The sequence below is a fragment of the Chryseobacterium sp. MIQD13 genome (assembly GCF_050496705.1).
GTDB lineage: Bacteria > Bacteroidota > Bacteroidia > Flavobacteriales > Weeksellaceae > Chryseobacterium.
This window is the reverse complement of the sequence record NZ_JBNWAF010000001.1, coordinates 403,309-460,658: the sequence shown is the minus strand read 5'-3', so window position 1 is coordinate 460,658 and position 57,350 is coordinate 403,309. Positions and strand designations below refer to the sequence as shown.

Here is a 57,350-nt window from a genome sequence, read left to right as displayed (position 1 = left end):
CGAAACCGCAACACATCCTGAAAGTTTTAACAGATAACATAAATCTCGGGTGAAGCTTTTCTCAAATCTGATATTGGTCCACCAGGTAACAACCAAGTTTCTCCGCAAAATTTCGAGGGCAACTTCCCGCATCAATGCAGGAGGAGCTGCTTCATCCACAAAATGAAACCCTGTCTCACCGGTTGTCCTGATCAATTCTTCCATTCTGTCAACCAGAATTTTGGCAGAAATCGGTTCGTAAATTTTAATATAGTCTAAAGAAATATCGCAAAAAGTACATTTCCCCCAATAACAGCCGTGAGCCATCGTCAGTTTATTCCATCTTCCGTCACTCCATAAACTGTGCATTGGATTGGCAATTTCGATTACTGAAACATACTGATCCAGCTTTAAATCTGTATAATCCGGAGTTCCGATGTCTGCCTGCTTATAGTCATGTCTTTTAGAATTATTTTTATAAGTAACTTTCTGATTTTCAATTAAAAATGTTCTTTTGTATTCTGGAATTTCTTCCGAAGTATTTAAACTTTCATAAAGAAGTTCGAGAGGAAGTTCCCCGTCATCAAGGGTAATAAAATCGAAAAATTCAAAAACTCTCTGATCTTTCACTTCCCTTAATTCTGTATTGGGAAAGCCGCCACCCATTGCAGTTTTAATGTGAGGATAATTCTTTTTGATGAATTGGGCACATCTGAAACCTGCATATAAATTTCCCGGAAAAGGAATGGAAAAACATACCAGTTTGGGCTGAACCAATTCTAATTTTTCCTGAAGGATTTTCAAGGTAAAATCATCAATGAATGTCTGGCTATCTGATAATTTGGAATACAACTCGTCAAAAGAATTTGCACTTTTCCCAAGACGTTCCGCATATCTGCTGAATCCGAAATCGGGATCAATATTTTCAATAATATAATCAGAAATATCCTCCAGGTATAAAGTGGCAAGATGTTTGGCCTTGTCCTGAATTCCCATGTTTCCAAAAGCAAAATCCATATCATCCAACTGGTTAAAACGGGCGGCTTCAGGAAGGAAATTCATGCTGCAGATCTGTCTGGCCAACGTTGGATTCTTTCCTTGCAGAAAGGGAATGACCTGATCTATTGTTTTCAGATACTCTTCCCGGAGTGTGTAGATTCTCTGTGAATTCTCTGATAATTCCTGAAGATTGATCTTCTTATTGAATATTTTCTCAAGTCCGTCTTTTGAAAATAATTCCAAAATAACATCCAGTCCCAGATCGATCTGATAGCTGGAAATATTTTTGGTATTCAAAAAGCCTTTTATATAAGCTGTTGCCGGATAAGGAGTATTAAGCTGGGTAAAAGGCGGGGTGATGAGAAGGAGATCTTTCAACAGAAATTTTTTGCAAAGTTATTTTAAATTCATCTAAAATGAAAAAGCTGGGTAAGAAAGTTTGAAATATTCTATTGAGCTTCGCATTTAAATGAGAAAGATTAAGAGTGATAGACTTTTTTACGGTCAGATATCACATTCAGAATGACTCCCAAAAGGATCAGTATAATCCCGATAAGCAGATTCATTGTGAATTTTTCATGAAACATAAGGACACTTACCATAACTGCAATCACAGGTTCCAGTGCCCCTAAAATAGCAGTTGGAGTAGATCCGATATATTTGATGGCATATACCAGACAAAGACTGGAAATAACCGTAGTTAGAAAGGCAAAAATAATGAAGTTTAAAAAGATGGATACGGAAGGAATTGCAAAAGATTCTCCACGTGCTAACGCTTTTATCATAAAAAATGCCGAAGTGAAAAGCATTGAAAAGAAGGAAAGCTTGAATCCGGATACTTTAAGATGAGACTTATTCACGATTACCATATAAAGTGCATAGAATAGTGAACTCAGCATGACAATTCCAAGGCCTGCAAAATTGATCCCTAAACCATTTTCTTTTAAGCATAAAACAATAACTCCCGCAAAAGCCAGCAGCAGAGATATAATGGAAAGTTTTGTGAGCTTTTCCCTGTAAAAGAAGAACATAATCAAAGCGACAATAACTGGGTAAATAAACAGAACAGTGGAAGCAATTCCAGGTGTCAGAAAATCATAACCGATAAATAAGAATTCTGAAGAAAGGGCATAACAGACACCCAAAACAGAAAGAATCAAAGTTTCTTTTTTATTGATCTTCAGGCTTTCTTTGGAGTATAACAAATACCCGCCAACCATCAGAGCAGAAAACAGAAATCTATAGAATAAAGTAATATCCATAGAAAAATGAGCCTGCTTCAGCGGCAGGATAAAAATAGGAATCAATCCGAATGAAACGGAAGACAATATGCCTAACAAATAACCCTTGAACTTCATTTATTTAAAATTTGATAGGATGAGAAAATATTTAATAAAAAAACCACTGAAATTTTCAGTGGTTTTATCTTTTTCAATTAGATCGGCTTGAAACTTAAACCCTGCTCCTGCAGAAGTTTCTGTTCCTGCTCTTTATAGTAACCACTTACTAATTTATCGTGAATAGCTTCAAATGCAGCTAATGTTTCATTAATTTCTGCATCCGTGTGGGAAGCGGTAGGAATTAATCTTAAAAGAATCATTCCCTTCGGAATAACTGGATAAACCACTACAGAAGTAAAGATTCCGTAATTTTCTCTCAAATCTTTTACAAGAAGAGTCGCTTCTACCGGAGTTCCCTGCATCATAACAGGAGTTACGCATGTATTGCTGTCTCCGATGTTGAATCCTCTGTCTTTAAGACCGTTCTGAAGCTTATAGGTATTTTCCCAAAGCTTGGCTTTGATTTCAGGTCTTGTTCTTAAAAGCTCCAGTCTTTTCAATCCTCCGATTACCATTGGCATTGTCAGAGATTTTGCAAAGATCTGAGATCTTAAGTTAAATTTTAAATATCTGATAATTTCTTTGTCCCCCGCGATAAATGCTCCGAAACCAGCCATTGACTTGGCAAAAGTAGAGAAGTACACATCAATCTGATCCTGACATCCCTGCTCTTCACCAGCTCCGGCTCCTGTTGTTCCAAGAGTTCCGAATCCGTGTGCATCATCTACTAAAAGTCTGAAACTGTATTTAGATTTAAGATCACAGATTTCTTTAAGTTTTCCCTGCTGGCCTCTCATTCCGAAAACCCCTTCCGTAATCACAAGAATACCGCCTCCGGTTTCTTCTGCTACTTTAGTTGCTCTCTGAAGGTTTTTCTCAAGACTCTCAATATCATTATGTCTGTAGGTAAATCTTTTCCCGGAATGAAGTCTTACACCATCTACAATACATGCATGAGAATCTACATCATATACAATTACATCATTTCTGCCTACCAAAGCATCGATGGTAGAAACCATTCCCTGATAACCAAAATTCAATAAATAAGCTGATTCTTTTTGTACAAAATCTGCAAGTTCTTTTTCCAGCTGAAGGTGCTGTTCCGTTTCACCGGACATTGCTCTGGCTCCCATAGGGTAGAACATTCCGTATTCAGCAGCAGCTTTAGCATCGGCTTCTATTACCTCTGGATGGTTACATAATCCTAAATAATCATTAGCACTCCAGAAAATCACTTCTCTTCCCTGGAACTGCATTCTAGGTCCGATAGGTCCTTCTAGTCTGGGGAAAATGAAATAACCTTCTCCGTAATCTGCAAACTGTCCAAGAGGTCCTGGATTTTCTTTTATTCTTTCAAAAATATCCAACATTTTGTATTGTAGTTTTAAGTAAAAAGCCTTTCCTGTAGAAAACACAAAAGGCTTGATTTGTATCGTGGTTTATTTAAATCTATTTAATGAATTCTGTTTTGAAAACTTCATCGTAATTGTGTACGCAGTTATTTACAAAACCTTGTTCAGCCATCCATTTATCACTGTATACCTTGGTGATATATCTAGATCCGTGGTCAGGGTAAATAAGAACAATAATATCATCTTTGGTAAGTTCGTGAGACTGTGCATACTGGATCAGTGCCTGAGTTACGGCTCCAGTAGTATATCCTCCCATGATAGCTTCTTTAAGGGCAATTTCACGGGTTCTGTAAGCAGACATCTCGTCATTTACTCTTACAAACTCATCTACTTTGTCAAAAAGAAGGGCAGAAGGGATCAGGTTTTTCCCCATTCCTTCAATTTGGTAAGGATGAACATCTTCTTTGTGAATTTCACCTGTTTCGTGGTAGCTTTTCAGGATAGACCCGTCAGCATCCACACCAATGATCTTGACATTAGGATTTTTCTCTTTTAAAAATTTGCCCGAACCGGACAATGTTCCACCTGTTCCAGTGCAGGCAAAAAGGTGAGTTATCTTACCTTCCGTCTGCTCCCAAATTTCAGGACCCGTAGTCTGGTAGTGTGCATCAATATTCAATTCATTAAAATACTGATTGATGTAAACTGAATTTGGTGTTTCTGAAGCTATTCTTTTAGCTACTTCATAATAAGATCTGGGATCATCCGCCGCAACATTGGCAGGACAAATGTATACCGTAGCCCCTAATGCTTTCAAGTAGGCTATTTTTTCGGGCTTTGTTTTATCGCTTACCGCCAGAATACATTTATATCCCTTAATAATACAGACCATCGCAATAGAAAACCCGGTATTTCCTGAAGTAGTTTCTACAACTACAGAATCTTCCTTTAATAAACCTTTCTTTTCAGCGTTTTCTATAATATGAAGTGCTATTCTATCTTTTGTGGAATGTCCAGGATTATATGATTCTAACTTGGCATAAACGGTTGCAGGAATATCTTTTGTAACAGTATTAAGCTTCACCATAGGAGTATTTCCTATTAGGCCAAGAATATTATCGTAAACATTACTCATTATTTGTTATTTTCAATAAAAATCTGACCGCAAAAATACAAAAAAATAAATAATTACTAAACTTTTGTTTGATTTCAAGCCAGTGATCCGGCAAAATTTATTTTCTGATTTGCAATCTTAGCTGAAGTACAATCGCAAATACTACGCCAAAATTTTTAAATTTTGTTAAAAACACCATAGAATGGTATAAAAGCCTTATTTTCGCGTAATTGATTTAATACTATGAAAAATTGGACTTTTAGGCAATGGAACACCGTTTTAGGATGGGTGATTTTCGTCATTGCATTTTTCACGTACTTGTCGACCATAGAACCTAATTTCAGTTTCTGGGACTGCGGTGAGTATATTTCCTCTGCTGTAAAACTTGAAGTAACGCATGCTCCCGGAGCTGCTTTATTCCAGATCGTGGGTGCTGTGGCAGCCATTTTTGCTTTAGGGAAAGGTGAAAATTATTCTATCGTGATCAATGCAATGTCTGCATTGTTCAGTGCGCTGACGATTTTATTTTTATTCTGGACGATTACCCATTTTGTAAGACGGCTGTTAAATAAGGATTTTGATGAAATAACGAAGCATCAGGAAATTTCCATTCTTTTTGCAGGAGCAGTAGGAGCTTTATGCTTTACATTTTCAGATACTTTCTGGTTTTCTGCAGTAGAAGGAGAAGTATATTCTATGGCTTCCATGTTTATTGCACTTCTTGTCTGGCTGATTACCAAGTGGGAAAATGAATACCTGGCGAAAGACAGTGAAAGATGGATCATCCTTATTTTCTTTGTATTAGGACTTTCGGTAGGGGTTCACATGATGGGGATGCTTGCGGTTCCGGCTGTGTGTCTGGTATATTATGCAAGAAATTACAAATTTACCTGGAAGAATTTTATCTGGGCTAACGCAATTACATTGGTAATTTTAATCATTGTATTCAAAATTATTTTCCCGCTTATCATGACGATGTTTGGAAGACTGGAAATATTCTTTGTAAACGGACTTGGACTTCCTTTCCATTCAGGAACAATTGCTGCATTCGTTTTAATGGGGGCAGCGTGTTATTTCTTGATTAAATATGCAAGAAAAACTAAGAAAAATATATATCAGACTGTTGCATTGTCAGTGGTTTATATGATTATTGGTTTCTCATGCTGGATGGTTATTCCTATCAGAGCGAATGCCAATCCTCCGATGAACCTTAATGATCCTGATACTGCCATTGGTATGCTTGATTATTATAACAGGGAACAGTATGGTGACTGGCCTACTATTTACGGTCAAAACTATACAGCTTTCCTTGATGCGAATGGAATTGAGAAGAACGAAGATGGAAGTTTCAAAACCAAAAAGACCGGTGAAATCTATGAAAAAGATGAAAAAACCGGAACTTACAGAAAAACAGGAGACAGGTTCAATTATACATTCAGCCAGTCTCAAGTGAGCTTAATGCCAAGAATGTTTAATGAAGATAAAGACGTAATGGCGAATTACATTTCAATGTACGGAGCTCCTGATTTTACCTTCAATTATGCTAATGAAGATGTTGCAGATAATCCTCAGGCTAAGCAGATCTTTGATGAATTAAGAGGGAAGTATGAAGATAAAACCATTACCGCAGCAGATTACCTGAAAGTGAAGCCATACAACCTGATTAATGTTCAGAAACCTTCACTGGCTCAGAATATGGATTACTTCATTACCTTCCAGAATGGGTATTATTTTGTAAGATACCTGATGTGGAATTTCGTGGGAAGACAGAACGACCTTGAAGGAAACATGGAAAATACAAAAGGAAACTGGATTTCCGGGATTTCTTTTATAGACAATGCACTGCTTGGAAATCAGGATAAAATGCCAGCCAAATTCAAGAATGAAAGTACGGTGAAATTCTTCTTTTTACCCCTGATTTTAGGATTGATCGGTTTCTTTTTCCAGTTGAACAGAGATTTTGGAAGATTCTATGCACTGCTTTCATTATTTGTTTTAACGAGTGTCGGGATTATTTTCTACACTGGTGTGAAACCTTTCGAGCCGAGAGAAAGAGATTATGCAATGGTTGGTTCGTTCTATGCCTTTGCGATCTGGATAGGTCTTGGAGCGGCAGCTATTTTATGGTTTATCCAGTCCAAAGTAAAATCCAATGGAGCTAATATTGCTTTAGGTGTGGTTTTATTGGGAGTACCTTTTATGATGGGCTTCCAGAATTACAATGTACACGACAGAAGCAACAGGTATACAGCTTATGATTATGCATATTCAGTATTAAAATCACTTCCTAAGAATGATATTTTATTTGTTTATGGAGACAACGATACTTATCCGGTATGGGCTATTCAGGAAACAGAAAGATTCAGAGATGATGTGAAGGTAGTTAACTTTACCCTTGCTTCAACTCCATGGAATTTAGATCAAATTAAAAGAAAGACCTATAATGCAGCAGGAATCCCGAGTGAACTGACTCATGAAGATTACAGAGATGGCGTGAACGACCAGATCTATATGATGAAAAAAGAAGACTGGGAAGGTGTTTTCTCCATGCTGAAAGAGCAGGGTGCTCCTGATACAGAATTCCAGGCATTCAGAAAATACCTTACACAGGATTCACTGACATTGAAAGAAGCTGTTGATTTTATCAAATTCAAATCTCCTGAAAAAGATGAGCTTTTAAAGATGTATTTCGGGGAAGAAAAGTTTGAAAAATATAATATTCTTCCTGTGAATAAATTTATTCTTCCTGTCAATAAAGAAAATGCTCTAAAAGCCGGAATCATCACTCAGGCAGACCTTCCGAATGTAGTCAACCAGATCATGATTACTTATAAAGGAAACACCCTTTATAAAAATAACCTGATTATGCTTGATATGCTTGCCAATTTTGACTGGAAACGTCCTATCAACTTCTCTTCAGGAGGAATTTATGACAGTGAAAATATTTTCTATCTGAACGAATATCTTCAGTTTGACGGTTTCAGCTACAGACTGGTTCCTATTCATACTACTGAGAACGTAGACGGAGATATGGGAAGAGTAGATGTGAACTCACTTTACAATGTTGTGAAAAACTTCAGATGGGGGAATTTTAAAGATCTGAATACTCACTTTGACGAAACGGCTACTTCAAATATCATGAGCTACAGAATGACTGCAAGCAGAGCTGCTTCAGCACTGGCATTAAGCGGACAGAAAGCTAAGGCAGTTGAATTATTGGATCTTGCGTCAAAAGAAATTCCTGCAGAGAAATTTAACGATCCTCGTTCATTGAGTTCTATGGTAACAGGATACATCATTGCAGGGCAGGAGAAAAAAGGTCTTGAACTGGCAGAAATCCTTAAAAAAGGTATTTTTGAAGAGTATGATTACTATTTAAGCCTTGCTCCGGCTGATCAGAATTTTGCAAGAAGACAGATGAGAAGCAAACCGATGGAATATTCCCTTGTAGTATCAGCGGTTACAGATGCTTATAAAAAACTGGGTCAGAATGAAAAGGCATATGCTTACCTTGTAAAATCTATAGAGCCGATCGACAAAAAATTCAATGGCTTTATCAAAGAGCTTCAGCAGATGGGAAAAGAAAAGGCCAGAAAGGAATCTGAAAATGTACAGAAGATCACGCCTTTCTACCAATATCTGTTTGATGTGATGGAACCTTATGATTCTACTTATTCAAAAGAAAAAGAAAATCAGATCACCACAGCGATTATTAAAGCAACAGAATAAAATAGCTAATAAAAACGGAACTTAGGTTCCGTTTTTTTGTTATTGGCATTCATGAATTTTAAGATTATATTTGTGGAACTAAAAATGCGTGATGGCAAAAAATACAAATAATAAGTTCCCAATCTATGCCGTGATTTTTACGGTTGTTTTTAAACTTCTCTTTTTATTGACCCATTATATACAGGAAGATGCATTCATTACCTGGCGGGTAGCTCAGAATCTGTTGGATTACGGAGTAATAGGTTTCAACGGAGAAACCAAGATATCGGCCTCTACAACACACTTGTATGTTTTTGTCTCCTATTTTTTCAATCTGATTTTCGGGAAAGAATACTTTGTTGAACCGCTTCTGATTTTCAATTCTGTTCTTTTTACTATAGGAACATTGCTTCTTTCTCATCTTACACTTAAAAATCCGTGGCATAAAGCTATTTTTATATTTTTAATCGGAATATTACCGCCCTCCATTAAAATTTCCATTCTGGGAATGGAATACGGTATCCTTTTCTTTCTGGAAATGGCACTTCTGTACTACGGTTTCAATAAAAATAAAAAATGGGTACTGACCCTTTTGCCTCTTTTAATTATGTTTACAAGGATTGATACGATTATTTTCTTAGGAATTGTATTTCTTGTTGACATTTTCTGGAACAGAAAAATCAGATGGAACTATGTTTTCGGAGGAATTCTGGGACTGGGATTTGTACTTTCCTTCAACTGGCTGTATTTCGGAGAACTGGTTAATAATACCATTGTAGCAAAAAAGCTTCTTTATGAGCATAACTTTACTTTTGCTCAAAATGTCAATTATTTCCTTGTAAGCTTCGGTAATTTCTGGGGAATGCTTAAACTTCCCGGAAACTTCAATCCTGTAACAGTTATTGTCCTGATCTTTGAGCTACTGTGCTTTATTTATCTTATAAGACAAAGAGAAAAAAGGAATTACTTTTTATGGATGATTTTTATTTTCGGCTGGGTAAAGCAGATTATTTTCATCTCTCAAAAAAGTTTGTTCGACTGGTATTACTGGGTGCCACAGTTATTACTTTTTGTTCCCGTTCTTATTTTTGTCCTCGAGCAGAAAGAAAAAAGAAACCTATGGCTTTCCCTGCTGGTTATATTCTATATCCTTCCCATGACTCTTTTCCAGACCATACATTCTATTGCTACAGGAAACGGAGAATGGAACTACCGCAGGCAGATCGGTCTGTTTTTAAATACATATGAAAAAGATAAAAATCAGTGGATTCTGTTGGAACCGGCTGGTTATGTGCCTTATTTTTCAGGATTAAAAACGATTGACGAAGTAGGATTGGTAGACAAGCAGATACAGACTGAAATTAAGAAAGACAAAGCTCATTATTGGCTCAATACTGTAAAAAACAGGAAACCTAAATATCTTCTTTCCTATAAAAATCTTTTTGAAGGGGATGATGCAGAATATTATCAGACTCATTATCAGCTTCTGAAAGAATTCAGAATAAAAGACCATCTGAAAAGTGATAATAAAATTCTAGAAAAAATCTACCACTTTAAACCGTCAGGAACAGATTATAATTTATATGTTAAGACTGAGTAAAAGATTTAAAAATTTAAAGATTTTTAGAGAAAAAGCCAATCACTCTAAAACTCTATTACCCTCAAACACTATAACCTAATCTCAAATCCCTAAAAAATATGAAATACTGTGCTTTTCTCCGCGGCGTAAACGTAAAAGGAACCAATATGAAAATGGCAGACGTATGCCAGGTTTTTAAAGAAGCCGGAATGCAGGACGTAGGTTCGGTGCTGGCTTCGGGAAATATTGTTTTCTCTTCTGATAAAAATGCCGGAGATCTAAAGAAGATTTTAGAAAAAGCGATGTCCGATCATTTTTCTTATGAAGCTTTTCTATTTATAAAATCACAGGAAGAAACACAGGTTTTCTGGGACAGTATTCCTTTTGAGAAAAAAGATGATCTTCATATTTATGCTTTTGTAGGAAATAGCGGAGTAGAAAATGTATTGATGGGAGAGTTTGAAACATCCTCTAAAGCCGAGAATGAAAAAGCCGAAATCGTCAATGAAATTTTTTACTGGCAGGTTCCCAAGGGAAATACCTTAGACTCCGTATTCGGGAAGGTTTTAGGAAAAAAAAGCCTCAAAGATCAGTTTACAAGCAGAAACATCAATACTTTTGAGAAGGTTCTGAAAAAAATGAACTAAGCAGGCTTTTTTATTTACTGATTATAATTGTTGGGATTATTTTGAAGAATGATCTATTCTCCTTTTTCCACACGTTTTAAATCTTCATTGCCTTTCGTATTGAATCTGAAGTTCTGAAAATCTTTATGTTCTGATGTTTCCAGTTCAAAGCCTTTCAGTTCTGCAATTTCAATTTTCAGATGCTCTCCGGTAAAGTCCAGGACATGTCCGCCATACTTTTTATCTGTAGAAAGAAAATGAAAATGAAAACCTTTGATATTTATTCCGTTTAAATATTCCGGAAGATGATAACCAATCAGCACTCCTTCCTTTTCTGAAATATCAAATGTTTTTTGAGCATCAAATATAGAAGTTAAAGCAGGAAACGGCTCTTCTTTCACAGGAGGAAACGCCCTCGTTTTTATATGACTGAATTTCCCGGATATTTTGATGGCATACATTCCATTTTTATTGGAAAAAGCTTTACTGATCTGACCTAACAACAGTTTGTCATCCGCCTTCTTTTCAATAGTAAAGCTGGTATCCGGTTTGAAGAAAGTCACAAAAGATAATGAGGTCTTAAATTCACTTCCGGGCTCTATAGTCTGTCCTGTCGCTTTAGTCTGGTAAACTTTTCCGTCCAGTATTGTCAATTCACCATCCAGCATGTCGGGAGCTCCCAAACCAAAATCACCTTTCCGTTTTAAATCCTTTAAAGGAAGAGTTCCTTTATAAATTCCGCCTACGAATGCATCAGCAATTCCATATTGATAAAGTCTGTTGGTTACGGATTCCTTTTTGTTATCTGACATGATATATTGAGGTGTAGAATTAGTATTAATAACCTGTTGTCCATTACATTGAATCAATGGTATATAGAAAAATAAAAAACACAGCTTATTCATAGGTTTAAATTTATCTTTGCCCGCCAATTGCAAGACCTCCGTCTACCAGAATGCTTTCTCCGGTAATGAAAGATGCTGCAGGACTGCTTAGCCATACTACCAGCTCTGCCACTTCTTCGGGAGCAGCAAAACGTCCTATCGGTGCATGTTTTTTAAATGGTTCTATTGCTTCTTCGGCATTTTCGCCCGGAAAAAAACGGTCAAACATCGGAGTGCGGATATAACCCGGCTGAATAGCATTGACACGGATACCTTCTGCAGCTGTTTCTACGGCAAGTGCTCTTGTTAACCCATCTAATGCAGCTTTACTTGCAGAATATACAGCTGATCCTGAACTGGCGCCTCTTGCCAGCCATGAAGATGTGTTAACGATAGTTCCGCCTGTTCTCTGTTTTTTAAACTGCTCAATTTCATACTTACAAGCAAGCCAAACGCCTTTCGTGTTGATATTTAATACCTTATCAAATTCTTCTTCCGTAGTTTCATCAATAGATGAAAACTGACCTTCAATTCCGGCATTGTTAAAAGCAATATCCAGCGTTCCGAAATACTTTAAAGTCTCATTGATAAGATGCTGTACTTCATTATTTTTAGAAACATCGGTCTGTATGAATTGAATATCAGGGCTTATCTGTTTTAATATTTCCAGTGCTTTATTTCCCTCTTCCTGTCTACGGCCTGCAATAACTACTTTAGCACCGTTTTTCAGAAATAATTTTGCTGCTGCTAAACCGATTCCTGTTGTACCACCTGTAATAAGGGCTGTTTTTCCATTTAAAATTTTGTCTGTCATTGTCTTATGATTTTAATAAGACGAAGGTAGAAGTAAGGGGAGAAAATAAACTGTTTAGAACAAACAGAAAATTATGAAATTGAAACAATTCTCTTCCTGAACTGATTGGGAGAGTCTCCCGTCTGCTTTTTAAAGAAAACATTAAAGTTTGAAGAGTGCTCAAAGCCGAGACAGTATGCAATTTCATTGATATTCCAGTTACTGAACTGTAATAGTGATTTTGCTTCTTTAATCATACGGTCGCTGATTAATGTAGTCGTTGTTTTTCCTGTAGTTTCTTTTAAAGCCCTGTTTAAATGATTGGTATGTACATTAAGCTGTTCAGCAAATTCATTGGCATTTTTTAAAGTTATGATTTGCTCCGGAGAATCAATGAAAAACTGTCTGTCCAGCAGATCTAAAAATAAGGTACTGATCCGCTCAGAAGCGTTTGTATGCCGGTAAAAAGAGGCAGAAGGCTGCATTTTCATTGCTTCATGCATGATAATCTGTACATAACTTCTTATAAGGTCATATTTATGAAGATAATCCGACTGAATTTCATGCATCATATTTTCATACACCGTTTTGAGAAGAGCAAGACTTTCATCATCAGGAAAAAATATATGATCTCCTCCGGCTTTGAATAAAACCGATTGTGAAAGACTTTCATTTTTAAGCGTTTGGCTTACAAATTCTTCCGTAAACAAACAAAAATACCCTGACTGATTTACTGACGTAGGCTCCCAGGAATAAGGAATTAAAGGATTCAGGAAAGTGACGGCAGGTCTGTCTATTTTTATAGATTTATCGGCATAATTCACAATTCCCGTTCCCTCTGAAATCATAGATATCTTATAAAAATCCCGGCGGTAAACAGGTTGCAGCTGCTGGCTGCATGCAAAATCCTCTCTACGGTATACATTAAATTGTCCCGTCTTGGCATATTCCTGTCCATGTAAAGCATAAAATTCAGATAATGTTTCTTTTGACTTCATAGGATAAAGTTATATAAATTCAAATATATTCTGGCACTTATCGCCATCATTTATTTAGCATACATCTGTCATAAACTATATGAATCCTGATGGAAATTAATTTCCGATTCTGAAACTTTATAAGTATTTTTACTGAACTTTTAAATTCAAATAAAAAATGATTCAGTATTTAGATAATATCCATCACAAAGATTCAAAAAACTTTTTCCTTATCGCAGGTCCATGCATCATCGAAGGGGAAGATATGGCATTAAGAATAGCTGAAAAAGTAATCAGTCTGACAGATAAATACAATATTCCCTATATTTTCAAAGGAAGTTTTAAAAAGGCAAACAGAAGCCGCGTAGATTCTTTTACAACCATCGGTGAAGAAAAGTCTCTGGAAATCCTTAAAAAAGTAGGAGAGACTTTTAATATTCCTACAACAACAGACATTCATGAAAATGAACATGCTGCATTGGCTGCACAATATGTAGATGTACTTCAGATTCCTGCATTTTTAGTACGCCAGACTGATCTTTTGGTAGCGGCAGCAGAAACAGGAAAATGTGTAACCCTTAAAAAAGGACAGTTTCTTTCTCCTGAATCTATGAAATTTGCCGTTCAGAAAATTACAGATTCCAATAACCAGAAAGTTGCAATTATTGAAAGAGGAAATTCTTTTGGGTATACGGATCTTGTGGTAGATTACAGAGGTATTCCTACGATGAGAGAGTACGCACCTGTTATTCTGGATGTTACCCATTCATTACAGCAGCCTAACCAGAGTTCAGGAGTTACTGGCGGAAGACCAGACCTTATCGAAACAATAGCCAAAGCAGGAATTGCGGTAGGAGCAGACGGTATTTTCATTGAAACCCATCCTACACCGGAAACCGCTTTATCAGACGGGGCCAATATGCTAAGATTAGATTTATTAGAAGATTTATTGCAAAAATTAACAAGAGTTAGAGAAGCAATTTTATAATTCTTTAAGGCTTATTTAAATTTTAGAAAATTGATTTCCAGATGTTATATTGAAAAGAAAAACTTTTAAAAATACCATATTTGGATGATTTTAACTTTTCATATTTGAAATGTTAAATAAAGTTTAAATAAGTTAAAATAAAATTTATATATTCACGTTTGAAATTTTAAAGCATTTCTTTTGAAAAAACTAGTTTTACCGCTGAGCCTTATGGTTCCTATGCTTATTTTCTCCCAAAATAGGAAAAGAGATACAGCCGATAAAGTAACCGATATTGAGGAAGTTGTTTTCCAGAAAAAAGTAGTTGGGAAAACGAACGACATTACCAATGTCAAGATTTCAGCAAAAGATGCCAAAGGAGTTGCTTCCATTGGAGGAGGAATTGAAGGTCTTCTTAAAACGCTTCCTTCCGTAAACTCCAATACCGAGCTGTCTTCACAATATATGGTACGTGGCGGAAACTATGATGAAAACCTTATCTACATCAATGATATTGAGATATACAGACCTTTCCTGATCAGAAATTCTCAGCAGGAGGGAATGAGTATCATTAACCCTGATATGGTTTCTACTGTAAACTTCTCTGCCGGAGGATTCGAGCCGAAATATGGAGATAAGATGTCCTCTGCTCTGAATATTTACTACCGTGAGCCTGAAAAATTTGAACTTTCAGGGGAAGCCAGTTTAATAGGAGGTCGGCTTACAGCTGGTTTGGCTTCAAAAAATAAGAAACTGACAGCTTTATTTTCAGGAAGATACAGAAATACGAATCTTGTTCTGAACACGCTGAATGAGGATACAGATTTTAATCCTACATACTGGGATTTCCAGTCTTATATTAATTATCATCTCAGTGATAAATTTTCCATGTCGTTTATCGGATATTATTCCAAGAACGATTATGAAATGGTTCCAAAAGCCAAAAGCGTTACTTTCGGAAGTCTTCAGCAGCCGATTACCGTAAATATTGGCTATGGAGGAAAGGAGCAGGATATGTACAAAAACATGATGGGAACTTTCTCTCTGAATTATAAACCTTCAGACCAATGGAAGTTTACATTGGACAGTTTTGCCTATCAGAACAGGGAAAAAGAATATTATTCTATCGCTTCAAGCTATGAGATCCAGACTTTTGATCCTGTAACGGGAGATCCAGTCCCTTCTTTTGATGGTGGAGGCCAGATAGAACATGCCAGAAATGATTTGTTTGTAAGAACTTACGGAACACAATTCAGAGCAAAATTCTCTCCGAATATCAATACAGATATTGAAGTAGGAGTTAAATACGAAAAAGAAAACCTGAATGATAATACCAACGAATGGAAGTTGGTAGATTCTTCCGGATACAGTATTCCACGTCCTATTGATGATCCGAGAACCGGTGAATCAGGAGATCTTGAATTGTTTTACCAGATCGCAGGAAAAAATAAAATAGAACCTTCAAGACTTTCTGCTTATGCACAGTATTCCCAGAAGTTTTATTGGGGAGCCAGCAAAGTCTTCGTTAATGCAGGAGCCAGAGTTTCAAACTGGAGCTTCAACAAAGAAACTATCTTTTCACCGAGATTCCAGTTTGCTATAAAACCTGACTGGGATTCAGACATGCTCTTCAAACTTTCAGGAGGAATCTATTATCAGGCGCCTTTCTATAAAGAAATTAAAGATCTGGACGGAAACTTTAATTCCAACATAAAATCCCAGCGCTCCATGCAGCTGATCCTTGGTCACGACTATGAATTCTATATGTACGACAGACCATTTAAGCTGACTACAGAAGCCTATTACAAGAAAATGGATGATCTGATTCCTTATTATATGGATAATGTAAGAATCCGTTATTCAGGTCAGAATAATGCTTCAGGATATGCATATGGAATTGATACCAGATTATTCGGGGAGTTTGTTCCGGGAGTAGATTCCTGGTTATCAGCAAGCTATGCCAGAGTTTATGAAAATATTGACGGAAGAGGAAATATTCCGAGACCTACGGATCAGAGATTCAGATTTGCTATGTTCTATCAGGATTATATGCCTAAATTCCCGTCAATGCGTGTAAACCTTACCTTGGTATATGCAATGGGACTTCCGAACGGGGCACCTGTGTTCACAGACCCTTATCAGTACCAGAGAACATTACCTGCTTATAAAAGAGTGGATTTAGGACTTTCAAAAGTGTTTATTGATTCCAAAGACAAGAAAAAACGTTACGGCTTCTGGGGTAATTTTGAAGAATTAACTTTAGGAGTTCAGGTTTTCAATGCATTTAACATTAATAATACAGTTGCCAACCAGTGGATCACGGATTATAATTCAAGTGTGATGTATCCGGTTCCGGTGCGTCTTACAGGACGTTTCTTCAATGTAAAACTTGAATTCAAACTGTAAAAAAGAAATTAGAAACTAGATTTTAGAAATTAGATAAAAACTTATCAAAATAAAAAACAGCTCAGTCTGCAAAATCAGCGAGAGTAAAAAATAAAAAGCTTCTGAGTAGTTCAGAAGCTTTTATTTTGCAGAATTCTATAACAAGTATACAGAATTTTATAACACTGGTTTGATGGATATTTATACCTTTGTCTTACTAATGAAAAAGATTCTTGCCATATTATTTTCTGTTTTCTACTTTGGATTTTCTTCCGGAGCAGCTTTCAGTGTACATTTCTGTATGGAGGAATTTGTTTCGGTAAGCCAGAAAACTACAGATATCTGCGCTAAATGTGGTGTCAAAGAAAAAAAAGGATGCTGCAAAACTGAAATTAAGGTCGTAAAAGTAGATGATTCCCAGAAATCAGATTTACTTAAAATTGATTTTTCGAGTCAGATTGTACCGGCGTTTACGCAACATCAGTTTTTCTTTATCGACAAGTCTTTTTCGGCTTCAAAATTTACACAGATAAGAATCAATGGACCGCCTGAATACAGTCCGGTTCCTATCTATATCAATCATTGTAATTTTAGAATTTAAGATCCGTCTGTTGTCTGGTGTGTATCAGATGAGCATGCTTTCCTGGACAACACGGTTCAACGTATTATGCGTTTCAATTATTCTTTATTAAAAATTAATTCTAAAATTTAAAACAATGAAAAAGTATATCATTACAGCAGCACTATCTCTATTCTCAATCGTTTCACTTTCTGCACAGTCTAAAAAAGATGCCCAGGTTTCAAAATTGTATCAGAACTATATTGCAATTAAGTCGGCTTTAGCTTCCGATGATGCAGATAGAACTTCAAAAGCTGCTGCGGAATTTATCAAAACAGCCTCAACTGTTGATTATAAGTTGGTTTCAGAAGGTAATCTTAATATTTTAAGAAAAGATGCCACAGTTATCTCTGATGCCCGAAATATTGATACTCAAAGAGAAACCTTTTCTAATCTTTCAGAGAACATGATCAGTTTGACGAAAGAGTTTAAACTTTCAGAAAAACCGGTTTACGTACAATATTGCCCAATGGCTGATTCGAGCTGGTTAAGTGACGAAAAACAAATCATGAATCCTTACTACGGAAAATCTATGCTTTCTTGCGGAAGTGTAAAGTCGGAAATAAAATAAATACAGTATTTAATTTTAAAACAATGAGTTGCATAGCTTAAATTGTAACTTTACTTTAAGCTGTATACTTTAAAAGTTCGGAATATTATGAAAAAAATAATCATATTTCTGGTGCTTTTGTTTTCTGTTTTTACTTTTGCGCAAACTGCAAAAACGTATTATACCTGTCCAATGCACCCGGAGGTGGTATCTTCAAAACCCGGAGACTGCCCGAAATGCAAAATGACGCTGGTAAAGAAAACTGTTGTGGTAAAACCAAAAGTTATTGCACAGCTACAAACGCAGCCTGTATCCAAAACAGTACAGAAAGCAACAGAAATTAAGCCTAAAATAAATAAAATAAAAACTAAACCAGAGGTTAAGGCTAAAGTTAATCCAAAACCAAAAGTTACAGAGGTTAGAAAAACCAAAACTGAAACAAAATCTGATCATCAAGCTCAATCTATTTACACTTGCCCCATGCATCCGGAAGTTACTTCAGATAAACCGGGGAAATGCCCGAAATGCGGAATGGAGCTTGTAGAAAAGGAAGATCATCAGCATATGGCTGTAGAAGAGCCAAAAAAAGATGAATCTGTATTCAAAAAAAATTCTGAAAACGGGAAAGTGGCTTTTGGTGGTAAAACTGTGCGGTATGATCTGTATGTAAAAGATACGATCGTCAGTTTTACAGGGAAAAACCGTAGAGCGATTGCTATCAATGGAAAACTGCAGGCTCCGACCCTGTATTTTACGGAAGGAGATACAGCTGAGATTCATCTTCATAATATGCTAAAGGAAAATACAGGGCTTCACTGGCATGGTGTGATCCTTCCCAATGAGCATGATGGTGTTCCTTATCTTACAACAAAGCCTGTAACTCCGGGAGAGACACATATATATAAATTCAGGGTATCTCAAAACGGGACCTACTGGTATCATTCTCATGAAGCTTTACAGGAGCAGATCGGGATGAACGGAATCCTGGTTTTCAACAAAAGGGAAGGAGAGCCTAAACCATCTTATAATGCTGAAATACCTGTATTATTAGGAGATTGGAGTGATGAAGATCCCATGCAGATTGCAAGAAGGCTTCATATGGCCAATACAGACTGGTATGCGATTAAGAAAAATGCAGTACAAAGTTACTGGGAAGCCATTAAATCCGGAAATTTTGGTACAAAAGCTTTAAATGAATGGAAAAGGATGGAAGCTATGGATGTAAGCGATGTTTATTACGATAAATTCCTGATCAACGGACTTCCAAGTTCTGATTATTCTAACCTGAAAGCAGGTGATAAAGTAAGACTGAGGGTTGCCAATGGCGGATCATCCACTTATTTCTGGCTGAATTACGGTGGCGGAAAAATAAAAGTAGTGGGAAATGACGGAAATGATGTGGTTCCGGTAGAAGTAGACCGTCTTATCATAGGTGTTTCCGAAACTTATGACATTGAAGTAACCATTCCTGAAAATAAAAGTTTTGAATTCCGCTCCACATCGGAAGACAGGGTAGGTTATGCTTCATTATGGCTGGGTTCAGGTGAAAAAGTGGAAGCGCCCAATCTGCCAAGACTAATGCTTTTTGAAGGAATGAAAATGATGAATGGCATGATGGAAATGAGCGGGAATATGAAACCGATGAATATGACAATGGGAAACCAGATGATGGATATGAATGAAGTAATGTATCCCGAACTTCCTGAAAGTCAGAGAAAAATGACAGCGAAACATATGAACGAAATGATGGGGATCAAAACAAAAGAAGATGACAAAGAGAAGAAGGAAGACCATTCTCAGCACTCCGGAATGGATATGAAGGAAGAAAAATCGATCAAAAGACTGTCATACAACCTGTTAAAATCTCCTGAAAAGACAATTCTTCCCGGTGAAAATGTAAAAGAATTGAAGTTTACCCTGGAAGGAAATATGAACCAATATTTGTGGACACTGGATAATAAAACAGTAACCGAAACAGATAAGATTCTCGTTAAAAAAGGTGAAATCCTGAGAATTACCATGTATAATAATTCCATGATGCGCCACCCGATGCACCTGCACGGCCATGATTTCAGGCTGATCAATTCAAAAGGAGAGTATTCTCCGCTGAAAAATGTTGTAGATATTATGCCGATGGAAACCAATACGATTGAATTTGCAGCCAATCAGGACGGTGATTGGTTTTTCCACTGCCACATTTTATACCATATGATGGCAGGGATGGGAAGAATATTCAGCTATGAAAATTCAAAACCAAATCCACAGTTACCGGACAGAAAACTGGCCTGGAAGAATTTTCTGAAAGACAATAAAATGATCAGCTCCATGGCGATGCTGGATGTTGCAAGCAATAAGATTCATGCAGAAACCATGACGATGTTCGGACCAAGATGGGCTAATCTGAACGAATTTCATTCTAACTGGGATTTTGATCATTTTGAAGGAAGCATGAAGGTTGGAAGATTTCTTGGTAAATTCCAGTGGGCACTTCCGTACGCTGGTTTCAGAATCCAGAAAAATCATGAAATCATGGAAAGACAGATGGCAGAAGATATGGGAATGAAATTTCAGGGCAAAAAAACATGGTTTGGCCAGCAGAAAGCCTCAAAAGATAAATATGCCTTCATGGTTGGAGTACAATATCTTTTACCGATGCTGATCACGGCAGATGCAAGTGTGGATCAGAACGGAAAAGTCCTGTTGGAGCTAAGCAGAGAAGATATTCCGATTTCCAGAAGGATAAGAGGAAATTTCAGTCTGAATTCTGATGGTGAATTTTCAACCGGACTGAGATACATTTTACAGAAATGGGTATCTGTTTCCGGTAATTATGATAATGAAATGGGTTGGGGAGCCGGAATTACTCTGACTTATTAATGGTTATGACCGATGAATTTTAAAAAAAATTAATACAAAAGAGGCTACTGAAAAGTAGCCTCTTTTTGATAGGTTTCGGAATAATCCCTTTTATTCTTTTATGAATTTAGTAGTTATAATATTTCCATCAGCCATTTTTAGATTGACGATGTATATTCCGCTTTGCAGAAAACTTACATCAATATTTTTATCTTTTTCAAATTTCTGATCTTTTATAGGTGTATTACCATTTAATGAAATAAAAGTATAAGAGCTTATTTCAGCATCTGATTTTATATTGATAAAATCTTTTGCAGGGTTAGGGGATATCTCTGCGGAAGAAGTAATGATATCTGCATTATTTTCTGGCTGGCTTTGTTTAAAGGTTGTTCTGTTAGGGTTTTTTGTCATTCTTAAGGAATGTGTCCAGGTGTGGTTGCCATCTGCAACTACCCAGCTATATGTAGAGATATGCTTGCCTTCACCAAACCATGGATTCATATAATAAACATTATTACCGCTTACGCCATGTCCTACAACAAAATGGCCTCCGCCTGTTGCCCAGCCCCATCTTATAACAAACGGCCTTTTATTGGCTATTTCCGTGTTGATCTGGGAAAGGGTAAGGGACGAATTGGAAGAAGAAGTGGTAATACTTCCGAAATTGGAAAGAATGTTTTGTATGCTTCCTGAATAGCCGGATAGGTAATTCCAGTAATTACAGCCTGCAGTAGTGCTTACACAGCATTTTGTACTTCCAAAATTATGAAACGTAGCTGTTGTTCTTGTATATTCGGCAATTTCGCATTGCAGTTTTGGAAACCCATAATAATCTAAAATGGTTTTAGAAGAAGCAGCCCAGCACCATTGGTCCTGTTCCTGAATTATTTGGGGAACACTTAAAACTTGTGCTTTACCTATAGCAAAAAATCCTATTAGGAATAAATATTTTATGAATTTCATGACTAGTTATTGTTTTTTGGTGTGTTTTTATAAATATTTCTCAGGTCATCAGCAGAATAATACTGTTTAGAAGATTTATTATCTGTAAGCCTTTGTGTGGCTGAAGAAAGCGGATAATATTTTGCTTCTTTTTCATTTTCAGTATCATTTATTTGTACAAAATCTATATTGGCGTTATAAAGTCTCATGATACTGTATACTTTAATCCCTGAAGATTCATACTTTCCAATTTCATGGGCAAGTACGCTGCCTCCCATATCTACTATTTCCAGATTTCCATCTGTAAGCCTTGCTGTTAAGAACAGTACTTTTTCAGTATTTACAATTATGGGTATCCGATACCCGTTTTCTGTAATGATTTCTCCTTTTTCATTAAAGGTCTGCATAAGAATTGGACTTCCAAGGCTCGCTTTTTTGAATTGTTTACGATCAGTAAAGCCAAAATCTTTTTCTTCACCCTGCGGAATATTAGAAAGAAATTTCTGTAGTTCTTCCTGGCTCGGTTTCATTCGTTCGTCCATTTTGCGTTGTGCATTAATTTTGGTTAATGAAAGCACAACAATAATTGAGTAAATAATTGTTTTTTTCATAAAATTTTATTTTGAAAATTTAGTAAAAGTAAATTATACGATTGTTTTGTTGTTTATTTTATAGATTTTCTTGTTTTTATTGTATAATTACCATGTATAAATGCAATTTATTTTTAATGATTATAAATAGTAGATGGCTAAAAATAAGTCAATTTATAGTTATAGTCATTGCAAAAACAATAAAATAAAACCGCCTTATTGATAAAGGGAGACGGTTATTTTTTATTATTCTGACGAGATATGTAGATCAATATCTTTTACCAGTAAATAATATTCGATTTTTGATATAATTTTAAAAAAGAACTTTCCACTGGTTTTTAAAATAAATAACAGATGGATTAGTTAAGAAAGAATAAAGAGACGAAAAAAAGTATTTAAAGTGGATTTTTTAGATAAAAAAATAATTTTTTTTGATTTGTTAAAATATTAATTAGAAAGCTTATTTATATTAAAATAATAATTTAAATTTATTTTTGTTGATGATAATTTGTTAAATTGCCTTTATTTAAAACGTTTTTCGTATTTTTGCTATGTAAAAATTAAAGAGATCTGAATCTGAAATTCGGTTACAAATGATTAATTAAATAAAAAATGATGAATAAAACCTTTTATTAAGCTTTTCCAGCAATATTTTTTAGACCGCCAAATCATAATTTATAACCTATTATGAAAACTAAATTAGATTAAAAATGTAATTAAACATTATGAGAAAAAACAGTTTTTTTATATGTCCCTTTATACTCTTTTATTTGGGAATATTTGGACAGGTAGGTATTAATACTTCAGGACCACAACAAACATTGCAAGTTTCAGGATCGGGAACAGGTATTAATCAGCCCGTTTTAAGAGTAGATGGACTGAATAGTACCAATAATTCAGCTCATGAAAGCACTACATCAATAAAAAGAGTATATTCTACTCCCAATGGAGATCTTGTCATTTTAGATAACAATAAGACGAATAGGTTCTACCGAGTTGCACCACTACCAACTACTTCGGTACCCGGAGGGACCGAACGTTTGGTAACCAGTGTATCTTTTACGCTAGATTATCCGTCTATTGTTCATGTAGAGTCAAGAGTCGGAATGGGAGTTACCAGTAGTATTATTGGTACAGCTTTATTACGTGATGGTATGGCGAGGCTTTTTGGAGTCTATTACAAATTTACATTGGCTCCGGCTGGTGTAACTCTTAATACTGCATTTGGGCAACATATAATTTCACATAGTACAAATTCTGGAATAAATCAATTGGATGGGGAATTTTATCTGAACCCACGTAAAGACCTTTCTCTTCCGGCAGGAAATTATACTTTGTCATTATATGGATTTTCTCAAGATGCCAATATGAGCTTTGCCGTAAACGATGTAAATCAGGCGGGACAAACTTTGTCTGTAAGTGTTACTCCAATAAGTTATTAATTAAAAGAACCAATAGATATGAGAAACACGAAAAAAGTTATTTGTCTTTTAATAATAATAGTCAATTTAAATAATCTGGTAAAAGCACAGATCGGTATCGGGACGGCAGTCCCTCAAAAAGCACTTCATGTCACCGGAACAGTATCTTCTACTCCTGTTTTGGATACTAATGTGAACTTAGTAACCCCAACGGTTCGAATTGATGGACTGAATAATACCAATCAATCCATTACGGCTAAACTGAGACCCGTATCTGTAACTGATAAAGGAGATCTTGTATTATCTCATGCTCAGATTATCCCGATAGTGATGATAGATCCTATAAATGCAGCAAATGCAGAGACGGACTATATTGGGTCCACTATATTAAACCAAACATCCACAACAACGACGACCAATGCAGTGATGAGATCTTTTAGTTTCGTATTATCGTCACCAAGCATTGTAAAATTCGGGGCTGTGACCAGCTTTCAGTTTAGAAGAGCTTCGGATGGAGGAGTGCTGATAGACGGGTCCAACAGGATTTGGGGAACAAGATTCAGGTTTTCTGCTGCTCCTTCAGGAGTTTCTACGGCTGTAAATGCCTGGTTTGGAGAATCAGTACATGCTTATAATAATGCAGTGAATAATGCAGGGGGAACCGGTATATTGTATGCAAATTCTGAAGATACCTTATTTTTACCTGAAGGGAATTATACTATAGACATTAATCTTTACCTCAGTACTGAGTCAACACAACCTCTGGCAAGGATTATTTATGGTGCCGGGAGTGATACTGTGAATATTGTTGCATATCCTATACAATAATTATAATTCAATAATTCTCAACTTATGAAAATATACATTAAAATATTGTCCGCTGGTATCTTATTAATTACAAGTTCATCCATATATGCACAGTTACAAAATGTAGGAATTAGTACTAGCAATCCTCAGCAAAAGCTTCATATTGGAGGATCGTCTAGTGTTCTTGCTACTATAGGAACAACCGGATTACGGTTAATAACTCCAACGATCAGGATAGACGGACTGAACATGGCTAATAATCCCACTGTTTTTAGTGGGGCGGATACTACCAATGCATTATATGTTAATAACAACGGGGATACTTCCGTTAAAAAAGGTATAGAGACTTTCGGTAATTACACAGCACCTGGAGGAGATGGTATTACAACCTCTACTGTTCAGACTATTACTGGGAACGCAACTTACCAATCAACAGGAGATTTATCGAGTGTTACTTTTACTCTTCAGCAGAGATCACAGGTGTTTATTTCATCTATGCTGACTGCAGTCTTGCAAACCACAACAAATAATCCAATTACAGATGGTAAAACAAGATCTATAGTTGCCATTATTATTTTTACAGCTGCTCCTGCATCCAGTGGACTCCCTCTTAATACAACATATGTAAACGATGGTTCTTTATATGCTAATAGAGCATCCGGGTCTATTACCGGCTATCTAAAACTAAGTCCAAGCTGTGAAGCTGTACTTCCGGCAGGAACCTATACTGTTGTTCTAAGAGGGGCGGGAATTGCTTCTGATGATACTGGTGATAATTACAAAATTACATGGGGAGCAGGTCCAGGAGATAAGCTGAATGTCCTGAGCAAACCACTATAATATTGGAATTTTGATCAGTATCCATAAAAAAGTCTTCAAATTTTTAGACTGAACGAAAGTCTAGGCAAAATTAAAGAATATGTTACTAAATGAAGGATCCCGGTACTGTACCGGGATCTTTCCATTTTTAGATTAAACCTTATGTAGTAATTGATGTATTTCTTTTATCTTTTTAATTACTCAATTTCTTTCAGGTTTTTTGCAGTTTCGATATAGAAAATAACCTGTATTCATAGAACAGAAATAAAAAACGGAGCCTGAAACCAGACTCCGCATACATTGTTTTACGCTAAAATTATTTACCCAAATAAGATTTAAGAATCTTGCTTCTGGTATTATGTTTTAGTCTCTTAATTGCTTTTTCTTTGATCTGACGAACTCTCTCTCTTGTAAGATCGAAAGTTTCACCGATTTCCTCTAAAGTCATCGGGTGTTTTCCGTTCAGTCCGAAGTATAATCTTACTAAATCTGCCTCTCTTGGAGTTAAAGTATTCAATGCTCTTTCGATCTCAATCTGAAGAGACTCAAGCATCAAATCTTTATCCGGACTTGGAGATTCTCCTGAACGCAATACATCATAAAGATTAGAATCTTCACCTTCTACTAAAGGTGCATCCATAGACAGGTGTCTTCCGGAGTTTTTCATAGATTCTTTAATATCTTCCTCGCTCATGTCAAGAACTTCAGCCAGTTCTTCCGGAGAAGGTGGTCTTTCATTTTCCTGCTCAAGGTGAGCGTATGCCTTATTGATTTTATTGATGGAACCAATCTTGTTCAAAGGAAGCCTTACAATTCTGGACTGTTCAGCTAAAGCCTGTAAAATCGACTGGCGGATCCACCATACCGCATAAGAGATAAATTTGAAACCTCTAGTTTCATCGTACCTTTTTGCCGCTTTCATAAGTCCTAAGTTACCTTCATTAATCAAATCGGGTAAAGAAAGACCTTGATTTTGATATTGTTTAGATACGGAAACCACGAAACGAAGGTTGGCTTTGATTAATTTCTCCAGTGCTGCTCTGTCGCCTGCACGTATTCTTTGTGCCAATTCTACTTCTTCGTCCGCAGTGATCAGTTCCACTTTACCAATTTCCTGCAAATACTTGTCTAATGAAGCAGTTTCCCTGTTGGTAACCTGCTTAGTGATTTTTAATTGTCTCATCTATTTTTATCCTCAAAAAAGAGTTACTATATATTATACGTATGAAGAGGTACAAAGGTTACACCAGTTTTAATTATTTTTTAAATTTAGGTAGACATCAGATGTGAAAGCCCGTATTTCAGACATAAACTCAAAGTTGTAAACTTTGAATCAAATAAACTTTAAACAGAAAAAGCGAAACCGAAGTCCCGCTTTTATTTATATTGTTTTGATTAGTTGTCAGCTCACAACCAGCAACTGTCAGCTCTTAAAACAAATCATTTAATACTTTTGCCAGTCTCAGTCCTCCGTAGAGAAGCTGTCTTTCTAATGTATCATTGAATTTGTACTGATAATCGAACGATAATTTTGAATCTTTCGGAGTCTGTGCATAAATCTTATTGGCAATCTTATGAGAATCGTACATCCAGTCTTCTAAAGATCCGGCCTGGATTTGCTTTACTTCTTCTTTAGATTTGATGTCTAAAAGATGAGCATATTCAGTATAGCTGTATTTCTGGGAATCTACCAGCTTTCCGTCCCATACAGAGTGAAGATTGGTTTTATCCCCGAAATAAGTGACATCAATTTTGTTTCCACCCAAATCATCAGCTCTTCCTACATGAAGTGGCTGGGCAAGATCCCCCATAATATGAATAAGGAAAATCAGGGCAATTTTTCTGTCTTTTTCAGAGGTTTTTTCATCTTTGATCTGGCTGGACAGAGTGTTTATCTGCGTATAAAGACTTGGACCGGCCTGCATTTTCAGGTTCTGGTCAAAAGCTTTAAAATCAACCTGCGGATCAATATTTACATAATGCCATGATGAAGCCTGTTTCCAGACACCGGTTGTATCGGATTTGATGAAATCCGGCCAGTTTGCCCAGTAAGCAAGGCGCTCTTTACCCATTATTTTTTTTATTTCCCTTCTTGCTTTTCCGGACAGATGGTTTTGTGCGATCTCTGCAATGATGCGGTGTCCCGTAAGTCCCCATGCATAAGAATACAGTGAAGATGAAATGAATGCTAAAATCAGAATTTTAGAATAAATACTTTTCATTATAAATAACATTTTACAAGCTGCAAAGATACGGCCCGGTTTCCGAACCTGTATCAATTATGATCAATTTCTTGTCTCAAAAAATGTTAATAAAAATTAATCTAAACAGAAGGCTACAGCTCAAAATTCCAAAAAACATTTAAATAAAGACGAAACAAGGTGTAAAACTCTATATATCAGCAGATAAATTTATTTTTGGATAACCGGTCTGAAAATTCATAAAGAGCATTGTTACCGTATTTTTACGGAATTTGTGGAGGATTATTCCTTTTAATGTCAATAAATTAGTATTTTTAAGATAAAATTATAGCCGAATTATTTTTTCAAACTTATGAGATATATTATCTTTACAAGTCATAATCACAGGAAACACTATGTATGAGAATAATATTGTAGACATGTATTACAATAAACTGCAGACCGACTTCAAAGCTGAAGCTGTTGCAGTAAACCTTTTGAAATATCACCGGGCGGTAAGCAATATATTTATAGAACGTATTGGGATTAATGACCGTGCTTATCTTAAGGATATCAAAAGTATTTCGAGCAGTTATTTAGGATTTGATGAGGAAGTATTCAGCATAGAAACCTATAGGGAAGGGATCTACGATTACCTTCCGGAAGGTCTGTTTCATCCGCCGTCTTTAGGGGCTTCCAGAAAGAATGTGGATTCTGTGGTACGTGAGATCCGTAAGCAGAAAAAAGTAGAAGAGGATGCCCGGAAATTTTTCCGTCCTTTTGAACTGGAAGTTTTTTTTACAGAAATAAGTTCCCTGCTTAAAGAATCTGAGTTTGATATTTCAAGCGGTACGGATACGCTTCTGGATACTGTGAGTGAGCTTTGGCCTCTTATAAAAATGCTTGATAAGCAGAACGCTTATATTTTCATTTACATTTTACCTTTTTTTCATCAGATCAGAGGGGATAAGAGATGGTTTGAAAGATGCATGACTGCTTTTCTTCAGGTGCCGGTGGAAGTTACTTTTGCACCGAATATTATTGACAGGATAGAAAGAAATGACGATTCTATGTTATTAGGCAATTCCAAACTGGGAGTTACCTATATTCCAAGTGGAAAACATATGGACGGACAACGGAACTGGGTAGTAAACATAGGCCCAATCCCTTATACTGAAATGAAAAAATACATTTCAGGAAGCCCGTTCAGAAATATTCTGCAGGCTTTATATGATTATTTTCTTCCGGTAACGGTAGACGTGGAAGAAAATTTTATTACCGAGAAAGAAGAATATTCGTTCAGCCTTGAAGACGATGAAAGAAATGCCAGCCGTCTTGGATACTCTACATTTCTCTAAAATAATTTATTATATTTACAATTACCAACAACAAAGTATAAATTTGAAAAGAAACTAATGGAAATTTCTTCAGTAAAAGGTATTTTTTTAAGGTATATTTTAATGCCTTTGATTGCAGTGATTATGATGTTTATTCTGGGGATTATCAGAAGAAACAAACCTGCGATTAAAATTAAAGTCATTATCATATATGTTCTTCTGTGCAGTTTATGTTTGGCTCTTCCGGGGATCTTCGGTTTTGCAAGAAATCTTTTTAATCCGTATTGGTACCTTATTGCACAGGTTATTTATCTTATTTTTGGTATTATTCACGTTAATCTGCTTCACAAATACTTCAGAAAGCATATTGATTCTGTAGGGATGAGTATTCTGTTTGAATCTATACTTTCATTAACATGTATTGCTTTTGGAGGATTTTTATTCACTCTGATCTTTAACTGGATCAGCAAGGGGGATGGTAACTCAGTAATGGCTGCTACAAGCATGGTGATCTTCATTGTTCCGATGGTATTTTACTACTGCTATGTTCAGTTTATCAGTATTCCTTTTGATATTTATAAAACATGGAGATATTCTCCGGACCAGAAGCTTCCGGATTTTGAAGGGGCAGATTTCGACAGATTAATGGTACTGAATGTTGAATTGAGCAAAAATCTTGAAGATTCAAACAGATTCAGAATCAAAGCAAAGACACTTCCGACGGGAGTAACATTCGGAGACTGGTTTTATAGGGTAGTGGACGACTATAACCATAAAAATCCAAACTCTATTATTCACCTTTCAGACATAGAAAAAGAACCTTATTACTGGATTTTTTACACCAAAAAATCATTTTTCAGTTTTAGAAAATATATTGATTTCGACCAGGATATCTCAACGAACAGCATTTCTGAAAATGAAGTGGTGATCTGCAAAAGAGTGATCCAGCATGAGGAAGAAGGAATATTGAAAAAATCATAATCACAGAAAATTTAAAAAGTATTAACTATGATACAGCCTATTAAGCATTTTGCGATCAATTGGGTAGACGGGATGAAAGTTTCGCAGAGACACCTTAATGATCAGGATAATTTTTTAATCGACACGATCAGAGATTCCAGCTCACTGGGAATCAACACATATAATTACGGACTTTTGCCTATCTCTAATGAATTTACGGACAAAACGATATTCGATGTTCATAATACTGCTACCAATGATGTTCAGCTTGTAATTAAAAGATGCAGCGCCATCACTATGGCAGGTTACCGTATAGATTTGAGCGACAGGAGAGTAAGCGTGAAATCTCTGGCGAAATCAATGAACGAAGAACAGGCAGATGGTGATTATTATATCCTGATCTCTGTAAATCCTTTCGATAAAGTGCCTTTTGGAGATATTGATCCGGAAGAAATTCCGCCCCGTCATCCAAACGCACAGCCTAACCATCATATTGAACTCCTTCCTGTTACTTCACTGAACAGCAGCTATTCAGGAGGGAACTATCTTATTATCGGTAAAGTAGATTTAAAAGCAAATATTGCACAGGTGGATTCTAATTTTATTCCGCCCTGTACCTCCATCCAAAGCCATCCTGCTTTGCTGGATTACTACAGCAGCTATGCAAAATCAATAGGAAATCTGCAGCAGTATGCTTTTAAGATCATTCAGAAGGCATCCCATAAAAACCAGAATACGGCATTGGCACAGAATGTAAAATTTTTGTGTACTACCATGGTGAATACGTTTGGAGATATGTATTTCCAGTTCAGAAATATTATTCCATGGCAGCCACCTGTATTTTTAATTGAGGCATTTGCAAAACTTGCCCTTCATCTGTACAATTCAACCCAGCTTCTGGTACCCGCAGAACTGGAAGAAATGCTGAACTATAGCCTGGAATGGAGTGAAATTGCTCCACATACGTTACTGAACCAGCTTTCTATCGTTGCAGAAACCAATTATGATCACCACAATTGCGGGGAGCCGTTATTATACATTCAGCAGATGTTACGCAGTTTAGAAATTATTTTCTCCAAATTAAGTGAGCTTGACTACATTGGTCAGAGAAAAGAAAATATCATTGTTAACGAACAGGAAGTTTCTTCAAATACCAATCCGAAAAGAGGCTGGAGTGTTCTTGATTAATAAGAATAATTCATAATATAAAAAGAAGGTTGGTCTCAATGATCAACCTTCTTTTTATAATTGTAAATCTGTCTTTTAATTTTGAAATAGTTTGGCTGAAACGGCCGTATTTGCATATTCCTCCATTCGTGTAATCAGCCCGTTTTCTACAGTATATACCTGTACCCAGGTTTGGGTTAATAACTTGCCATTGCTTTTTATTTTCTGGGTTTCTTCTCCTAATACAACTACGGTGTTGTTATCTCCGGCTATTATTTTATTTACTTTAAAACTGATAATTTCTACACTGGAAAAAATTGTATTTACAAAATCTGCAACTCCTGCTTTTCCTGTATAAGTTCCGGTATAGGGAATAGGAGGAGCACCATTATAATTCCATATGGTATTGTCGGAGACTGTTTTCTGCATGCCATCTATATCTCCTTTTCCAAAAGCTGTAAACATTGTATTGACAGTTTGAATATTAGCCTGATTGGTATCGTGTGTTTTTATTTCATCATCATTATTCTCACAGGAAAATAAAATAAAGGATATTAAAAATATAATAAGTGTTTTTGTTAAAAAAGTGTTGGTGATTTTCATAGGTTTGAACATTAAATTTATTCTTTTATTCATTACTTGTAATTGTATTCACAGAACGCGCGTACTGTTTATATTAACAAGGCAAAATTAATGTGATTAAAGTTTATTATTGTAACCAGTTACCTTTTTGAAACTGGTTTCCTTTATGAAACTATTGCAACAATTTTATAATTTTGCGTTGATACAATTATTACATTATGAACGATATAACAACATTACGCAGGGCTAAATGTAAATCAACCTTAATAGCTATAAGAGATACAATGGATATACTTTCAGGAAAATGGAAGATCAATATTGTAGGAACTCTCATGGTAAATGGAAAGATGCGTTTTATGGATTTACTACGTGAAGTTGATGGGATTGCTGCTAAAATGCTTTCAAAAGAGCTTCAGGAGCTGGAAACCAATAAGCTGATTACCCGTACTGTTCAGAATACAAAACCAATAACGGTGGAATATGAACTTACACAGCATGGCAAAACATTAAATCCTATTATTGATGCCATTGCCGATTGGGGAACAGAACACAGGAATGAACTTTTTGGAAAATAGTTTTTTAATTCTATCTTGATAATAATAGAAAAAAACATCACAAATCATAAACACAAAATAAATAAAGATGACCTTAGATATTATAAGAGAAGAAACAGTAGGCTGTACAGATAAAATATTTTTAAGCAGTGCCGGAGGATCATTAATGCCAAAGAGTGTTGTTGAAACAATGATTAATCACATTTTTTTGGAGCAGCAGCACGGCGCTTATGAATCTGCTGACAGGAAATCGGAACATCTTAGTCAGTTTTATACGGAAGCAGCCAGACTGATAAACACCAGGCCTGATAACATTGCTTTTGCAATTAGTTCTACTGATGCTTATGCTAAAGCCTTGTCCAGCATTGAATTTAAAGAAGAGGATTATATTGTTACAACCAATGATGACTATGTTTCAAATCAGATAGCCTTCCTTTCCCTACAGAAAAAAAGAGGAGTTAACTTTATCAGGGTTAAAAATCTTCCCGATCATGAACTGGATCTGGAAGATCTTGAAAATCTGATTAAAAAATATAATCCGAAGCTCGTTGCAGTAACTTATGTTCCAACCAATTCCGGGCTCATTCAGAATGTGGAAGGGGTAGGTAAGATCTGTCGCCAGTATGATGTTTTATATCTCGTTGATGCCTGTCAGGCGGTTGGTCAGCTGGTTGTAGATGTCAATAAAATAGGATGTGATTTCTTAACTGCTACAGGTAGAAAGTTTATGCGAGGACCAAGAGGAACAGGATTTTTATATGTTTCAGACAGAGTTTTAGAAAAAAATATGGCTCCGGTATTTTTGGATATGGCAGGTGCAGAATGGACTGATTTTGATGATTATACCTTGCTTGGAACGGCAAAACGATTTGAACTCTGGGAAACTTCTGTCAGCTCTGTTTTAGGTTTTACAGAAGCTTTAAAGTATGCCAATGAAATTGGTATGCAGAATATTGAGAATTATAATAAAAAACTTGCAGAAAGCTTAAGAACCGGTCTGCAGAATAAAGGTTTCAGAGTATTGGATCAGGGGCAGAATTTATGCAGTATCATTACTTTTTGTGCTCATGATAGCAGTATTGACCATATTTATAGAATACTGAAAGAGAATAATGTCTATTTTTCTGTAAGCAATAAAAGCAATGCTTTGATTGATTTTACAATGAAAAACCTGGATAGAGCAATCCGCCTGTCACCGCATTATTTCAATACTGCTGAAGAAATTAATGAAGTTGTAAAAATGCTGAAGTAGCAGAATCTAATGGCTCCGAAACTTTCGAAGCCACCAAAGTAATTTATTTTTTTACCAATATTATTTCTGTAGCTTTTCTGCTGAGAATTTCTTTGGTATTTCCAATCTCTATGGTCATGGATTTGTCAAATTCTTCAATTTTAATGACCTTAATTTTTGTATTCAGAAGAAGTTTTCTTTCATTTAAATAGCTTAAGAAGCCATCATCTGAAAGGGTAACCGAAGCAAAAGTAACTGTTTCTCCAGCCGTACATGCACTGAGTTTTTGAAGATCCTGTGCAATAATATTTCCGTCTTTATCCGGAATAGGTTCTCCGTGCGGATCAAATTTAGGATGATCAAGAATTTCATCCATTTTATCGAAAAATATCTGTGAATGGACGTGTTCCAGCTGCTCCGCAATCTCGTGAACGTTTTCCCAGCCGAAATTCATCTTTTTTACAAGAAACATTTCAGTAAGTCTGTGTTTACGAACTACCAGCGCAGCCTCACGTTTTCCGCTTTCTGTAACTACCAGAGGCTTGTATGTTTCATAAACTACCCATTTTTTCTCGGCAAATTTCTTCATCATGTTATTTACGCTGGGCATTTTCACATTTAAGAATTTGCTGAGTTCATTGATCGTCACTTTCCCTTCATTGTCAACTAAATGAAACAAAGCTTTCAGATAATTTTCTTCTGTTAATGTTGTTTTCAAAATGTTAGATGATTTTCATTACAAATCTAACAAAATATTATGTAAAATCTGGTCTTGTTATTTTAACTTTTTTTAATTTTACTCTATGAAATTTTCTTTTAAAAACGATTATTCTGAGGGATGTCACCCGAATATTCTACAAGCACTTTTACAATCTAACTTTGAGCAGCAGGCCGGATATGGTGAAGATGAATACTCATTGCAGGCAAAAAAACTGATTAAAGAAAAAATTAAAAACCAGGATGCTGAAGTTTATCTGGTTTCCGGGGGAACACAGGCCAATCTTATTGTTATTTCTTCGGTTTTAAGGCCTTATCAATGTGTAATATCTGCTGCACCGGGGCATATTCTGAATAATGAAACAGGAGCTATTGAAGCTACAGGCCACAAAGTTTTAAGTATCGAAACTGCAGACGGAAAACTTAGGCCAGAAGATATTATTCCGGTTCTTGAAAGTCACAGCAATATTCCGCACCAGGTAATGCCGAAACTGGTTTACATATCGAATTCTACAGAACTTGGAACTGTTTATCTGGCTGAGGAACTGAAAAAACTTTCGGATTTTTGCCGTAAAAACAATTTGTATCTGTTTATGGACGGAGCAAGATTAGGACATGGATTGACTTCTGAAATCAGTAATCTTACGTTAGAAAAAGTAGCGGAGCTTACGGATATTTTTTATCTGGGCGGAACGAAGAACGGAGCATTGATAGGAGAGGTGATTGTTATTAATAATCAGGCCTTACAGCAGGATTTTGCCTTTAATATTAAACAGAAAGGGGCATTATTGGCCAAAGGACGTCTTCTTGGAATACAGTTTTTGGAACTGATGAAAGATGATCTGTATTTTGATCTGGCAAAACATGCCAATATTCAGGCTATGAAGATCAAAAATGCGATGAAGGAAGGGGGAGTGCAATTTCTGTCGGATACCTACACCAACCAGATTTTTCCTATCATAAGCAATGAACTTATAGAAATTCTCTCAGAGCATTTTGAATTCTATGTCTGGAAAAAAATTGATGAAAAATCTTCTGCCATTCGTCTTATTACTTCCTGGAATACGGGTGATGAAGCTGTGGAGCGCTTTATAGAGATTATTAAAAAAGAGCTTTAATATAAAAAGGTGGCTTTGAGATCCTCGGCCACCTTTATTTCATATTATTTTAAAGCTTCTGAAACCACTTTGCAGTCTGCAGGTTCCAGTTTTTGTCCGTCTTTGTAACTGATCTTTTTTTCATCAGCATACTTGGACTGCCCGTCTTCTTCTTTATGTTCTCCTATACCTTCTGTTAAAATATTATCTTTCTGGATAAAGAAAATATCTCTCTTGCTTTTTGTTCCTTCAGATTGGAATTCGTAGGTTAATTTCAGGGTATCTCCGGATTTAAAACCTGTTATATCACCTGTAGAACTATCTTTTTCACTGTTTTTGTAGGCTAATTTTCCGGTAATGGTTCCCAGATTGTCATCAATAGATGCAAAAACACTGTCTTTCCCTGTAATCCCCATATAGCAGAACGATTTTGGTCCCAGTGTATCTACCACAGGTTCAATTACGGCTGTTGTATCCTTTTCCGTTTTTATAACCGGTGTTTCTGTTTTTTTATTACAGTTAATAAGAAAAATGGATACTGAACCCAGTAAGATTAATTTCTTCATACTAATGTCATTATATTAAATTCAAATTTCAGTGTACTAAATTAATAATAGTATTTCAATATGAAAGAAAATTGATTATAAATAATGAGACTTTATGAATTAAAAATCATTATATAACGCATAAGCCTGAAATATAGTTCCTGCAAAATTACCCCCCTGAATGCACTGGTTCGCTGCAGCAAAATCAAAACATGTACCTAATATTTCTATGGTATGAGTTCCAGCTGCTAATAGAGCGATGTAACTGCCGTTGTTATAAAAAATCCCTGATAAATTGGTTCCGGTAGCCGTAGTATTCGTATAAGTACTGGACGTTCTAACAACATTAGTTCCATCAACATTCAAATGGGTTCTCATAAGTTTTAATCTTCCATCTGAAAATGTGGTAGATAGTGTAACGGGAACTGAAAAGTTAACTATTACGAATGCAGGTTTTGCCAGTGTGATTGATTGGTTGTTAATACTTACAGGTGTAGGAGTTCCGGATCCTCCTGTATTTACGGCAGTAAGAGTACTAATACTAAATAGCTGTACCATTTGCTGATTAAGCGAACTTTTTTTTACATAATCAACATTTCCGTTAGCATCAGAGGCTAAAACATTATCATAAGAAGCAGTAGCAGACTGATTTGTCTGGGTTCTAACCCTCAGACTACCATTCACATCTAAGGTTCTGGAGGGAGATTGAGTGTTAATCCCTACTTGTGCACTTATGTTCATACAGAACAAAAAAGTAAAATAAAAAATTTTCATAAATGTTGTTTTTGAATTATTAAACAAATTTATTTTTTTTTATCAAATGTTACAAGAATTTTAACATAAATTCAAAATATGGTATTCGGGCATCTATTAAAGAATAGAAGAGGATAATAATTTTCTTTTATTCCTCGGAATGGAGAAGGAGATTGAGCTTGTACCAAATAAAAGATATTTCTGAAAATTTAAGTTCTTCCCGATCATATGAAAAAAATTGTTTACTTTTATCATAACCAAGTAAATAACCTGTTTTGAGGACAACTCTAAAACTTATTATAGCTTAGTATCAGTCTTAGTAACCACAGGCTGATCATTCTTTCGTTCGGATAATTCTATCCGGACCGGTTTCATTTAATCATATTATTTACCGCATTACTGTAAGGCTGCAGTCTCTGTTTCAGTTTTGAATCCTATTGATCAAAATCGAAATCTAGGGCTGATTATTTGCCTTGGATGATTTGATGGCTCTAAATTAAAAATAGCCTTCAGGTTTCTGTAATTACCCCTGTAATGCGTGATAATATGAAAATCCAAGTAAGAATATTAAGCACGTAATAAGTAATGAGTACAGAATACATATGGGAGGTAAAAGCGAAAAATTCTCCTCTTTTAAAGAAAAAATGCAGCCACTGTGACAGCAACAGATTTCAATGCAGTGATAAATTCAGATTGAATGCACAAAAAAAGAATATTGATATATGGTTAATTTACAGGTGTATAGAATGTAGCAACCGATATAATATGACTTTGTTTTCCCGGATCAGAACAGAATCCATAAATAAGGATCTGTTCAAAAAAATGTCCGAAAATAATACTGAAACAGCATGGCAATATGCTTTTTCACAGGAAATAAGACGAAAGAATAATGTTGAAGCAGATCTGGAGAGTGTAGAGTACGATATTGTATATGATGAAGTTCCGATAAAAGAGCTACTAAGCCTGAATGATGAAATGCTCACGTTTAAAGTAGAATATCCTTTTGATTTTAACCTTAGAATGTCAGCGGTGATCAGGATATGTTTAAATCTTTCATTGAGTAAATTAAATCAATTAATTGAAACAGATTCCGTCTTTCTCAATGCAAAACCTTTACAAAAAAAGCATAAAATTAAAGATGGGGATGTTGTTCAGATTAACAGGCAAAGTTTGATAGCCTTCTATTTGGCCACAAAAGACCTCAATTTATAATATTTAAAAGTAAACCTACAAACAAATGCTTGTAGGTTTTATTTTATGGCCGTAGATATTATGATTTTTAAACTTTCAGCATTCCCCGGAACCCTCTTGCGGCGTAATAAGAATCTGCTCCGTTATGATACATAAAAACGGTATTGTATCGTCGGTCACAGAAAATAGCGCCTCCATGTTCCCTGATATTTGATGGAGTTTTTACCCAGCTGGAAGTTTTCAGATCAAACTTTCCGAGCTCCTGAAGCTGGCGGTATTGCTCTTCTGACAATATTTCGATGCCCATTTCGGAGGCTTTATCGATGGCATTGCTTTCCGGTTTGTTGGCTTTTCTGGCTTCCCAGGCCTGATAATCGTAGCAAAGGCTTCTGCGTTTCGGGCTTTCGGGAGAACAGTCGAAGAAGATATATTCATCTGTTTTTTTGTCATAGTCCACCACATCAGGTTCGCCTTCGGTTTCTTCCATTTCGTTTAATGACCAGATTTTTTCGGGGGAAGCTTCCAGTTTTGCCTGGATTTTTTCCCACTTCAGGTCTTTATGACGGTTCATATTTTTTTCAAAACGGCTTTTTAAAACTTTTAAAAGTTCTGCGCTCTGTTCTGCTGTTAGTTTCTTTTTGCTCATATCAATGTAAGTGTTTGATTCTTTAAAGTTAAAAGTTTCTTCAAATATTAATTGTTGGTCATAGAAATTTTCCTGTCAGCAGGCCTGAAATACCATGAAATAATAACCAGTACCAATAACAGAAGGGCAGGAAGGGTATTTCCGGCAGTATCACCAATAATGATATGCGAGATCAATGCACCGGACATTACGAAGAAGAACCCTGCATAAGCCCATTCTTTCAACAACGGAAACCGTGGAATAAGAACCGCGATAACACCCAAAATTTTCCAGACTCCGATAATGGTCATCAGATAAGCGGGGTAGCCGAGATTGGTAAAATTGGCAAGTTCGTCTTTATTTTTCATAAGCTGTACAATGGCTGTGGATATCATTCCCAGCGCCATCCATAAGGTGAAAATCCAATAGATGATTTTGTTTCTTTTTTGTGATTTGTTCTGTGTTTCCATATTGTATAGTTTTTTAATGTTAATCGTTTAATCCTTTTCCTTCAAAAATTTCCGGAATGCATTTTTCAATGCGGGCTTCGCGGGTTTTAGACTGTTTGGCAGAGGAGAAGTGGAGCAGGTACGCTCTTTGTCTTCCGGGAGTAAGTGCTTCAAAAGCTTTTTTCAGTGCCGGATCCTGATCCAGCTTGAATTGAAATTCTTCAGACATTTCAAATTCTTTTGTTTTTTTCATTTCAACTTTTGCTCCTGATTCTTCAATTTCAACGGCTTCAAACATATACGACCGAAGAATGTCTTCAAGATCATTAATCTGCTGTACGTCCGTAAAACGGATCTGTCTTGCAGCCTGTACATTTTTAGACTGCTGGATTAAAATATGATCCGGATCTTTCATCAAAGCACCCTTAAAGAATAGGAGGGCACAGTATTCTTTAAAACCGTGGATCAGGAAAATATTTTTTCCTTCGAAGGTATAGCACGGGCATCCCCATTTCAGATCTTCTGTGAGTTCCGTGCTCAGAGCAATTGCTCTTAGTTTTTCAAATGCTGCCTGCCATTGGCTGGATTCGTTGAAGAAGAAGTCTGTTTTTGGATTCATGAGTTTGGGTTTTTGGAGTTTGAGAGTTTTAGGGTGAGAGTGTGGAGAGTTATGAGAGTTTAGGGTATGAGATCAAGTTATTTTTTATTTCTACGATTGTAGACCTGCTACCTGCAACCTATAATCTGCTACCTAATATCTCCTGTAAACGGTTGTGTGCCATATTGATTCCCTGAGCAAACGGCATTTTCAGGTGCTGATCTCTGAAATCTACAGATTTGTAAATGGTCTGTATGGTGAGCTTGCTGGTGCTGTCTGTAAGCTTTTCAAATTCTAAAAATTCAATCTGAACAGGGAAGGGCGTATTTTCCATCTGGAAAGTCCTTGTGATCTTCTGTCCGGGAACATATTCATGAATGGTTCCGTTGGCACTGAACACCACATCTCCCTGAGGATTCAAGGTTTCGAAACGGTAGCTTCCGTGTGGTTTGTTTTCAAACTTTGTCACTTTGGTTCCCATCCATTGTTCGAAAAGTTCTGCTTCTGTATATGCCTTGAAAAGCAGTTCTACCGGAAGATCAAATTCCCTGGTGATGAATATTTCCTGTTTGTCGTCTTCGGCGTGGATTTTTGTTTTAAGTTCCATATTTTGAGTTTGAGAGTTTTGGTGTTTTAGGGTTTGAGAGTGGGAGAGTTTTAGAGTAAGAGAGTAAAGCTAGTAGGGTATTATTACTCATTGCCCATTACTTATTACTTATATTTTGAAAGGCTTTCATTACACTTTCCAGCTTATTGAATTTCTCGTCCCACATTTTGCGGAAAGGTTCTATAAAATCTGCTATTTCTTTCATTTTATTGGGATTGAGGTGGTAAATAATTTCACGGCCGTTCTGTTCAGATCTCAGCAGTTCGCATTCTGTGAGGATCTGAAGATGCTTGGAAACGGTAGGTCTTGCGGTATCGAAATTGGATGCTATGGCACCGGCAGTCATGGATTGTGCCGCTACCAGCATCAGGATAGATCTTCTGGTGGGGTCTGCTATAGCCTGAAATACATCTCTTCTTAAATTCATTGTGTAGTTATTTGACTACAAATTTAAATGAAGTTATTTAACTACACAAGTTTTTTTTAATGTTTTATTTGAGAAAAGTAAAATATTTAAGTTGTTTAAAAGAAGACAATTATCATAGAAACTGATATATACTATAAATTATAACCTTCTGATGTATTATCTATAGTGTTTAATTTTAGAAAGTTCTACTTTTAAATTGGTTAAGTTTGAATCTTTGCTGTCAGTTATAATAATTCTTTTTTTCCTTCTAATCATTTCTTCAATTTGTACAAAATTTGTTTCTTGTTCAGGACATTTGGGTCCTAATAATATTGTTTTTAACTGAATGGGAAAATCTTTACTATTCAAACTAAAGTCTATATATGGATTGAAAATTGAATGGGAGTATGTCATAACCCAATCTGTTTTTAATTTGTTTAGGCTTACATTATCTATGATTAATAGCCTAATTTCTTCTTCTACTGCATAATCATATGCTTTGAAGAAATGCTTCCAATACCCTAATTTCCGAAATTCAAATTTAAATCCTGTTAATTTTTCAACATCAGTTTTGATTTGTTTTAAAAAATCTAACTCTTTATGATTACCATTTTTATCAGCATATTTTACTTTTTGTAATAGGACGTATTTGTTTAGATTATTTTTTTTAACATTAAATTCTAAACAAACACCAGCTGCATCATCTCCATATAATCTCCATAACGTTAAATCATCTTTCCTATCAATCTTGGAACAAGAAGTAATATATCTATTATTTAATGCACTAATTGTTTTATGATGTTCTTTGATTAGAGGCCTTTCAATAGTTATAGTATCATTATTTCTATTTAAGTAATTTTCGACATAGTTAGCTTCGGACTTATCATTCATTCCAACTAATCCGTTCATCCTAAATGATAAATAATTGAGCATATCAAAAATTGTTCTTAAACTTGTATATCTACAAATTTTACTTTCTTTAAATTCTCCAAACATTTTATTGAAGAATTGATTTTCAAATGCAGTAATACCACCATCATCATCGGAAAAAAAATAAATGTTTAAATTGTGATCAAATTGTATTCTGTTAATAAATGTTTTACTTTTAATAAAATCTAATAAGAGAGTGTTTTCCTGTAGGAACTTGTTTGCAGCATTATAAATTATATTTTGGATATCAAGTTTATCTTTTTGAGCTACTATTACTTTTTCCGGATTTGTAAGTTTTTTAACTATACTTTCGAAATCTAATTTTTCAAAATCATTATTATTTCGGTTCCTATCATAAAAATAAAAATTTTGATTATCAGTGGCGATTCCAAATCTAGCATTAGTTATTGAAAGTGCAGACCTAACTTGATTTGTTGCAATAGCTAAAAAGTTTTTATCTTGAAGTTTACTTTTTACTTCAATAACAGCAATAGGATTAATACTTTTATATATTACAATATCAAGATAAGCTAAATATCGTTGGGATATAGAAGATTGCCATTTATCTTCAACTTTGATTTCTAGATTGGTCTTTACAAAGGCTTGCTTAAATCTTTCAGCAACCAATAGTAATAAATCTTTTTCTAATGCAGCCATTTGTTTAAAATAATGGGTTGTTATTAGTTATAAAATAAAACTTCAAGTTTTAAATCAACATTTTAGAAGGTTTTAATTATTCCTTTTCAATTAACCTCTCTAGCTTCTCAATCATTTCCTTCTGTTGTTCCAGCATACGCTCATATAGCTCAACCATTTTATCAATAGGATTGAAAGTGGGCTGAATATTTACAGCATTTAAAGTTGATGTATCGTTACTTGTAAATGTATTAGAAATAATATTCACCGCCTGTTCCTCATCAAAATTCTCAATAGCTTCAGCAGGAACTTTCAGGATTTTGGCTACTTGGGCAAGAATATCCGTTTCTACGGTTTCTTTTTGTTCAAGAAGGGAAATTTTCTTCTGGTTCCAGTCGTCGCCCAATTCCAGTGCTAATGCTTCCTGTTTAATGCCCAGCATTTCACGGAAACGCTTGATGTTTCGGCCCTGATGTATTTTTTTATCTTGCATATCTGTGTAAGTCATAATAACAAATATAAAGTTTTAGGAGTGAAAAATAAAGCTCCCGAGGAAATAAATTATATTCTAAAATACCCGCTGTTTCTCATAAAATATCCTTTCAAAAACTGGAATATACCGCCTGATATTCTTTTGTTTGCAGAAAAAACAACAAATGATGAAAAAGGAGATTAATTTTCAAAACAAATATAAGCTTTTCCGCAGCCGTAATCTTAAGGTTTTCCGTAAATCCTTTGCAAGGGCTTACTACAGGGAGGTTTTCTTTCCGGAAATAAGAATTGCAGGAAAATGGGTTCAGGATTGCGGTTTTGAAGCAGGGGACAGGGTAGCGGTTACGGTATCCAGAAACCGGATTATACTGAGAAAAGTGTAAATTAAACTTAGCTATAATAGAAAAGCAGTATCCGTTTTGGTACTGCTTTTTATGATTTATATTTTAAAATAGGTCTGGTTTTTTATTTCAGACAACTGAACAGATGTGGTAGGAATTCCGTACTTGATCAGTCTGTCGATTAGATCCTCCAGATGGGTACTGTCTTTCAGCACACATTCCGCGATCAGACAATATTCTCCGGTGATCCTTTTACAGCTTATGATCTCCGGAAACTGTTTTATATTATCTATAAAAATTCGGAACTCGTCATTTTTAAATTTAAGATGGACAATCACCTTCAAACCGTATCCTAGTTGGGTATAATCAACTTCTGCTGTAAATCTTTTGATCACACCGGTATCAACGAGGTTTTGTACCCGTTCTTTTGTAGCAGACTGAGAAAGGGAAATTTTCCGGCCTAGTTCGGCATAGCTCAATCTTGAATTTTCACTCAGGAGCTGTAAAATTTTATGGTCAAATTCGTCTAAAACTATTTTCATTGAATTTTTTAAATAAATCAGTGGAAATCATCAAAATTATAAAATTTAACTCTTAAATCCACTTTAAAATCAAACAGATTATATAGAGATTTGTCATAAAAAAATGACAACAATTGAATTTTCAGAAAATGGAAATAGTCCATTTGAAAAACTGATCGGCCATAATCCTGAAATCTTAAAAAACTGGGGTTGCCTGGAAGAAACCTTATTTAAAAGCTCTGGCTTAGATCCCGATTTACTGGAACAGGTACGAAGAACACTTGCCTTTGGAAACGGCTGTGAGTATTGCATGGTAAAAAGCGGAAAAGCAGATTTCAAGGCATCAGATCTTAAGATTTCCGTAGCTGCGAGCTTCGCCGAACTGTTCTGTAAAGATCACCGTTCAATACTTAAAGAACATTTTACTATGCTAAGAGAATTCTTTTCGGAAAAGGAAATTTCAGAGCTTTGTACGTTTATCAGTTTTATCAATGCTTCTCAGAAGCTGGGGAAGATATTTAATCTAACGGAGGAGTATCAGGAAAATGCAGTGATAAAGATGGAACAGCTCACTATATAAAGAAAACAGCACCAGAATACTGATGCTGCTGTTTAATATCGGTTTAGCAGGTTATTATAAGCTATAATCCGCCATTTCCGGTACCTGCTTCTTCCAGATTACAATTTGTTCCTAAAACACATTTTTGCTTGTTTGGGCACCATGTATAGCCTCTTATACAAGCTCCATATACAGGTTCTCCAATTATACCACCAGCACCTGCAACAGTTTTTAATTCATTTCTTGAAAGCTTTTTTAAATTTTTCATAATAACATTGTTTTAATTTATCTGAAAACAAATGTGAGGCTCATGGGTTTTTAAACAAAGCATGAATTAGCAGGTGTAGAGAATTTTCAAGTAAGTGTGTATTTGTGTAGTTAATAGCTTAGTTGCCGGAATTTTGTTTAAATTTAAGGTAAAAGCATCTATTTAACATAATGTATAAAACAATAATAACAAAGCTCAAAAGCTTAGGCGCTAATACAGAGGGAATAAGCGCTGACAAGACTTTTGCGGAGAACTGGCAAAGTATAAAGTTCAGCCATCATCTGTATGATAAGGAATGGGACGTTTACGGGATCGATCAGTTTTATGAAGAAAATAAAGAGCTTTATATCAACAGTTCCGAGGTTTTTTACAGAAATCTGTTGGACGAATATTTTTCTGATCACGAAAAGCCTTATGGTCAGGATTTTTATAAAAATTGGTTGTTTGAGCCGTTTAAAGAAAATTCAGAAGATTTCGGAGAGCTTGAGGGGCTTGTAGATGAAAAAGAAATCCGGGAAATTGTACAGGGCCAGGAAATGGATTTTATCTGCATTATTTATTCATACGGATATCCTGATCATTATTTTGTATGCCTTGCAGATCCTGATCAGGAAAACCCAACGGTTTACAGTACAGATCATGAAGTTTATTTTCAGGAAATTGAAAATGAAGGAAGTCTGGAAGAATTTCTGGAACGTTATATGACAAAAGAAGAATTTATAGAAGTTGTAAAAGAATATCTGGAAAGGAAGTTTTGGAGCTAAATGGACAGGTATCTTCTTCGGAAGAGCGGGATTTAAATAAATCCTATAATTTATATTATGTTAAATTAATATGTGCAAGATTTACTTAACCATATTAATTAAAAGCTTAATATTTAAATAGACGTTCTATATTCAGGCTTCGGAAATTCACCAGGAACTTTGTAACGTGTTGTCCTCCCTTTATGATACCATGCCTCTAAACCGGAAATCATCAAAGACATATTATGGACAAAACGTTCTATATTCTTTTGATGTAGTCCAAAATTTGGAAGATTAGTTTGTAATTCTACAAATTCTTTCACATAATTATCGTGGAGACGCATTGCTTCAGTACAAGCTTCTTCTATTGAAATTTTATACTGATTTCTTATTACAAGGATAATATTGAGAACCTCTGTATCAACAGCTAATTCTTTTTCTATTGAAGCAAAATCATTTTGGATTGCCATAATACGGCACATGAGCATTTTTAATCTTCTGATAACGGAATGTTCTGATATATGATTTGGAACAATATAATTGATAGAAGGTTCAACAGAATTGCCATAAGGATACATTGAAATAGAATATTCCCGGATAAGAAGTAAGTTATTTAACGTTGGGAATTCTTTTTTCAACTTGTAAGGAGTCTCTTCCATAATACCATACGTAGTGGAATCATGAAAATCTTTAGCCCAGCGTTTAAACCAATCATCATTAACATAAGGAAGAAACTCTTGCCTGCTTAAAGCTACTTGTTTTATCAACCCTGTATCATCAGGTCTGGGTTTCTGCCCCATCATGACATCCATAATATGATCTCTAATACCTGCGAGTTCATTTACTGGACATACTTCGTGATAATCATCATATAATGTAAGCCATACCATAAATCTGGCAATAGGCCGGAGTTGTTCTTTGCTGCTTGCTGCTGGAAACATAAATGATGCTGCTTCTGCAAGACCATGCTTTTTATATTTTGACCTTGTAGTCTCAGACATAAACTGATAGTCAGTATCAATCCAGCTACATTCTTCTTCATAAAACGATTGGGAGAAAGGGCCAATTTCATAAGGCCAAGGATATTGTAAAATGGGAACATTTTTTTGTTTAAAATTTTCAGTGTTCATGATTTGATGGTTTTTAATATTAGTTTAACATTTTTATTAAACAACTACTCTATTACAAATAAACTATTGAATTTTAGATAGTTCATTAAAAGACTCTCAGTAAATATATTATTTACCGAGAGTTCAATAGTTCCTTTATGTTTTCATATCACTACGGGTTTCCGGCCAGGCAAAACCTGTTCCTCCATGCTGATATCTTTCTGTTTCCAGATAAAAAGAATTTACTCCCTGAAGTCCGACTCCTGCATAATAAACAAATTGATCCACATGCTCCTGATATTCACCAAACTCACGATATTCAGCGTGTAAAGCAAGCAGTTTTGCCAATTCTTCATTATGAATACGGAATGCCTGCGAACAGGCCTCCTCCAATGAGAGATTAAATTCCTGCTGCAATACGAAGACCAGATTAAAAACCTCCGTCCCTTTCGCCATTTCTTTTGGCAGAGAATGAATATCATTTTGCCATGCGACCACCAAGGTCATATGAGATATCATTTTTTGAACGACAATATGCTCAAAAATATGCTCAGGAAGAACAAGACCGGATTCAATCTCGCCCAAGATCAGATATGGACGCATAAGAACAGAATATTCGCGGATGGTTTTGAAAAGTGTGAGTGATGGCGGACGTTGTGCTATTTTATAAGGGTATTCCAGCTCAATCCCGTATCTGAAAGATTGATAAAAATAGTAAATAAAACGCTCAACCCATATATCAGGCATAAAAGCACGGAATTCATCCCTTATCAGCGCCATATGGTGATAAAGTGCATTTTCTTCCTGTTTTGGCTGAGCACCTTTGAGAATATCCACACAACGAATCCGCAGCTGCTGGATTTCCTCCAGAGACGAATTTTCCACCTGGTCATCAAGCGCAACATACTGAAGCATGAATCTGTTGCAGGGAATGGTCTGCTCATAAGTTAGATCGGGCCACATACGTGCAGTACACATATGCAGTTTCATTTTCTTGTATATTTTGCGTTGCTTCTCTGTGAGGAAGGTGTAATCATTATCAATCCACCCGTCCATATCCTTCCCCATCTGTTCTGCATGTGGATTAATAAGGTCGGGCCAGGGATAATGACCGCGTGGAAGGTAATCGTTTGAATTATATTCTTCTGGTTTCATGTTGTTTTAATATTTTAGTTTGAATGGTTATTATTTTATGTTTTTTTACTGTTTTTATATTTGATTCAATTTTTCCTTGAGTTCGGTCGCATTTGGAAACTCCATAGCATTGTAACGGTCAAGTTTTGTGGATATATTTTTCCAGCCGCTTAGAACCATGCTCATATAATGTATCCAGTTGACAACGGCATCCTGCCAGATTCCAAAGTCAGGCAGCGAAGCCTGCAGCTCTATAAATTCTTTCAGGTCTTCATTATGCAGGCGCAGGTCTTCAAGACAGGCTTCTTTCAGGGACATTTGGTGCTCGTGCTGGATTACCTTTACGATATTGTAGTATATACTGCCTGTTGCCTCATCTTTCAATACAGATTGAACTTCATTGAAAAAAGTAACCAGATGGCAGGCCAGTGCCTGTAAACGAAGGATCACCGGATGCTCGTGAATTTCTTTAGGCAGGATAATTCCGGTTTCCACTTCTGTAAGCTGTAAAAAAGGATAAAGGCATATGGAATTTTCGCGTAAAGCAATACATTCCGCTACACTGGGATAAGTTTTGTTTTTCTTATATTTCAGCTCGGTTTCTAATCCTGTAAAATACCTGCTGATCATCTGTGCAAAGCGGAAAATGGATTCCTGCGGAATAAACTGCAGCAGTTCCTGTCTTAAGGAAGCAAGCATTGGACCTAGAGGTATCCCCGATTCTTCAGCACTTATTTCGCCGTTCAGTATTGCAATGGATTGGGCATGTACATGGCCTATAGCTTCAGGCTCACTTTCTTCATAAAGATCATCATTATATAATGTCCACAACATCAGTCTGCAGATAGGCCTGAACCGTTCAGGTGATGCGGTGGGAAACCATTGGGCAGCAATATGGGCAGTTTTGGTTTTCTTGTATTTTTTGCGAAGATCAGGATTTTTTTCATAAAGCCACAGGTATTCCCCATCAATCCATTGGTTTTCGGTAATATCCTGTAATTGCTCAGCATTGGGATTTTTTAACGTTGGGAAAGGATACCTGAATTGTTTGTGCAGCAGCTCGAGAGTGCTAAAATTTTCATTGTTCATAATTTCATGATTTTGGTTTAGTTTTGAATACTAATATATGAAATTATTTAACTGAATATTTATTTATTTCACATTATGTTGATGTTTAATTCAAGTATAATGCGTTATTATTGTGTTTATTGTGATTTTGTAATGTGTAAATATTGAGTATGGTTTGAAATGAACAATTAAAGTAGGCAGGGCTACAAATGCTTATTTTAAAGCCAGTAAAATAGTTCCGCTGATGATTAATAAAGCCCCGATTATGGTTTTTAATGTCAGCGTTTCTTTGAAAAATAATACAGCCAGAATTATAGCTATTGCTACACTTAGCTTATCTACGGCCGCAACCTGTGAAACATTTCCAATCTGTAATGCTTTAAAATAAAATAACCAGGATAATCCGGTTGCAATTCCTGATAAAACAAGAAAAATAATATTGATTTTTGATAATGAATCAATGTCTTTTGCTTCTCCTTTTACAAATACAATGCTCCATACAAGTACAAGAATGACAATTGTTCTGATTCCAGTGGCGAGATTAGAATTAATATTAGACACCCCTATTTTGGCAAAAATAGCTGTAAATGCAGCAAATAAAGCTGAAAGTAACGCATAATAGAACCACATATCCTTATTTTTTGAGATTAACTTAAAAAGTTTTAACCAAACCGATTCCTATACTTTTATTCTGATAAAAAGGCATTACCATTGTAGCCGTATTTTTGTTTTTCCCACCCAGCATACTGTTGACTTTAGGATATAACCAATATGCTAATTCGGTAGAAAGAATACCGAAACCTGCTCCTGCCACTACATCCCCTACCCAGTGTTTATCATTCAGCATTCTGTAGATTCCTGTAAATACAGCCAGGGAATATCCGGAAATTCCCAGGAGGAAATTGGTATCTTTGTACTCCCTGAACATAAACTGTGCGGAAGCAAAAGCAATTGACGTATGCCCCGAAGGAAATGATAAATTATTCGACTGATCGGGTCTCTCCTCTTTTACAATATGTTTTAAAGGAATTGTGATGGCAGAGGTTATCAGCATTGAAGTTCCGTAGATTATTGTTCTGTCTCTGAAATTGTGCTTCCCTTCTACACCAAATGCATTCAAACCATACACTAAAGCTGCAGGTGCAAACTGTGTATAATTATCCAGCCTGATATGATCCGGCTTATGTTCATTGATTTCGTCTCTGGTAGAAAAATTCAGCTGTTTTAAATCTTTCACCGTTAAACTGGCAATTCCATACCCAATAAACGCAGTGGGAATGATTAATCTTTTATAATTAAAACGTTCTTTTTCGGTATTTAATATAACCGTACTGTCTTTTGTACTCTCGTGGAGCTGGATTGTATCACTGTTGCTTTGTGCAGCCACTCTTCCGTAAGATAAAATTAAAACAAAAAGACTGGGAACAATTTTTTTATAGGGTTTCGGTATCATAGCTTTGAATATTGAGACAATTGAATATTAACATTTTTAAACCTGCTTAAAATTTTCTGCCCGTAATCTGTAAAATATTGATGTTCTATAAGGAAATTACAGTTTTTTGCCTGCCATTCTTCATCTGTATAAACCAGACCGAGATAAGTTTCAAATTCCTGGCGTATTGCTTTACTGTACTTTGGATAATCGGTTTGGGTTAAATGATACATGTCTGCATCACACATTACTTTTTCCAGTAATGAAGCAGGGTTTGGAGGGTACTTTGTAGACTCTATACATTTTAAAACGGCTTCAATAAAATCTCTGCTGCATCCGGAATTCTCCAGAAAATTCTTTGCTGTCCTTTTGCTTTCATCTTCATGGCCGGTGTATGTATTTGCATATCCGCAGTCATGAAACCATGCTGAAACCTGTAAAATATTCATTTCCTCTTCAGAAAGATGCATTTGTGAGCCAATTTCTCTTACAGCACCTACTACTTCATAAGTATGGCCGATATTGTGAAAAGAAAGCTGATCTGAAAGATTTTCCGAAAGAAATAATATCATATAATTGCTTACAGCTTCTAATAAATTTTTCATGGTCTTATGTATTTAAAATTTATAACTGTATCCCAGTCTGATGACCTGTGTTTCATAATAATCATTACTGGCATAGTAAAATCCGTTTCCCTGAATCTGTTTCCGGATAACCATTGTATTCAGTAAATCAGTTGCGTTCAGGAATATTTCTCCTTTGCCATTTTGAATTACTTTTTTTACTCCTAAATCCATTGAAAATCTTGAACCTGTTTTCCCCTGAGGAATTATATCAGGCGCCAGATAAACAGCAGTAAGCTGTGCATTCAGATCTTTAGATATTTTAAAAGTATTGTTCAGTTTTATGTTCCCTGAAATGGCTGTTTCTCGGTTTGCAGAGAATATAGCCGGCTGCGGATAAAGATTTTCCACCGAAAATGCATTGATCTGGTTTCTGTAGATATTTCCATTGATATTAAAAGAATATACTTTCGACACCTTTTGGTTCCAGATCATTTCCAATCCTGAATTATAGCTTTTTCCTGCATTTTGGAATATGGCGTAGATCAAAGTGCTTTCCGGAATGATGCTTGAAATTCTGGTAATTGTCCCGTTTGCAAAACGGTGATATAGTGCTGAATACAGATAGCCGTTATCCCAGTTATATTTGTGTCCCAACTCAATAGAATTGGTAAACTGAGGTCTCAGCTGCGGGTTTCCGACTTTAATGATTTCCGCATCATCATATTTCGGAAAAATCCTGATATCTACTTCATTAGGGCGGTCTACCCTTCTGTTATAAAACAGGGATAACTTATTATGACCGTTAAGTTTATAAGCCAGCCTCAGATTGGGAAAAGGCTGCGTATAATTGTAACTGTCGCTTTTATAGGTGGGATGATTGGGATTAACATTATATTGAACTTTCACATATTCCAGCCTTACTCCAAGCTCGGCTTCCCATTTTTCATTTTCGAAAATATAATTTCCATAAACTGCGGGAATTAATTCCTTATACGTTGCCCAACCTCCTGCATTAACATCTAAAACGGAATTGGCTCCCGGGATAAAATTCATATTGGTAGGAATGCTTCTGTTCCTTAATTTGATTCCTGTCTCGATGCGGCCATATTTCAAAGGTTTGATGTAATCAACATTAAAATCATAAACCTGTTCATCGGATAACAATTTGAAGGCATCTGTTCCGGTTGAATTGGGCAGATAATTGTCATAAAAATATTTTTCATTTTCCCGGTGAAATGTATAATTAAATCCGGCATTCAATACATGTCCTGCTTCTTTGAACTTATGCTGATAAGAGGCTGTTCCCATTACGGTTGTTTTCAGCTCATCTTCCAAAAACTGCCATAATCGCAGACGTTGCGATAGATCTCCATTGAAAAAAGGCTGGTCTCCGTGATCTGTGATTTTCTCACTTCCGTATAGTCCGGAAACGGTTAAAGTATTCCGAGTATCTATATTCCAGTCGATTCCGGCTTTCGTGGTCAGGTAATTTGTATTTCTGTTTCTTTTTAACTGTGAATGAATGATGGTTCCGTCATCATATGTTCTGGTTACAAATTCATTCTTATTAAGGGTTTGTGTATATAGATTATCAGCCTGAAGGAAAACATTGACTTTATTTTTTCTGTAATTCAGCGAAATTGATGGATTAATTTTCGGAGTAATCGTATACTGAGGTCTTATCGTCGGAAGGTTTTCTTTTCTTACCCAGTAAGAGCCTGTTCCATAAGTAAAACCAATCTTTCCGTTCAGGCCGTTTTGCTTGTCTTTCTTCATGATAATATTGATGATTCCTGCATTTCCGTTTGCATCATATTTTGAAGAAGGATTGTTGATGATCTCAATTTTATCAATGGCAGAAGACGGAATATTATCCAGTCCTGACTGGCTTCCAAAGCCTGTGAGTGCAGTCTGTTTACCATCAATTAAAACTGTTACTTTATCATTCCCGCGAAGCTGTACTTTTCCGTCCTGAACCGTAACTCCGGGTAAATTCTGCATGCTTTGTAAAACAGATCCGCCGCTTTGACTGATATTCTCTGCAACAGAATATGTTTTTTTATCGAGCTGATTACTTATTTCATTCTTTTTTGAAGCCGATACAACGACTTCTTCAATTTTTGTTTCCGTCTGGTTCTGATTCTGTTCAAGTTCTATGGCCGGGATTTCCAGAAACTCAGAAAGATTTCCGACGAAAAGAGGCTGATTTTGGGAATAATACCCTGAAAGAGAAATTTCCAGTTTATAATTTCCGGGCTTTACATTGGTTAGTGAAAATCTGCCCTCTTCATTGGTTATGGTTCCGGCAGCAAATGCTGTATCTTTTTCAGTTTTTGCCAGTATATTTACATACGACAGGGCTGATTTGTTTGTTTTATCCTTAACAATGCCGGAAACGGTTATACCTGTTGCCTGCTGGGCAAAAGAGAGAGCAGAAAATGTCATTAAAAAAAATAAGAGCCTTATTTTATTCATTTTATTTAATCTTTAAATGATCATACAATATTGGGGAATGATTTAGAAGAAATTTTGAATTCTACCGAATCCATTCTCTTTCTTTCTTTTGCTTTTGATGGGTAATAATGATCATCAGAAGCAAAAGAGCCAAGGAAACCAATGATGCATATAAAGTGCTTAGATTTAATCCTCCTTTTACAACAGGTTTGGTCAGAAAATCCCCGAAAGTGGCTCCGAATGGTCTGGTAAAAACAAAAGCAATCCAGAACAGTAAAACATGATTGATTTTTGTGAAATAGTGAAGAAAAACAACCACAAGTATTATGACGCCCGTTATAACGGCTCCGGCCAGATAACTGTACCCTAGATTATCACTCAGAAAATCTCCAAATGCGGTTCCCAGGCTATTGGAAAAAAGAATGGCAGCCCAGTAATAGATTTCTTTGGTCCTTTCAAAAACCGGATATATTTTGAGATTATTGTATTTTCTGTACCATAAAAAAAGGGTCATTAAAAGTCCGCTTACCAATATTAAACTTCCAGTCAGATAACCTGTTTTAAGGGTTCTGTCTATAAAATCAGAAATTTCCGTTCCAAGTGTTGTAGTGGCTGCAATGACCATCCAGTAAACTATTGGGATGTATTTTTTTACATTCAGCTGTATGGAAATAATAATGATGAAAAATAAGAGCGTGATTCCTATTCCAACAGTATAGCCTAGATTAAGTGTCATGGAAATGAAATCTCCCAGGGTTTCACCTAAAGTAGTTGCTGTTATTTTCATCAGCCAGAACAGGATGGTTATGTTTGCTACTTTATTCAGCATTTTCATATTTTTTCTTACAAATTTCGGAGGTAATTTTGTAGAAATTTAGAATGGCTGTAATGAGTGAAAAAAAGGTGAAAGGCTGTTCAGTAAATACTTATGAACTGTTTTAGATAAGAAATGGATTAATGGATTTTAGAAATTCACAGAAAAAATATGTTGGTTTTTTTCAAACCTGTAAGAAACTGCCCATTGATGAAATGCACATATCTCTTTGATAATAGCAAGCCCTAGGCCGCTTCCGCTACTGTCTGAAGATAACTTTGAAAATCTTTTGAACAACAGATCTGTATTTAATTTTTCTGTTCCTGAATTGGCTATTTCAAATAGTGAACTTCCCAATTTAATTGAAATTGATCCATTAGCCGGAGTATGCCGGATTGCATTCAGTATCAGATTGTTGATCAGAACCTCTGTTAAGCTTCTGTTTCCGCTTATGTTTATACCAGGCAAAATGTTTTTACTGACCGAAATATTCTTCTGCTCAAAATGTTCCTGGAATATTTCCATACTTTGATGCAGCAGCTCATCGAGTTGAATCGTTTCGGTTTTATCAAACTGGCTGTTGTCAATTTTGGCCAATAACAAGAGATTCTTATTGATTCTGGAGCTTCTCGTTAATGCCCTGTTCATTTCTTCTGCTATCTGGTATTGTTTTTCTGTCAGATTTTCATTTTGCAATAAAATATCCAGTTTGTTTTTCAGAATTGCTAAAGGGGTTTGTAATTCATGGGAAGCATTTTCCGTAAATTCTTTTTGGGTTTTAAATGCCGAAACATTATGCTCAATCAGTTTGCCTAAAGACAGGTTAAGTTCTTCAAATTCCGTAATATCTGTTTTAGCAAACTCAATTTTGGTCTGGTTGTTCAGGTTAAATGTTTTAAGCTGATCTAAGGTATTCCGGAATGGCAGCCAGATCGAAGTTGAAAGCTTTTTATTTAAAAATAGTAACCCGACGACAATAAGGATGAAGAAAAAAATAGTTATTAAAGCAATTGCAGCAACGGTTTCCTGGGATTCTTCAATATTGGTTTCTATAGTAAAAAGAAAAGGCTTTTTATTGATATAGACTACTTTTTTCAAACATCTGTAACGTTCGATTTCCGGTTGGGATACAAAGGTTTTTTGCTTGTCAACAGTAAAAAATGAGTCTTTCTTTAGATAATTATCCGGGATTTTTTCAATATCCGTTCCTGGCTGGATTTTGTTCCAGAGCGTAATACTTTTTTCTAATTCTGAATCAGAAAGTTTTAGGCTGTTAAATTCATAAGCCGTTTTTTCTGCTATCGTTGTATTGTGTTCGTCCAGTTCACCTTTCCAGATTGCATCAACTACAAAATAATATACCGGAATACTTATAGCCAGAATAATAAGGACATAAATAATAAACGGTTTTGTTGTTTTGCTTAATAATGGTTTCATAGACAGGTATTTAGTGGCTTTCCCATTTATATCCGGTTCCGTATACCGTTTTCAGGTAATGTTCGCATCCGGCATCATATAGTTTTTTCTTTAGATTTTTTACATGGGCATATACAAAATCATGATTATCCAGCATATCTGCAAAATCGCCGGAAAGATGCTCTGCCAATGTACTTTTGGAGATTACTTTGTTTTTATTTCCGATGAAATAGATAAGTAAATCAAACTCTTTCTTTGTCAGAATAATCGCTTTATTATTAATGCTTACTGATTTCGCCAGAAGATCAATCTGCAATTCATTCTGCTTTATGGTATTTGAATTATTAAACTGTTTCCTGCGGATAATGGAATAAATTCTGGCCATCAATTCGGAAAGATGGAAGGGTTTGGTAAGATAATCATCAGCCCCCAGTTGTAATCCTTTTATTTTATCATCCAAAGCATTTTTTGCAGAAATAATGATAACGCCATCCTGTTTATTCTGCTTTTTCAGTTCTTCTAAAATGGTGAGCCCGTTTCCGTCAGGAAGCATAATATCAAGCAAGATGCAGTCGTAATTAAAAGCCTGTATTTTATCCGTTGCTTCATTGAATGTTGCCGCAAACTCACAAAGATAATTTTCTCCGGAAAGATATTCGGAGATGCTTTTTGCCAGTTCTTTTTCGTCTTCAATAATCAGGATTTTCATTTAGCTAATTTATACATTCAATTTTGAAGAAATTTTGAATTCATATATAAAAGTGAATATTATCTTGAAATAGTTTTCCTTACATTAAAATTTATAACATACTACTCTGATTTAAATTATTAATTTTGGAAAAACAACGTTCCTTCATGAAAACCAGGCTGTTTATTTTCTTATTCTTTCCGCTGATTCTGTGGTCACAAAATTTTTCTAAACAAAAGATTGAGACTTTGAAAAAGCAGATCGATGCAAAAGATGCTTATGAGAAATTAGGCCAGAAAAAACTATTGTCGTTATGTGGTGAGCTGTACACTCTTTCCAAAGATGCCGGTTATAAGAGAGGAATGCTTGAGGCGCTTCTGGATTATGCACTGATATATGGAAATGGTTCAGATACCGACTCAGCTTTGAAATCAATAGCAGAGGCTCTCCCTTTAGCGGAAGAGTTAAAAAATTATGAATACTATTCTTTTCTTTTGCAGATAAAAGCCAGGGCATTGGCAGAGGCGGGAAACTTTGATGAAGCCCGGATCAGTTTTTCCAGGGCTCTTAAAGGTGTTGATCAGATAAAATACGAAGATACACTGCATTTTCGTAAAGCTCTTATATATAGTGATCTACAGGATTATGCGATACTTGCGGATGAGGCTTATCCAAATGCAGGTTATAAAGACTCCACTTTGTACTTTGCCAAAAAAAGTTACTCTGAGATACAGAAAGCACCCAATAGTTTTAAAGCTAAAAATAAGGCTCTGGGCCAGATCGTCCGGATGCTGGGGACTGCATACCATCAAAATGGCAATCACAAAGAAGCTAATGTATATTATGACCAGGCAGAGAAAATTTTAGCTGCAGAAGGTGACAAAAGATTTATAGCTGGTTTATATGCTTTCAGGGGAAACCAGGAATTTGAACAGGGAAATGACCAAAAGGCTCTGGAATACTGGAATAAAACAATGCAGCTCTCGAAAGGCAATAATTTTCCGCGGCTGCTGATAATCATTTATCCCAAAATCATAGAATATTACAAAAAGGTAAATGATTACAAAATGCAGGCTTATTACCTTGAAAAAAGTAAAAAGCTGACTGACAGCCTTACATTAATTGATCAATCGGCCTTAATAACGCAGGGGAAAATAGATAAAAAAGCAGTAACAGTACAAAAACAGAAAAGTTCATCACTTTTTTTACCGGTTCTCATTATATTGCTAATATTGTTTGCCATCATCATAATCTATTTCTACCGGAAAAAATTACAGAAAAGACAATTTTCAGCTGAGCAGCCCGATAAATATAAAGAAGACAATGCTTCGGCTGGCGATAAACTTCTGCTGCTACTGGAAATGGCAAAACGTAATGATAAGCATCTGCTTGTGGTTTTCCAGAATGCATTTCCGGAATTATACAGAAAATTGCTGGAGTTCCCCGAACTGACACCATTAGATCTCGAAATGTGTGTATATCTTAAACTGAATATCCAGACTAAGGAAATCGCCAATTATATGCGGACTTCGATAAATTCTGTAGACAGCAGAAAGTACCGTTTACGTAAAAAACTGAATATCCCTCAGGATACCAGTTTGTATATCTGGATTAATAAACTTTAAGCTTTTCAAGAATTATAAAAGCCGGAGTTAAAAAACTGCCGGCTTACTCATGTTGTGTTTTAACCTTCCTGGTTGCAGATCAACTCTGCTGTTGATCATTTGTGTTTTATGTGAAATCAGTAAGATTCTGAGAAAGTGCATACTTTTTTTTCCATTTGGCAATTGTATTTCTGCTCAGTTTAAAATGCTTGGCTACATAAGTATTGGAGTGGCCGTTTTTTTTCTGAAAAGCAAGAATTTCCAATATT

Annotated in this window: 57 protein-coding genes (2 of these 57 only partly in view); 22 read left to right on the top strand and 35 right to left on the bottom strand. The window is 35.7% G+C overall.

Features of this window, described 5'->3' with window-relative positions; translation table 11 throughout:
* The 4 genes from ACQWU4_RS02200 to ACQWU4_RS02185 all read right to left on the bottom strand — a co-directional run.
* Positions 1-1,356, bottom strand: the 5' portion of a protein-coding gene (locus tag ACQWU4_RS02200; protein WP_429934130.1) for a B12-binding domain-containing radical SAM protein. Its footprint begins 834 nt before the window's first position; the window shows 1,356 of its 2,190 coding nt (coding positions 1-1,356); the start codon lies at positions 1,354-1,356; its stop codon lies off the left edge, out of view.
* A 101-nt stretch (positions 1,357-1,457) separates the two neighbouring features.
* Positions 1,458-2,336, bottom strand: a complete 879-nt coding sequence (locus tag ACQWU4_RS02195) for a DMT family transporter (RefSeq protein WP_429934129.1) — start codon at positions 2,334-2,336, stop codon at positions 1,458-1,460.
* 77 nt (positions 2,337-2,413) lie between these two features.
* On the bottom strand, positions 2,414-3,685 hold the full coding sequence (locus ACQWU4_RS02190) for an aminotransferase class I/II-fold pyridoxal phosphate-dependent enzyme (protein WP_429935067.1): 1,272 nt from the start codon (positions 3,683-3,685) through the stop codon (positions 2,414-2,416).
* 82 nt (positions 3,686-3,767) lie between these two features.
* Complete coding sequence (locus tag ACQWU4_RS02185; protein WP_429934128.1) at positions 3,768-4,805, bottom strand: PLP-dependent cysteine synthase family protein; 1,038 nt, start codon at positions 4,803-4,805, stop codon at positions 3,768-3,770.
* A gap of 222 nt (positions 4,806-5,027) precedes the next feature.
* On the opposite strand from ACQWU4_RS02185, the gene ACQWU4_RS02180 reads away from it, so the two are divergent.
* The 3 genes from ACQWU4_RS02180 (at position 5,028) to ACQWU4_RS02170 (ending at position 10,718) form a co-directional block, all read left to right on the top strand.
* A complete protein-coding gene (locus tag ACQWU4_RS02180; protein ID WP_429934127.1) occupies positions 5,028-8,513 on the top strand; it encodes a glycosyltransferase family 117 protein in 3,486 nt (1,161 codons plus the stop codon).
* Positions 8,514-8,604: 91 nt separating this feature from the next.
* Positions 8,605-10,092: a hypothetical protein gene (locus ACQWU4_RS02175; protein ID WP_429934126.1), complete on the top strand. Its 1,488-nt coding sequence runs from the start codon at positions 8,605-8,607 to the stop codon at positions 10,090-10,092.
* A gap of 98 nt (positions 10,093-10,190) precedes the next feature.
* Positions 10,191-10,718, top strand: coding sequence for a DUF1697 domain-containing protein (locus tag ACQWU4_RS02170; protein WP_429934125.1), 528 nt, complete (start codon positions 10,191-10,193; stop codon positions 10,716-10,718).
* Between the two features lie 53 nt (positions 10,719-10,771).
* Here the strand turns inward: ACQWU4_RS02170 and budA are convergent, their stop codons facing one another.
* From budA to ACQWU4_RS02155, 3 genes are all read right to left on the bottom strand, one after another.
* Entirely contained in the window at positions 10,772-11,509 is a 738-nt protein-coding gene (budA, locus tag ACQWU4_RS02165) for an acetolactate decarboxylase (RefSeq protein ID WP_429934124.1), read from the bottom strand.
* 103 nt (positions 11,510-11,612) lie between these two features.
* On the bottom strand, positions 11,613-12,395 hold the full coding sequence (locus ACQWU4_RS02160; protein ID WP_429934123.1) for an SDR family NAD(P)-dependent oxidoreductase: 783 nt from the start codon (positions 12,393-12,395) through the stop codon (positions 11,613-11,615).
* A gap of 71 nt (positions 12,396-12,466) precedes the next feature.
* Positions 12,467-13,372 (bottom strand): helix-turn-helix domain-containing protein, encoded by a 906-nt coding sequence (locus tag ACQWU4_RS02155; RefSeq protein ID WP_429934122.1) that lies wholly within the window; start codon positions 13,370-13,372, stop codon positions 12,467-12,469.
* 157 nt (positions 13,373-13,529) lie between these two features.
* Between ACQWU4_RS02155 and kdsA the strand changes: the two genes are divergently transcribed.
* The 5 genes from kdsA (at position 13,530) to ACQWU4_RS02130 (ending at position 20,749) form a co-directional block, all read left to right on the top strand.
* Positions 13,530-14,339: a 3-deoxy-8-phosphooctulonate synthase gene (gene kdsA / locus ACQWU4_RS02150; protein WP_429934121.1), complete on the top strand. Its 810-nt coding sequence runs from the start codon at positions 13,530-13,532 to the stop codon at positions 14,337-14,339.
* A gap of 180 nt (positions 14,340-14,519) precedes the next feature.
* Positions 14,520-16,724 carry a TonB-dependent receptor plug domain-containing protein gene (locus ACQWU4_RS02145; RefSeq protein ID WP_429934120.1) on the top strand — a complete coding sequence of 735 codons (2,205 nt, stop codon included), beginning with the start codon at positions 14,520-14,522 and terminating at the stop codon, positions 16,722-16,724.
* 199 nt (positions 16,725-16,923) lie between these two features.
* Positions 16,924-17,304 carry an HYC_CC_PP family protein gene (locus ACQWU4_RS02140; RefSeq protein ID WP_429934119.1) on the top strand — a complete coding sequence of 127 codons (381 nt, stop codon included), beginning with the start codon at positions 16,924-16,926 and terminating at the stop codon, positions 17,302-17,304.
* 115 nt (positions 17,305-17,419) lie between these two features.
* The gene (locus ACQWU4_RS02135) at positions 17,420-17,893 is read left to right on the top strand and encodes a DUF3347 domain-containing protein (protein ID WP_429934118.1); all 474 of its coding nucleotides are present in this window, start codon (positions 17,420-17,422) and stop codon (positions 17,891-17,893) included.
* A gap of 87 nt (positions 17,894-17,980) precedes the next feature.
* Complete coding sequence (locus ACQWU4_RS02130; RefSeq protein WP_429934117.1) at positions 17,981-20,749, top strand: multicopper oxidase domain-containing protein; 2,769 nt, start codon at positions 17,981-17,983, stop codon at positions 20,747-20,749.
* 90 nt (positions 20,750-20,839) lie between these two features.
* Here ACQWU4_RS02130 and ACQWU4_RS02125 read toward each other — a convergent pair whose 3' ends face one another.
* Positions 20,840-21,691, bottom strand: coding sequence for a T9SS type A sorting domain-containing protein (locus ACQWU4_RS02125; RefSeq protein WP_429934116.1), 852 nt, complete (start codon positions 21,689-21,691; stop codon positions 20,840-20,842).
* Positions 21,692-21,693: 2 nt separating this feature from the next.
* Positions 21,694-22,281 (bottom strand): hypothetical protein, encoded by a 588-nt coding sequence (locus ACQWU4_RS02120; RefSeq protein WP_429934115.1) that lies wholly within the window; start codon positions 22,279-22,281, stop codon positions 21,694-21,696.
* 704 nt (positions 22,282-22,985) lie between these two features.
* On the opposite strand from ACQWU4_RS02120, the gene ACQWU4_RS02115 reads away from it, so the two are divergent.
* The 3 genes from ACQWU4_RS02115 to ACQWU4_RS02105 are packed head-to-tail and all read left to right on the top strand — an operon-like array spanning position 22,986 to position 25,328.
* A complete protein-coding gene (locus ACQWU4_RS02115) occupies positions 22,986-23,702 on the top strand; it encodes a hypothetical protein (RefSeq protein WP_429934114.1) in 717 nt (238 codons plus the stop codon).
* A gap of 18 nt (positions 23,703-23,720) precedes the next feature.
* Positions 23,721-24,509 carry a hypothetical protein gene (locus ACQWU4_RS02110; RefSeq protein WP_429934113.1) on the top strand — a complete coding sequence of 263 codons (789 nt, stop codon included), beginning with the start codon at positions 23,721-23,723 and terminating at the stop codon, positions 24,507-24,509.
* A 24-nt stretch (positions 24,510-24,533) separates the two neighbouring features.
* A complete protein-coding gene (locus ACQWU4_RS02105; protein WP_429934112.1) occupies positions 24,534-25,328 on the top strand; it encodes a hypothetical protein in 795 nt (264 codons plus the stop codon).
* A gap of 295 nt (positions 25,329-25,623) precedes the next feature.
* Here ACQWU4_RS02105 and ACQWU4_RS02100 read toward each other — a convergent pair whose 3' ends face one another.
* Complete coding sequence (locus ACQWU4_RS02100; RefSeq protein WP_002979276.1) at positions 25,624-26,490, bottom strand: sigma-70 family RNA polymerase sigma factor; 867 nt, start codon at positions 26,488-26,490, stop codon at positions 25,624-25,626.
* A 247-nt stretch (positions 26,491-26,737) separates the two neighbouring features.
* Positions 26,738-27,529, bottom strand: coding sequence for a S1/P1 nuclease (locus ACQWU4_RS02095; protein WP_429934111.1), 792 nt, complete (start codon positions 27,527-27,529; stop codon positions 26,738-26,740).
* A 374-nt stretch (positions 27,530-27,903) separates the two neighbouring features.
* Between ACQWU4_RS02095 and ACQWU4_RS02090 the strand changes: the two genes are divergently transcribed.
* The 3 genes from ACQWU4_RS02090 to ACQWU4_RS02080 are packed head-to-tail and all read left to right on the top strand — an operon-like array spanning position 27,904 to position 30,972.
* Positions 27,904-28,845 carry a type VI secretion system baseplate subunit TssG gene (locus tag ACQWU4_RS02090; RefSeq protein ID WP_429934110.1) on the top strand — a complete coding sequence of 314 codons (942 nt, stop codon included), beginning with the start codon at positions 27,904-27,906 and terminating at the stop codon, positions 28,843-28,845.
* Positions 28,846-28,902: 57 nt separating this feature from the next.
* Positions 28,903-29,805, top strand: a complete 903-nt coding sequence (locus tag ACQWU4_RS02085; RefSeq protein ID WP_429934109.1) for a TssN family type VI secretion system protein — start codon at positions 28,903-28,905, stop codon at positions 29,803-29,805.
* Between the two features lie 27 nt (positions 29,806-29,832).
* Positions 29,833-30,972, top strand: coding sequence for a hypothetical protein (locus ACQWU4_RS02080; protein WP_429934108.1), 1,140 nt, complete (start codon positions 29,833-29,835; stop codon positions 30,970-30,972).
* Between the two features lie 75 nt (positions 30,973-31,047).
* Here the strand turns inward: ACQWU4_RS02080 and ACQWU4_RS02075 are convergent, their stop codons facing one another.
* Positions 31,048-31,587, bottom strand: coding sequence for a nuclear transport factor 2 family protein (locus ACQWU4_RS02075; RefSeq protein ID WP_429934107.1), 540 nt, complete (start codon positions 31,585-31,587; stop codon positions 31,048-31,050).
* Positions 31,588-31,751: 164 nt separating this feature from the next.
* Here ACQWU4_RS02075 and ACQWU4_RS02070 point away from each other — a divergent pair, with 164 nt between their 5' ends.
* Together ACQWU4_RS02070 and ACQWU4_RS02065 are read left to right on the top strand one after the other, a co-directional pair.
* On the top strand, positions 31,752-32,108 hold the full coding sequence (locus tag ACQWU4_RS02070) for a winged helix-turn-helix transcriptional regulator (RefSeq protein WP_429934106.1): 357 nt from the start codon (positions 31,752-31,754) through the stop codon (positions 32,106-32,108).
* Between the two features lie 67 nt (positions 32,109-32,175).
* Positions 32,176-33,339 carry an aminotransferase class V-fold PLP-dependent enzyme gene (locus ACQWU4_RS02065; RefSeq protein WP_429934105.1) on the top strand — a complete coding sequence of 388 codons (1,164 nt, stop codon included), beginning with the start codon at positions 32,176-32,178 and terminating at the stop codon, positions 33,337-33,339.
* A 43-nt stretch (positions 33,340-33,382) separates the two neighbouring features.
* Here ACQWU4_RS02065 and ACQWU4_RS02060 read toward each other — a convergent pair whose 3' ends face one another.
* Positions 33,383-34,036: a metal-dependent transcriptional regulator gene (locus ACQWU4_RS02060; protein ID WP_429934104.1), complete on the bottom strand. Its 654-nt coding sequence runs from the start codon at positions 34,034-34,036 to the stop codon at positions 33,383-33,385.
* A gap of 85 nt (positions 34,037-34,121) precedes the next feature.
* Between ACQWU4_RS02060 and ACQWU4_RS02055 the strand changes: the two genes are divergently transcribed.
* Positions 34,122-35,153: a threonine aldolase family protein gene (locus ACQWU4_RS02055; RefSeq protein WP_429934103.1), complete on the top strand. Its 1,032-nt coding sequence runs from the start codon at positions 34,122-34,124 to the stop codon at positions 35,151-35,153.
* Positions 35,154-35,197: 44 nt separating this feature from the next.
* On the opposite strand, the gene ACQWU4_RS02050 is transcribed toward ACQWU4_RS02055, so the two are convergent.
* Positions 35,198-35,698 (bottom strand): hypothetical protein, encoded by a 501-nt coding sequence (locus ACQWU4_RS02050; protein WP_429934102.1) that lies wholly within the window; start codon positions 35,696-35,698, stop codon positions 35,198-35,200.
* Positions 35,699-35,797: 99 nt separating this feature from the next.
* A complete protein-coding gene (locus tag ACQWU4_RS02045; protein WP_429934101.1) occupies positions 35,798-36,451 on the bottom strand; it encodes a hypothetical protein in 654 nt (217 codons plus the stop codon).
* A 564-nt stretch (positions 36,452-37,015) separates the two neighbouring features.
* Between ACQWU4_RS02045 and ACQWU4_RS02040 the strand changes: the two genes are divergently transcribed.
* Positions 37,016-37,642 (top strand): DUF1062 domain-containing protein, encoded by a 627-nt coding sequence (locus ACQWU4_RS02040; protein WP_429934100.1) that lies wholly within the window; start codon positions 37,016-37,018, stop codon positions 37,640-37,642.
* A 67-nt stretch (positions 37,643-37,709) separates the two neighbouring features.
* On the opposite strand, the gene ACQWU4_RS02035 is transcribed toward ACQWU4_RS02040, so the two are convergent.
* The 7 genes from ACQWU4_RS02035 to ACQWU4_RS02005 form a co-directional block, all read right to left on the bottom strand.
* Entirely contained in the window at positions 37,710-38,267 is a 558-nt protein-coding gene (locus tag ACQWU4_RS02035) for a DUF4256 domain-containing protein (RefSeq protein WP_429934099.1), read from the bottom strand.
* A gap of 47 nt (positions 38,268-38,314) precedes the next feature.
* The gene (locus tag ACQWU4_RS02030) at positions 38,315-38,716 is read right to left on the bottom strand and encodes a DoxX family protein (RefSeq protein ID WP_429934098.1); all 402 of its coding nucleotides are present in this window, start codon (positions 38,714-38,716) and stop codon (positions 38,315-38,317) included.
* 19 nt (positions 38,717-38,735) lie between these two features.
* Positions 38,736-39,314 carry a YdeI/OmpD-associated family protein gene (locus ACQWU4_RS02025; RefSeq protein ID WP_429934097.1) on the bottom strand — a complete coding sequence of 193 codons (579 nt, stop codon included), beginning with the start codon at positions 39,312-39,314 and terminating at the stop codon, positions 38,736-38,738.
* A gap of 118 nt (positions 39,315-39,432) precedes the next feature.
* A complete protein-coding gene (locus ACQWU4_RS02020) occupies positions 39,433-39,900 on the bottom strand; it encodes an SRPBCC family protein (RefSeq protein ID WP_429934096.1) in 468 nt (155 codons plus the stop codon).
* A gap of 97 nt (positions 39,901-39,997) precedes the next feature.
* Positions 39,998-40,327 (bottom strand): ArsR/SmtB family transcription factor, encoded by a 330-nt coding sequence (locus tag ACQWU4_RS02015; protein WP_429934095.1) that lies wholly within the window; start codon positions 40,325-40,327, stop codon positions 39,998-40,000.
* A gap of 156 nt (positions 40,328-40,483) precedes the next feature.
* The gene (locus tag ACQWU4_RS02010; protein WP_429934094.1) at positions 40,484-41,893 is read right to left on the bottom strand and encodes a DUF2971 domain-containing protein; all 1,410 of its coding nucleotides are present in this window, start codon (positions 41,891-41,893) and stop codon (positions 40,484-40,486) included.
* Positions 41,894-41,969: 76 nt separating this feature from the next.
* Complete coding sequence (locus ACQWU4_RS02005) at positions 41,970-42,380, bottom strand: XRE family transcriptional regulator (protein ID WP_429934093.1); 411 nt, start codon at positions 42,378-42,380, stop codon at positions 41,970-41,972.
* Between the two features lie 148 nt (positions 42,381-42,528).
* Here ACQWU4_RS02005 and ACQWU4_RS02000 point away from each other — a divergent pair, with 148 nt between their 5' ends.
* The gene (locus tag ACQWU4_RS02000) at positions 42,529-42,747 is read left to right on the top strand and encodes a SymE family type I addiction module toxin (RefSeq protein WP_429934092.1); all 219 of its coding nucleotides are present in this window, start codon (positions 42,529-42,531) and stop codon (positions 42,745-42,747) included.
* Between the two features lie 56 nt (positions 42,748-42,803).
* Here the strand turns inward: ACQWU4_RS02000 and ACQWU4_RS01995 are convergent, their stop codons facing one another.
* A complete protein-coding gene (locus ACQWU4_RS01995) occupies positions 42,804-43,247 on the bottom strand; it encodes an Lrp/AsnC family transcriptional regulator (protein WP_429934091.1) in 444 nt (147 codons plus the stop codon).
* Between the two features lie 103 nt (positions 43,248-43,350).
* Here ACQWU4_RS01995 and ACQWU4_RS01990 point away from each other — a divergent pair, with 103 nt between their 5' ends.
* On the top strand, positions 43,351-43,806 hold the full coding sequence (locus ACQWU4_RS01990) for a carboxymuconolactone decarboxylase family protein (RefSeq protein ID WP_429934090.1): 456 nt from the start codon (positions 43,351-43,353) through the stop codon (positions 43,804-43,806).
* A gap of 61 nt (positions 43,807-43,867) precedes the next feature.
* Here the strand turns inward: ACQWU4_RS01990 and ACQWU4_RS01985 are convergent, their stop codons facing one another.
* A complete protein-coding gene (locus ACQWU4_RS01985; protein WP_429934089.1) occupies positions 43,868-44,053 on the bottom strand; it encodes a bacteriocin-like protein in 186 nt (61 codons plus the stop codon).
* Between the two features lie 170 nt (positions 44,054-44,223).
* Between ACQWU4_RS01985 and ACQWU4_RS01980 the strand changes: the two genes are divergently transcribed.
* On the top strand, positions 44,224-44,817 hold the full coding sequence (locus ACQWU4_RS01980) for a hypothetical protein (RefSeq protein ID WP_429934088.1): 594 nt from the start codon (positions 44,224-44,226) through the stop codon (positions 44,815-44,817).
* 113 nt (positions 44,818-44,930) lie between these two features.
* Here the strand turns inward: ACQWU4_RS01980 and ACQWU4_RS01975 are convergent, their stop codons facing one another.
* From ACQWU4_RS01975 to ACQWU4_RS01930, 10 genes are all read right to left on the bottom strand, one after another.
* Positions 44,931-45,926: a terpene synthase family protein gene (locus tag ACQWU4_RS01975; protein ID WP_429934087.1), complete on the bottom strand. Its 996-nt coding sequence runs from the start codon at positions 45,924-45,926 to the stop codon at positions 44,931-44,933.
* A 135-nt stretch (positions 45,927-46,061) separates the two neighbouring features.
* Positions 46,062-46,895 carry a terpene synthase family protein gene (locus tag ACQWU4_RS01970; protein WP_429934086.1) on the bottom strand — a complete coding sequence of 278 codons (834 nt, stop codon included), beginning with the start codon at positions 46,893-46,895 and terminating at the stop codon, positions 46,062-46,064.
* Between the two features lie 219 nt (positions 46,896-47,114).
* The gene (locus tag ACQWU4_RS01965; protein ID WP_429934085.1) at positions 47,115-48,128 is read right to left on the bottom strand and encodes a terpene synthase family protein; all 1,014 of its coding nucleotides are present in this window, start codon (positions 48,126-48,128) and stop codon (positions 47,115-47,117) included.
* 192 nt (positions 48,129-48,320) lie between these two features.
* Entirely contained in the window at positions 48,321-48,737 is a 417-nt protein-coding gene (locus ACQWU4_RS01960; RefSeq protein WP_429934084.1) for an EamA family transporter, read from the bottom strand.
* A 22-nt stretch (positions 48,738-48,759) separates the two neighbouring features.
* The gene (locus ACQWU4_RS01955) at positions 48,760-49,560 is read right to left on the bottom strand and encodes a phosphatase PAP2 family protein (RefSeq protein ID WP_429934083.1); all 801 of its coding nucleotides are present in this window, start codon (positions 49,558-49,560) and stop codon (positions 48,760-48,762) included.
* On the bottom strand, positions 49,557-50,144 hold the full coding sequence (locus tag ACQWU4_RS01950; RefSeq protein WP_429934082.1) for an HD domain-containing protein: 588 nt from the start codon (positions 50,142-50,144) through the stop codon (positions 49,557-49,559). Before ACQWU4_RS01950 ends, ACQWU4_RS01955 begins: the two co-directional genes overlap by 4 nt.
* A gap of 12 nt (positions 50,145-50,156) precedes the next feature.
* Complete coding sequence (locus ACQWU4_RS01945) at positions 50,157-52,550, bottom strand: TonB-dependent receptor domain-containing protein (protein ID WP_429934081.1); 2,394 nt, start codon at positions 52,548-52,550, stop codon at positions 50,157-50,159.
* A gap of 91 nt (positions 52,551-52,641) precedes the next feature.
* Positions 52,642-53,388 carry a COG4705 family protein gene (locus ACQWU4_RS01940; protein WP_429934080.1) on the bottom strand — a complete coding sequence of 249 codons (747 nt, stop codon included), beginning with the start codon at positions 53,386-53,388 and terminating at the stop codon, positions 52,642-52,644.
* A gap of 135 nt (positions 53,389-53,523) precedes the next feature.
* Positions 53,524-54,810, bottom strand: a complete 1,287-nt coding sequence (locus ACQWU4_RS01935; protein ID WP_429934079.1) for a sensor histidine kinase — start codon at positions 54,808-54,810, stop codon at positions 53,524-53,526.
* A gap of 10 nt (positions 54,811-54,820) precedes the next feature.
* On the bottom strand, positions 54,821-55,498 hold the full coding sequence (locus ACQWU4_RS01930) for a response regulator transcription factor (RefSeq protein WP_429934078.1): 678 nt from the start codon (positions 55,496-55,498) through the stop codon (positions 54,821-54,823).
* A 146-nt stretch (positions 55,499-55,644) separates the two neighbouring features.
* Here ACQWU4_RS01930 and ACQWU4_RS01925 point away from each other — a divergent pair, with 146 nt between their 5' ends.
* The gene (locus ACQWU4_RS01925; RefSeq protein WP_429934077.1) at positions 55,645-57,102 is read left to right on the top strand and encodes a tetratricopeptide repeat protein; all 1,458 of its coding nucleotides are present in this window, start codon (positions 55,645-55,647) and stop codon (positions 57,100-57,102) included.
* Positions 57,103-57,208: 106 nt separating this feature from the next.
* Here ACQWU4_RS01925 and ACQWU4_RS01920 read toward each other — a convergent pair whose 3' ends face one another.
* On the bottom strand, positions 57,209-57,350 hold the final stretch of the coding sequence (locus tag ACQWU4_RS01920) for a helix-turn-helix domain-containing protein (protein ID WP_429934076.1). Its footprint extends 203 nt past the window's final position; the window shows 142 of its 345 coding nt (coding positions 204-345); the start codon falls outside the window, past its right edge — the gene reads right to left on this strand; the stop codon is at positions 57,209-57,211.

What these genes read in the sequence shown, in the direction of transcription:
- ACQWU4_RS02105 (WP_429934112.1), top strand. Translation starts at nt 24,534, where the DNA reads ATGAAAATATACATTAAAATATTGTCCGCTGGTATCTTATTAATTACA.
- ACQWU4_RS02095 (WP_429934111.1), bottom strand. Translation starts at nt 27,529, where the DNA reads ATGAAAAGTATTTATTCTAAAATTCTGATTTTAGCATTCATTTCATCT.
- ACQWU4_RS02070 (WP_429934106.1), top strand. Translation starts at nt 31,752, where the DNA reads ATGAACGATATAACAACATTACGCAGGGCTAAATGTAAATCAACCTTA.
- ACQWU4_RS02005 (WP_429934093.1), bottom strand. Translation starts at nt 42,380, where the DNA reads ATGACTTACACAGATATGCAAGATAAAAAAATACATCAGGGCCGAAAC.
- ACQWU4_RS02135 (WP_429934118.1), top strand. Translation starts at nt 17,420, where the DNA reads ATGAAAAAGTATATCATTACAGCAGCACTATCTCTATTCTCAATCGTT.
- ACQWU4_RS01925 (WP_429934077.1), top strand. Translation starts at nt 55,645, where the DNA reads ATGAAAACCAGGCTGTTTATTTTCTTATTCTTTCCGCTGATTCTGTGG.
- ACQWU4_RS02000 (WP_429934092.1), top strand. Translation starts at nt 42,529, where the DNA reads ATGATGAAAAAGGAGATTAATTTTCAAAACAAATATAAGCTTTTCCGC.
- ACQWU4_RS02090 (WP_429934110.1), top strand. Translation starts at nt 27,904, where the DNA reads ATGTATGAGAATAATATTGTAGACATGTATTACAATAAACTGCAGACC.
- ACQWU4_RS01985 (WP_429934089.1), bottom strand. Translation starts at nt 44,053, where the DNA reads ATGAAAAATTTAAAAAAGCTTTCAAGAAATGAATTAAAAACTGTTGCA.
- ACQWU4_RS02140 (WP_429934119.1), top strand. Translation starts at nt 16,924, where the DNA reads ATGAAAAAGATTCTTGCCATATTATTTTCTGTTTTCTACTTTGGATTT.
- ACQWU4_RS01960 (WP_429934084.1), bottom strand. Translation starts at nt 48,737, where the DNA reads ATGTGGTTCTATTATGCGTTACTTTCAGCTTTATTTGCTGCATTTACA.
- budA (WP_429934124.1), bottom strand. Translation starts at nt 11,509, where the DNA reads ATGTCAGATAACAAAAAGGAATCCGTAACCAACAGACTTTATCAATAT.
- ACQWU4_RS01980 (WP_429934088.1), top strand. Translation starts at nt 44,224, where the DNA reads ATGTATAAAACAATAATAACAAAGCTCAAAAGCTTAGGCGCTAATACA.
- ACQWU4_RS02065 (WP_429934105.1), top strand. Translation starts at nt 32,176, where the DNA reads ATGACCTTAGATATTATAAGAGAAGAAACAGTAGGCTGTACAGATAAA.
- ACQWU4_RS02180 (WP_429934127.1), top strand. Translation starts at nt 5,028, where the DNA reads ATGAAAAATTGGACTTTTAGGCAATGGAACACCGTTTTAGGATGGGTG.
- ACQWU4_RS01935 (WP_429934079.1), bottom strand. Translation starts at nt 54,810, where the DNA reads ATGAAACCATTATTAAGCAAAACAACAAAACCGTTTATTATTTATGTC.
- ACQWU4_RS02160 (WP_429934123.1), bottom strand. Translation starts at nt 12,395, where the DNA reads ATGACAGACAAAATTTTAAATGGAAAAACAGCCCTTATTACAGGTGGT.
- ACQWU4_RS02035 (WP_429934099.1), bottom strand. Translation starts at nt 38,267, where the DNA reads ATGAGCAAAAAGAAACTAACAGCAGAACAGAGCGCAGAACTTTTAAAA.
- ACQWU4_RS02010 (WP_429934094.1), bottom strand. Translation starts at nt 41,893, where the DNA reads ATGGCTGCATTAGAAAAAGATTTATTACTATTGGTTGCTGAAAGATTT.
- ACQWU4_RS02030 (WP_429934098.1), bottom strand. Translation starts at nt 38,716, where the DNA reads ATGGAAACACAGAACAAATCACAAAAAAGAAACAAAATCATCTATTGG.
- ACQWU4_RS02025 (WP_429934097.1), bottom strand. Translation starts at nt 39,314, where the DNA reads ATGAATCCAAAAACAGACTTCTTCTTCAACGAATCCAGCCAATGGCAG.
- ACQWU4_RS01975 (WP_429934087.1), bottom strand. Translation starts at nt 45,926, where the DNA reads ATGAACACTGAAAATTTTAAACAAAAAAATGTTCCCATTTTACAATAT.
- ACQWU4_RS01945 (WP_429934081.1), bottom strand. Translation starts at nt 52,550, where the DNA reads ATGACATTTTCTGCTCTCTCTTTTGCCCAGCAGGCAACAGGTATAACC.
- ACQWU4_RS02100 (WP_002979276.1), bottom strand. Translation starts at nt 26,490, where the DNA reads ATGAGACAATTAAAAATCACTAAGCAGGTTACCAACAGGGAAACTGCT.
- ACQWU4_RS02085 (WP_429934109.1), top strand. Translation starts at nt 28,903, where the DNA reads ATGGAAATTTCTTCAGTAAAAGGTATTTTTTTAAGGTATATTTTAATG.
- ACQWU4_RS01970 (WP_429934086.1), bottom strand. Translation starts at nt 46,895, where the DNA reads ATGAAACTGCATATGTGTACTGCACGTATGTGGCCCGATCTAACTTAT.
- ACQWU4_RS02055 (WP_429934103.1), top strand. Translation starts at nt 34,122, where the DNA reads ATGAAATTTTCTTTTAAAAACGATTATTCTGAGGGATGTCACCCGAAT.
- ACQWU4_RS02130 (WP_429934117.1), top strand. Translation starts at nt 17,981, where the DNA reads ATGAAAAAAATAATCATATTTCTGGTGCTTTTGTTTTCTGTTTTTACT.
- ACQWU4_RS02155 (WP_429934122.1), bottom strand. Translation starts at nt 13,372, where the DNA reads ATGAAGTCAAAAGAAACATTATCTGAATTTTATGCTTTACATGGACAG.
- ACQWU4_RS02195 (WP_429934129.1), bottom strand. Translation starts at nt 2,336, where the DNA reads ATGAAGTTCAAGGGTTATTTGTTAGGCATATTGTCTTCCGTTTCATTC.
- ACQWU4_RS01930 (WP_429934078.1), bottom strand. Translation starts at nt 55,498, where the DNA reads ATGAAAATCCTGATTATTGAAGACGAAAAAGAACTGGCAAAAAGCATC.
- ACQWU4_RS02110 (WP_429934113.1), top strand. Translation starts at nt 23,721, where the DNA reads ATGAGAAACACGAAAAAAGTTATTTGTCTTTTAATAATAATAGTCAAT.
- ACQWU4_RS02020 (WP_429934096.1), bottom strand. Translation starts at nt 39,900, where the DNA reads ATGGAACTTAAAACAAAAATCCACGCCGAAGACGACAAACAGGAAATA.
- ACQWU4_RS02125 (WP_429934116.1), bottom strand. Translation starts at nt 21,691, where the DNA reads ATGAAATTCATAAAATATTTATTCCTAATAGGATTTTTTGCTATAGGT.
- ACQWU4_RS01955 (WP_429934083.1), bottom strand. Translation starts at nt 49,560, where the DNA reads ATGATACCGAAACCCTATAAAAAAATTGTTCCCAGTCTTTTTGTTTTA.
- ACQWU4_RS02175 (WP_429934126.1), top strand. Translation starts at nt 8,605, where the DNA reads ATGGCAAAAAATACAAATAATAAGTTCCCAATCTATGCCGTGATTTTT.
- ACQWU4_RS02080 (WP_429934108.1), top strand. Translation starts at nt 29,833, where the DNA reads ATGATACAGCCTATTAAGCATTTTGCGATCAATTGGGTAGACGGGATG.
- ACQWU4_RS02115 (WP_429934114.1), top strand. Translation starts at nt 22,986, where the DNA reads ATGAGAAAAAACAGTTTTTTTATATGTCCCTTTATACTCTTTTATTTG.
- ACQWU4_RS02185 (WP_429934128.1), bottom strand. Translation starts at nt 4,805, where the DNA reads ATGAGTAATGTTTACGATAATATTCTTGGCCTAATAGGAAATACTCCT.
- ACQWU4_RS01940 (WP_429934080.1), bottom strand. Translation starts at nt 53,388, where the DNA reads ATGCTGAATAAAGTAGCAAACATAACCATCCTGTTCTGGCTGATGAAA.
- ACQWU4_RS01965 (WP_429934085.1), bottom strand. Translation starts at nt 48,128, where the DNA reads ATGAACAATGAAAATTTTAGCACTCTCGAGCTGCTGCACAAACAATTC.
- ACQWU4_RS02050 (WP_429934102.1), bottom strand. Translation starts at nt 35,698, where the DNA reads ATGAAGAAATTAATCTTACTGGGTTCAGTATCCATTTTTCTTATTAAC.
- ACQWU4_RS02040 (WP_429934100.1), top strand. Translation starts at nt 37,016, where the DNA reads ATGAGTACAGAATACATATGGGAGGTAAAAGCGAAAAATTCTCCTCTT.
- ACQWU4_RS02045 (WP_429934101.1), bottom strand. Translation starts at nt 36,451, where the DNA reads ATGAAAATTTTTTATTTTACTTTTTTGTTCTGTATGAACATAAGTGCA.
- ACQWU4_RS01995 (WP_429934091.1), bottom strand. Translation starts at nt 43,247, where the DNA reads ATGAAAATAGTTTTAGACGAATTTGACCATAAAATTTTACAGCTCCTG.
- ACQWU4_RS02170 (WP_429934125.1), top strand. Translation starts at nt 10,191, where the DNA reads ATGAAATACTGTGCTTTTCTCCGCGGCGTAAACGTAAAAGGAACCAAT.
- ACQWU4_RS01990 (WP_429934090.1), top strand. Translation starts at nt 43,351, where the DNA reads ATGACAACAATTGAATTTTCAGAAAATGGAAATAGTCCATTTGAAAAA.
- ACQWU4_RS01950 (WP_429934082.1), bottom strand. Translation starts at nt 50,144, where the DNA reads ATGAAAAATTTATTAGAAGCTGTAAGCAATTATATGATATTATTTCTT.
- ACQWU4_RS02015 (WP_429934095.1), bottom strand. Translation starts at nt 40,327, where the DNA reads ATGAATTTAAGAAGAGATGTATTTCAGGCTATAGCAGACCCCACCAGA.
- kdsA (WP_429934121.1), top strand. Translation starts at nt 13,530, where the DNA reads ATGATTCAGTATTTAGATAATATCCATCACAAAGATTCAAAAAACTTT.
- ACQWU4_RS02075 (WP_429934107.1), bottom strand. Translation starts at nt 31,587, where the DNA reads ATGAATAAAAGAATAAATTTAATGTTCAAACCTATGAAAATCACCAAC.
- ACQWU4_RS02120 (WP_429934115.1), bottom strand. Translation starts at nt 22,281, where the DNA reads ATGAAAAAAACAATTATTTACTCAATTATTGTTGTGCTTTCATTAACC.